The sequence below is a fragment of the Paenibacillus sp. alder61 genome, assembly GCF_020179875.1.
In the GTDB taxonomy this organism is placed as follows: domain Bacteria; phylum Bacillota; class Bacilli; order Paenibacillales; family Paenibacillaceae; genus Fontibacillus; species Fontibacillus faecis.
Genome location: NZ_JAIUDG010000002.1, coordinates 230,687 through 288,357 on the forward strand (window position 1 = coordinate 230,687; position 57,671 = coordinate 288,357).

The 57,671-nt window shown below is 53.8% G+C and carries 52 protein-coding genes (1 of these 52 cut by a window edge); 47 read left to right on the forward strand and 5 right to left on the reverse strand.

Going from position 1 to position 57,671, the window contains the following annotated elements:
- Nucleotides 1-121 precede the first annotated feature (121 nt).
- Nucleotides 122-1,639: a carboxypeptidase M32 gene (locus LBW89_RS03000; RefSeq protein ID WP_148452354.1), complete on the forward strand. Its 1,518-nt coding sequence runs from the start codon at nt 122-124 to the stop codon at nt 1,637-1,639.
- Between the two features lie 57 nt (nt 1,640-1,696).
- Here LBW89_RS03000 and LBW89_RS03005 read toward each other — a convergent pair whose 3' ends face one another.
- Nucleotides 1,697-2,152: a CBO0543 family protein gene (locus LBW89_RS03005; RefSeq protein ID WP_225038425.1), complete on the reverse strand. Its 456-nt coding sequence runs from the start codon at nt 2,150-2,152 to the stop codon at nt 1,697-1,699.
- Nucleotides 2,153-2,280: 128 nt separating this feature from the next.
- Between LBW89_RS03005 and LBW89_RS03010 the strand changes: the two genes are divergently transcribed.
- From LBW89_RS03010 to glnA, 20 genes are all read left to right on the forward strand, one after another.
- A complete protein-coding gene (locus LBW89_RS03010; RefSeq protein WP_225038426.1) occupies nt 2,281-3,900 on the forward strand; it encodes a sensor domain-containing diguanylate cyclase in 1,620 nt (539 codons plus the stop codon).
- A gap of 172 nt (nt 3,901-4,072) precedes the next feature.
- A complete protein-coding gene (locus LBW89_RS03015) occupies nt 4,073-5,065 on the forward strand; it encodes an ABC transporter substrate-binding protein (protein WP_225038427.1) in 993 nt (330 codons plus the stop codon).
- Nucleotides 5,066-5,103: 38 nt separating this feature from the next.
- On the forward strand, nt 5,104-5,889 hold the full coding sequence (locus tag LBW89_RS03020; RefSeq protein ID WP_148452362.1) for an ABC transporter ATP-binding protein: 786 nt from the start codon (nt 5,104-5,106) through the stop codon (nt 5,887-5,889).
- Nucleotides 5,890-5,904: 15 nt separating this feature from the next.
- Nucleotides 5,905-6,732 carry an ABC transporter permease gene (locus tag LBW89_RS03025; RefSeq protein WP_148452736.1) on the forward strand — a complete coding sequence of 276 codons (828 nt, stop codon included), beginning with the start codon at nt 5,905-5,907 and terminating at the stop codon, nt 6,730-6,732.
- A gap of 158 nt (nt 6,733-6,890) precedes the next feature.
- Entirely contained in the window at nt 6,891-7,883 is a 993-nt protein-coding gene (locus LBW89_RS03030) for an aromatic acid exporter family protein (protein WP_148452365.1), read from the forward strand.
- 166 nt (nt 7,884-8,049) lie between these two features.
- On the forward strand, nt 8,050-8,595 hold the full coding sequence (gene cotE, locus LBW89_RS03035; protein ID WP_148452367.1) for an outer spore coat protein CotE: 546 nt from the start codon (nt 8,050-8,052) through the stop codon (nt 8,593-8,595).
- A 301-nt stretch (nt 8,596-8,896) separates the two neighbouring features.
- The gene (locus LBW89_RS03040) at nt 8,897-10,318 is read left to right on the forward strand and encodes a putative amidoligase domain-containing protein (protein WP_225038428.1); all 1,422 of its coding nucleotides are present in this window, start codon (nt 8,897-8,899) and stop codon (nt 10,316-10,318) included.
- Nucleotides 10,319-10,375: 57 nt separating this feature from the next.
- Nucleotides 10,376-13,138, forward strand: a complete 2,763-nt coding sequence (mutS, locus tag LBW89_RS03045; RefSeq protein ID WP_225038429.1) for a DNA mismatch repair protein MutS — start codon at nt 10,376-10,378, stop codon at nt 13,136-13,138.
- Nucleotides 13,139-13,732: 594 nt separating this feature from the next.
- Nucleotides 13,733-15,769 carry a DNA mismatch repair endonuclease MutL gene (gene mutL, locus LBW89_RS03050; RefSeq protein WP_225038430.1) on the forward strand — a complete coding sequence of 679 codons (2,037 nt, stop codon included), beginning with the start codon at nt 13,733-13,735 and terminating at the stop codon, nt 15,767-15,769.
- Nucleotides 15,770-15,786: 17 nt separating this feature from the next.
- Complete coding sequence (locus tag LBW89_RS03055) at nt 15,787-16,569, forward strand: class I SAM-dependent methyltransferase (RefSeq protein ID WP_225038431.1); 783 nt, start codon at nt 15,787-15,789, stop codon at nt 16,567-16,569.
- On the forward strand, nt 16,556-17,530 hold the full coding sequence (miaA, locus tag LBW89_RS03060; RefSeq protein ID WP_225038432.1) for a tRNA (adenosine(37)-N6)-dimethylallyltransferase MiaA: 975 nt from the start codon (nt 16,556-16,558) through the stop codon (nt 17,528-17,530). The genes LBW89_RS03055 and miaA overlap by 14 nt, the downstream gene beginning before the upstream one ends.
- Before the next feature lie 25 nt (nt 17,531-17,555).
- A complete protein-coding gene (gene hfq, locus LBW89_RS03065) occupies nt 17,556-17,795 on the forward strand; it encodes an RNA chaperone Hfq (RefSeq protein ID WP_148452380.1) in 240 nt (79 codons plus the stop codon).
- A 156-nt stretch (nt 17,796-17,951) separates the two neighbouring features.
- Complete coding sequence (locus LBW89_RS03070) at nt 17,952-20,615, forward strand: transglycosylase domain-containing protein (RefSeq protein ID WP_225038433.1); 2,664 nt, start codon at nt 17,952-17,954, stop codon at nt 20,613-20,615.
- Nucleotides 20,616-20,753: 138 nt separating this feature from the next.
- Entirely contained in the window at nt 20,754-21,329 is a 576-nt protein-coding gene (locus tag LBW89_RS03075) for a DUF402 domain-containing protein (protein WP_225038434.1), read from the forward strand.
- A complete protein-coding gene (locus LBW89_RS03080) occupies nt 21,316-21,990 on the forward strand; it encodes a YdcF family protein (RefSeq protein WP_225038435.1) in 675 nt (224 codons plus the stop codon). The genes LBW89_RS03075 and LBW89_RS03080 overlap by 14 nt, the downstream gene beginning before the upstream one ends.
- A gap of 168 nt (nt 21,991-22,158) precedes the next feature.
- Nucleotides 22,159-23,136: an AAA family ATPase gene (locus tag LBW89_RS03085; protein WP_148452386.1), complete on the forward strand. Its 978-nt coding sequence runs from the start codon at nt 22,159-22,161 to the stop codon at nt 23,134-23,136.
- A 13-nt stretch (nt 23,137-23,149) separates the two neighbouring features.
- Nucleotides 23,150-24,463, forward strand: coding sequence for a GTPase HflX (gene hflX, locus LBW89_RS03090; protein WP_225038436.1), 1,314 nt, complete (start codon nt 23,150-23,152; stop codon nt 24,461-24,463).
- A gap of 29 nt (nt 24,464-24,492) precedes the next feature.
- Complete coding sequence (locus LBW89_RS03095) at nt 24,493-25,746, forward strand: aminotransferase class I/II-fold pyridoxal phosphate-dependent enzyme (protein ID WP_148452390.1); 1,254 nt, start codon at nt 24,493-24,495, stop codon at nt 25,744-25,746.
- Between the two features lie 110 nt (nt 25,747-25,856).
- On the forward strand, nt 25,857-26,267 hold the full coding sequence (locus LBW89_RS03100; RefSeq protein ID WP_148452392.1) for a MerR family transcriptional regulator: 411 nt from the start codon (nt 25,857-25,859) through the stop codon (nt 26,265-26,267).
- 18 nt (nt 26,268-26,285) lie between these two features.
- Entirely contained in the window at nt 26,286-27,614 is a 1,329-nt protein-coding gene (gene glnA / locus LBW89_RS03105; protein ID WP_148452394.1) for a type I glutamate--ammonia ligase, read from the forward strand.
- Between the two features lie 867 nt (nt 27,615-28,481).
- Here the strand turns inward: glnA and lexA are convergent.
- Complete coding sequence (gene lexA, locus LBW89_RS03110; protein ID WP_148452396.1) at nt 28,482-29,108, reverse strand: transcriptional repressor LexA; 627 nt, start codon at nt 29,106-29,108, stop codon at nt 28,482-28,484.
- 185 nt (nt 29,109-29,293) lie between these two features.
- Between lexA and LBW89_RS03115 the strand changes: the two genes are divergently transcribed.
- The 5 genes from LBW89_RS03115 (at nt 29,294) to LBW89_RS03135 (ending at nt 31,929) form a co-directional block, all read left to right on the forward strand.
- Complete coding sequence (locus LBW89_RS03115; RefSeq protein WP_213504024.1) at nt 29,294-29,653, forward strand: LysM peptidoglycan-binding domain-containing protein; 360 nt, start codon at nt 29,294-29,296, stop codon at nt 29,651-29,653.
- Between the two features lie 200 nt (nt 29,654-29,853).
- Nucleotides 29,854-30,027, forward strand: a complete 174-nt coding sequence (locus tag LBW89_RS03120) for a DUF896 domain-containing protein (RefSeq protein WP_148452401.1) — start codon at nt 29,854-29,856, stop codon at nt 30,025-30,027.
- A gap of 52 nt (nt 30,028-30,079) precedes the next feature.
- The gene (locus tag LBW89_RS03125; protein WP_225038437.1) at nt 30,080-30,613 is read left to right on the forward strand and encodes a hypothetical protein; all 534 of its coding nucleotides are present in this window, start codon (nt 30,080-30,082) and stop codon (nt 30,611-30,613) included.
- Nucleotides 30,614-30,673: 60 nt separating this feature from the next.
- Nucleotides 30,674-31,468 (forward strand): HAD family hydrolase, encoded by a 795-nt coding sequence (locus tag LBW89_RS03130; RefSeq protein ID WP_225038438.1) that lies wholly within the window; start codon nt 30,674-30,676, stop codon nt 31,466-31,468.
- Between the two features lie 38 nt (nt 31,469-31,506).
- Nucleotides 31,507-31,929, forward strand: a complete 423-nt coding sequence (locus LBW89_RS03135) for a FixH family protein (protein WP_225038439.1) — start codon at nt 31,507-31,509, stop codon at nt 31,927-31,929.
- A 70-nt stretch (nt 31,930-31,999) separates the two neighbouring features.
- Here LBW89_RS03135 and LBW89_RS03140 read toward each other — a convergent pair whose 3' ends face one another.
- The gene (locus LBW89_RS03140; RefSeq protein WP_148452414.1) at nt 32,000-32,539 is read right to left on the reverse strand and encodes a 1,2-dihydroxy-3-keto-5-methylthiopentene dioxygenase; all 540 of its coding nucleotides are present in this window, start codon (nt 32,537-32,539) and stop codon (nt 32,000-32,002) included.
- 192 nt (nt 32,540-32,731) lie between these two features.
- Between LBW89_RS03140 and metH the strand changes: the two genes are divergently transcribed.
- The 20 genes from metH (at nt 32,732) to LBW89_RS03240 (ending at nt 55,573) form a co-directional block, all read left to right on the forward strand.
- The gene (gene metH / locus LBW89_RS03145) at nt 32,732-36,169 is read left to right on the forward strand and encodes a methionine synthase (RefSeq protein ID WP_225038440.1); all 3,438 of its coding nucleotides are present in this window, start codon (nt 32,732-32,734) and stop codon (nt 36,167-36,169) included.
- 122 nt (nt 36,170-36,291) lie between these two features.
- The gene (gene rnz / locus LBW89_RS03150; RefSeq protein WP_225038441.1) at nt 36,292-37,224 is read left to right on the forward strand and encodes a ribonuclease Z; all 933 of its coding nucleotides are present in this window, start codon (nt 36,292-36,294) and stop codon (nt 37,222-37,224) included.
- A 219-nt stretch (nt 37,225-37,443) separates the two neighbouring features.
- Complete coding sequence (locus LBW89_RS03155) at nt 37,444-38,250, forward strand: TIGR01457 family HAD-type hydrolase (RefSeq protein ID WP_225038502.1); 807 nt, start codon at nt 37,444-37,446, stop codon at nt 38,248-38,250.
- A 35-nt stretch (nt 38,251-38,285) separates the two neighbouring features.
- A complete protein-coding gene (locus tag LBW89_RS03160) occupies nt 38,286-39,104 on the forward strand; it encodes an Fpg/Nei family DNA glycosylase (RefSeq protein ID WP_225038442.1) in 819 nt (272 codons plus the stop codon).
- On the forward strand, nt 39,094-39,948 hold the full coding sequence (locus LBW89_RS03165) for a deoxyribonuclease IV (protein WP_225038443.1): 855 nt from the start codon (nt 39,094-39,096) through the stop codon (nt 39,946-39,948). The genes LBW89_RS03160 and LBW89_RS03165 overlap by 11 nt, the downstream gene beginning before the upstream one ends.
- A gap of 33 nt (nt 39,949-39,981) precedes the next feature.
- Complete coding sequence (locus LBW89_RS03170) at nt 39,982-40,329, forward strand: cyclic-phosphate processing receiver domain-containing protein (protein ID WP_225038503.1); 348 nt, start codon at nt 39,982-39,984, stop codon at nt 40,327-40,329.
- On the forward strand, nt 40,326-41,417 hold the full coding sequence (locus LBW89_RS03175) for an SAM-dependent methyltransferase (protein WP_225038444.1): 1,092 nt from the start codon (nt 40,326-40,328) through the stop codon (nt 41,415-41,417). The genes LBW89_RS03170 and LBW89_RS03175 overlap by 4 nt, the downstream gene beginning before the upstream one ends.
- 176 nt (nt 41,418-41,593) lie before the next feature.
- On the forward strand, nt 41,594-43,093 hold the full coding sequence (locus LBW89_RS03180) for a serine/threonine protein kinase (RefSeq protein WP_225038445.1): 1,500 nt from the start codon (nt 41,594-41,596) through the stop codon (nt 43,091-43,093).
- Entirely contained in the window at nt 43,094-43,999 is a 906-nt protein-coding gene (locus LBW89_RS03185) for an SAF domain-containing protein (protein WP_213504008.1), read from the forward strand.
- A gap of 14 nt (nt 44,000-44,013) precedes the next feature.
- Complete coding sequence (locus tag LBW89_RS03190) at nt 44,014-44,694, forward strand: hypothetical protein (protein ID WP_225038446.1); 681 nt, start codon at nt 44,014-44,016, stop codon at nt 44,692-44,694.
- On the forward strand, nt 44,691-45,533 hold the full coding sequence (locus LBW89_RS03195; protein WP_148452431.1) for a hypothetical protein: 843 nt from the start codon (nt 44,691-44,693) through the stop codon (nt 45,531-45,533). The genes LBW89_RS03190 and LBW89_RS03195 overlap by 4 nt, the downstream gene beginning before the upstream one ends.
- A gap of 3 nt (nt 45,534-45,536) precedes the next feature.
- A complete protein-coding gene (locus LBW89_RS03200) occupies nt 45,537-47,408 on the forward strand; it encodes an ATPase, T2SS/T4P/T4SS family (RefSeq protein ID WP_225038447.1) in 1,872 nt (623 codons plus the stop codon).
- A complete protein-coding gene (locus LBW89_RS03205; protein WP_225038448.1) occupies nt 47,398-49,479 on the forward strand; it encodes a hypothetical protein in 2,082 nt (693 codons plus the stop codon). The genes LBW89_RS03200 and LBW89_RS03205 overlap by 11 nt, the downstream gene beginning before the upstream one ends.
- Nucleotides 49,480-49,498: 19 nt before the next feature.
- Nucleotides 49,499-49,990 (forward strand): ABC transporter permease, encoded by a 492-nt coding sequence (locus LBW89_RS03210; RefSeq protein ID WP_148452435.1) that lies wholly within the window; start codon nt 49,499-49,501, stop codon nt 49,988-49,990.
- A gap of 4 nt (nt 49,991-49,994) precedes the next feature.
- A complete protein-coding gene (locus LBW89_RS03215; RefSeq protein WP_225038449.1) occupies nt 49,995-50,429 on the forward strand; it encodes a hypothetical protein in 435 nt (144 codons plus the stop codon).
- A 12-nt stretch (nt 50,430-50,441) separates the two neighbouring features.
- Nucleotides 50,442-50,996, forward strand: a complete 555-nt coding sequence (locus LBW89_RS03220) for a hypothetical protein (RefSeq protein ID WP_225038450.1) — start codon at nt 50,442-50,444, stop codon at nt 50,994-50,996.
- Nucleotides 50,983-51,978 carry a hypothetical protein gene (locus tag LBW89_RS03225; RefSeq protein ID WP_225038451.1) on the forward strand — a complete coding sequence of 332 codons (996 nt, stop codon included), beginning with the start codon at nt 50,983-50,985 and terminating at the stop codon, nt 51,976-51,978. The genes LBW89_RS03220 and LBW89_RS03225 overlap by 14 nt, the downstream gene beginning before the upstream one ends.
- A gap of 141 nt (nt 51,979-52,119) precedes the next feature.
- Nucleotides 52,120-53,670, forward strand: a complete 1,551-nt coding sequence (locus LBW89_RS03230; protein WP_148452442.1) for an ABC-F family ATP-binding cassette domain-containing protein — start codon at nt 52,120-52,122, stop codon at nt 53,668-53,670.
- A gap of 66 nt (nt 53,671-53,736) precedes the next feature.
- Nucleotides 53,737-54,771, forward strand: a complete 1,035-nt coding sequence (locus tag LBW89_RS03235) for a MoeB/ThiF family adenylyltransferase (RefSeq protein WP_225038452.1) — start codon at nt 53,737-53,739, stop codon at nt 54,769-54,771.
- A 127-nt stretch (nt 54,772-54,898) separates the two neighbouring features.
- Nucleotides 54,899-55,573 carry a response regulator transcription factor gene (locus LBW89_RS03240; RefSeq protein ID WP_225038453.1) on the forward strand — a complete coding sequence of 225 codons (675 nt, stop codon included), beginning with the start codon at nt 54,899-54,901 and terminating at the stop codon, nt 55,571-55,573.
- Nucleotides 55,574-55,690: 117 nt separating this feature from the next.
- Here the strand turns inward: LBW89_RS03240 and LBW89_RS03245 are convergent, their stop codons facing one another.
- Nucleotides 55,691-56,200, reverse strand: a complete 510-nt coding sequence (locus LBW89_RS03245) for a C40 family peptidase (protein WP_213503996.1) — start codon at nt 56,198-56,200, stop codon at nt 55,691-55,693.
- Nucleotides 56,201-56,486: 286 nt separating this feature from the next.
- Nucleotides 56,487-57,128, reverse strand: coding sequence for a thiamine diphosphokinase (locus tag LBW89_RS03250; RefSeq protein WP_213503995.1), 642 nt, complete (start codon nt 57,126-57,128; stop codon nt 56,487-56,489).
- Nucleotides 57,129-57,268: 140 nt separating this feature from the next.
- Here LBW89_RS03250 and LBW89_RS03255 point away from each other — a divergent pair, with 140 nt between their 5' ends.
- Nucleotides 57,269-57,671, forward strand: the 5' portion of a protein-coding gene (locus LBW89_RS03255) for a trimeric intracellular cation channel family protein (RefSeq protein WP_148452451.1). The gene runs 233 nt beyond the window's last position; only the first 403 of its 636 coding nucleotides appear in the window; it begins with the start codon at nt 57,269-57,271; its stop codon lies beyond the right edge, outside the window.

The window sequence follows — 57,671 nt, forward strand, 5'->3', positions numbered from 1 at the left end:
TACTTCTTTTCTGAAAAAATGTGAAAAACCCAAAAAGACCGTCTTAAAATTTGATTATACGTTTTGTAAAAAGTATCATCAAGAGGGATGGAAAAATTAGAGGATAGAGGTGGGATCCATTATGAAGCAGCAAACGGCAGATACATGGAAATCCTTTCTAGAGCTCCTGCGTAAAATCAAAAGCTATCATGAAGCGGTCGCGCTGATGCATTGGGATCTGCGGACCGGAGCGCCGCGGAAGGGAGCGGAAGTCCGTTCGGAGACGATCGGTGTGCTTTCGACGGAAGCATTCAAGCTGCAAACCTCTCGGGAGATGGGCGAGTATTTGAGCTACCTGCATCACGACACCGTCCTCGGGGAGCTGGATGAAACCGGGCGCCGGTTGGTGAAGCTGGTGAAAGAGGAGTACGATCGCAATGTTAAAATTCCCCCGGACAAGTTCAAAGAATACGCGGAGCTTACGGCTCATGCCGAGACGCTCTGGGAAGATTTTAAGGAGAACGGGGATTTTGCCGGATTCGAACCCTATTTGACCCGGATCGTCGCGCTTACCCAGGAGTTCATCGATTATTGGGGTCCGAAGGAAACGCGTTACGACACGTTGCTTGATATGTACGAGCCCGATTTGACCGTGAAAAAGCTGGATCAAGTCTTCGGTGAGCTGCGCGACAGGCTGGTTCCATTGGTGGATAAAATCACGGCCGCGCCGCATAAACCGCAGGCTCCGTTCTTGAATCAGCTGTACGATAAAGCTCAGCAGGAGAAATACGGGAAATTTCTGCTCGAACAGATCGGATACGATTTCGAGGCCGGACGGCTGGACGAGTCGGTGCATCCTTTTGAAATTACGCTGAATCAGGGAGACGTCCGGATCACCACGAACTACTTGCAGGATGATGTGACGAGCTCGATCTTCAGCGTGCTTCACGAGGGCGGTCACGCGCTGTACGAGCAAAATATCGGTAAGGAGTTGAACGGAACGCCGCTGAGCGAGGGAACGTCCATGGGGATTCATGAATCCCAGTCGCGGTTTTGGGAAAATTTCGTCGGGCGCAGCCGGGCTTTCTGGGAACGGTACTACGGCGACCTCCAGCAGCATTTCCCGGACCATTTGAAGGATGTCACGCTCGATGACTTCTATCGGGCCGTGAACCGGGTGGAAAATTCGCTGATCCGTATCGAGGCCGACGAGCTCACATACAACCTTCATATCATCATTCGCTATGAAATCGAGAAGATGATCTTTAACGAAAACCTTCCGATTAGCGAGCTGCCTAAAGTATGGAATGAGAAGTATAAAACCTATCTGGGACTCACGCCTCCGAATGACGGCCTCGGCGTCCTGCAGGACGTGCACTGGTCCGGCGGAAGCTTCGGATATTTCCCGTCCTATGCGCTCGGGAATATGTACGCGGCGCAAATTGCCCACACGCTCAAGAAGGAGCTGCCGCAATTTGAAGGGTTTGTGAAGGAAGGGAACTTCAAACCGATCAAGGAATGGCTGACCGACAAAATCTACAAGCACGGAAAAGCGTTGAAGCCGGCTGAAATCATCAAGAGCGTGACCGGGGAGGACTTAAACCCCGATTATCTGGCCGACTATCTGGAAGAGAAGTACAAAGAGATCTACGGACACTAACTAAGGGAGCCGCCCGCGTCAGTATAGATGACCGGGCGGCTTTTTGGCACGAACCGGTCATGGGTTCCCGTACCGTGAGGTAAAAAAGCGCTCATGCAGCCGGTAATATCCGTAAACCAGCGCTAAAGCCAAAATATAGGAAAGCGTTGTCCAGCCGACGTTCCAACCTTTTCCGTAACGAAGGGTGCCCAGGGCGACTAAAATAAGCTCCATGCCGGTGAGTAAAACGGAAGACAAAACCACCGCGAGCGCGTGGGCAACGAGCGTATGTCTGATCCAGTACAGCATCAGGCACGCGGTTACCGGATAGATCCCCAGATTAAAAGGGATGGTGAGGACGGATTCCATCTCTTTGGGTGTCAATAACCACCACTTCATGTAGACGCCGTAGTCATTAAATAATAGTGAAATCAGACCGGCTGAAGGAAACGCGATGAGCATCGCGGCTTTGTCGAGTTTGATTAAAAAAATTCCGCCGATCCACGGAATCAGAAAACCGATGATCCAATTCAACAGCAATACGACCACCTCGCGTAGAAGTATGTCCAAATTCCGTTGATTTTAAGTGATTTTTTCGATATAGTGTTGGGAGCAAAATCCAGTTATTATGTACGCAGCAGCCCCGGGGGAGAAACTAAAAGATGAATTCACTACTTAACAAGCCGCAGAGTCTGCCGCACCAAAGGGAAAAAAAGATCAGTCTGACCGCAGTCTTTATCGGATTTGTAAGTCTCTCGGTTCTGCTGACGCTGACGATTTCCATCATCTCATCCACACAGGCGCAAAAAAAATCCCTGATCCACAATACGCTGGCCCTGAATTTTACCACCGCGGTTCAGATGAGTAAAACCATGGATTCGCTTTTTCAATTTATGCAGTCCGGTTTAACCCATGCAGCCGGCAACTTTAACGAATCTTGGGAAACGCTGCCCCAAGAAGATATGGAGTCGAGACTGGATCTGATCCGGAACAGCGGCGGCTATTTCAACTCCATCGTATTGGTGGATGAGGAAGGTAAGGTTCGAGCCACTTCCCCGAGTTCGATAGGGACCACGGGTTCGCGCATTACCTCCCAGGCAGGACGAACCGCCCTAAAGTCGAAGAAAGCTTTTATCTCGGAAGTCTATATGACTTCTGTCACAAAACGCATCATTGTATTTATCAGCGAGCCCCTATTTGACCAGAACGGGAATTACCAAGGCTTTATCGGCGGCAGCATTTATCTGCAGGACAAGAACGTCCTGAACCAAATTTTTGGAGGACAGTTTGAAAAGAACGGGACCTCTTACTTTTATATCGTGGACTCCAAGGGACAACTGTTGTATCACCCCGACAAAAACAGGATCGGCAAGGATATCAGCGCGAATCCGGTCGTCCAACAACTGATGAAAGGGAAGGGCGGGATGCAGCAGTACGTGAATTTGGACAAAGTGGATTCATTGGCGGGGTATACCCCCATTCCGTCTTCGGGGTGGGGAATCGTCGTGGTTTCGCCGACCAAGATCATTAATGATCAACTGTTACGTCACGTTCTTCAGCTTCTTCTGTATATGCTGGTCCCGCTTACTGTTCTGATTTTTATTGTCGTCTGGACCGCGCGGCAAATCGTCAATCCGTTCGTTTCCCTCGCCAATGTGGTACGGAATTTTGAACAAGGAGGGTCGGTTCCGTCCAAGCCGCGCGTCCACTGGAATCGGGAAGCGGATTTGCTGACGGATACGGTCGTGAGGGCCCTCCACAATTTTCGGCGGCAGAGCGAACAGTTGACCCATGAGGCGATGACCGATCCCCTGACCGGATTGATGAACCGCAGGACGTTCGAGGACACGATCCGCCGCTGGATCGATCAGCGGGTGCCTTTTGCCATTCTGGTTCTGGATATCGATAAATTCAAAGTCATCAACGACACATACGGACACCAGACGGGGGACGTTGTTTTGAAGCAGGTGGCCGGCATCATACAGGCGGGGGTAACCCCGCAGGACGTCAGCTCCCGTTTCGGCGGCGAGGAATTTGTCGTGTTATTGCGTAATCTCGAGCCATCCGAAGCTTTTCTGAAAGCGGAAGAGATTCGAAAATCGGTCGAACAGGCCGTTCTCATCATTGATCACCCCGTCACCCTCTCCATCGGGGTGGCCCTATACCCACAGCACTCTTCAACGGCCACGGAGATCTTTCATCTGGCGGATAACGCCCTGTACCTGGCCAAAGAAGGCGGTCGCAACCGGACGGTGATGATTCAGGAGCAGGAGAGGGCCTGACGATCGGGGGGATTTAAATTAGCCGCATCCTTGTTAGGATGCGGTTTTTTGCCGCGGGCCGATCTATCAGGGCTGGAGCCGGGATCAGGCTAGGCCCCATAACCATTTGCTTGACCTTCGCATACACTACACCAGAGATATGATCCTAGTATGAAGGAAAGAGGTGATAGAGATGAAGGGGAAACGATACGCCATGCTGGCCATGGCGCTTGTCATCCTTTTCGCGGGAGCTTTGGCCGGCTGCGGCGGCAAGGAGAATACGGTCAAGATCGGAGAGGTGACCCGCTCCGTTTTCTACGCTCCACAGTATGTGGCGCTGGAAAAAGGTTTTTTTGAGGAGGAAGGGCTGAAGGTGGAGCTCCAGACGACGGCGGGCGGTGACAAAACGATGACGGCCCTGCTGTCGGGAGCGATTGATGTGGCTCTGGTTGGAGCGGAAACCTCCATTTACGTATATCAACAGGGAGCAGAGGATCCGGTCATCAACTTCGCCCAGCTTACCCAGACGGACGGGACTTTCCTCGTTTCCCGGGAGGCGGCGCCCGGCTTTGACTGGAACGATTTGAAAGGGAGCGTTTTTCTCGGCCAGCGCAAGGGCGGAATGCCGCAAATGGCGGGCGAATTCACCTTGAAAAAACACGGTATCGATCCCCACTCGGATCTGGAGCTGATTCAAAATATCGAGTTTGCCAATATCGCCGCGGCCTTTGCCTCCGGTACGGGGCAGTACGTACAGTTGTTCGAGCCCCAGGCCTCGATCTTCGAGCGGGAGGGAAAAGGGCATGTCATCGCCTCCTTCGGTACGGAGAGCGGCCGGCTCCCTTATACCGTATACATGACGAAGCAAAGCTATATCGCCCAAAATAAAGAGCTCGTCCAAAAATTTGCGAATGCGATCCAAAAGGCGCAGACCTGGGTGCAGGAGCATTCCCCGGAAGAAACGGCAAAAACGATCGCGCCTTATTTCAAAGACACGGATCAGGAAATATTGGCGAGCTCCGTAAAACGGTACTTGGAGCAGGGCTCGTATGCCGAATCTCCCCGGTTGGAGGAAGCGGCCTGGAATAATCTGCTGGATGTGATGGAAAGCGCGGGAGAATTGAAGCAGCGGGTGGAACTCGGTGAACTGGCCGATAACTCTTTTGCGGAGTCCGCGGGCAAGTAAACCCGGAAATCTCCGACGGGAAAGGAGCGTGAGACTTAGTGAGTCAAGTCCCTGTCGTTGAATTGAAAGACCTGGATCTGGTGTATGTGACGGACCGTGAGGCCGTGCTTGCTCTGGAGGGAATGAACCTGTCGGTCATGCCCGGCGAGTTCATCAGCCTGGTCGGTCCCAGCGGATGCGGCAAAACCACGCTTCTGTCCGTGATCGCCGGCTTGTTCCCTCCGTCTAGAGGGGAGGTTCTGCTGCACGGCAAGCCGGTAGCCGGGCCGTCCCCCGAGGTCGGGTACATGCTGCAGCAGGACTATTTGTTCCCCTGGCGCACCATTTTGAGCAACGCCTTGCTCGGGCTGGAATTAACGGGGCGGCTGTCGGAGGACAGCCAAGCCTTCGTCCTTGAACTGCTCGAAGGGATGGGGCTCGGGGGCACGGCGGATCGGTATCCCCATCAGCTATCCGGCGGGATGCGGCAGCGCGTGGCCCTGGTAAGAACATTGGCCACGAATCCCGATCTGCTCTTGCTGGATGAGCCGTTCTCCGCTTTGGATTATCAGACGAAGCTCCAACTGGAGGATTTAGTGGTGGACACCTTGCGGCAGCGGGGAAAGACGGGCATACTGGTCACCCACGACCTGTCCGAAGCCATTGCGGTCAGCGATCGGGTCATCGTGCTTGCCGCGCGGCCGGGAAGAATCCGCAGCACCTATGTGATTCCTGAGACCATCCGCGGGGCCCAGCCGTTCTATGCCCGTGAGGAAGCCGGCTTTAACGAGCTGTTCCACGAAATTTGGCGGGACCTCGAATCGCTTGAAGGAAAGGGGGAATAGCGATTGGATGAGGCGATGTCCAAAGGGAAGGCCGGCCCCAAATCCGCGTGGATCGAGGAGAAGTGGCGGGAGCATCTGAGGATTAAACGCCGGGGGAGCCGGCTGGTGTTGGCCACCCAGCTATTGCTGCTGGCCGTCCTGATCGGATTGTGGGAACTGGCCGGAAGGCTGGGATGGGTCGATGTTCTGATTTTCAGCTATCCTTCGAAAGTCGGCGGGCAGATCTTGAAGGACGTCCTTAACGGGGAGCTGTGGCCGCATCTGGCCGCCACGGTGGGAGAAACCGCGGTCGGTTTTCTTCTCGGTACGCTGGTCGGTACGCTGCTGGCGGTTTTGATTTGGTGGTCGCCTTTTTTGTCCCGGGTGCTCGACCCTTACATGGTCGTGTTCAACAGTATGCCTAAAGTCGCCCTCGGTCCGATTTTTATCGTTCTGTTCGGAGCCGGTTTTACGGCGATTGTCATTACGACGCTGTCCATCACCGTGATCGTCACTACGCTCGTGGTTTATAACAGCTTTAATGAAGTGGACGGCAATTACATCAAGGTGATTCGGACGTTTGGCGGAAATCGGCGGGATGTATTCATGAAGGCGATCTTGCCGGCTTCCTTTCCCGCGATCGTGTCCACGTTAAAGGTCAATGTCGGAATGGCGTGGGTAGGCGTGATCGTCGGAGAATTTCTGGTCGCCAAAATCGGGCTGGGTTATTTGATCGTTTACGGGTTCCAAGTGTTCAACTTCACCTTGGTGCTGGCGAGCCTGGTCATTATCGCGGTTGTCGCCACGGGGATGTATCAGCTTGTCGTATATGTGGAGCGGATCTTGCTCAAGGAACGCCGTTAATCTCCACTCTCGTCCAAATAAGCCGAAGCGATGAGCTTCGGCCTTTTGCTTTAAGTAATTTATCGGCGCGCATTGTGGGACGACAGGAAATCAAGTACGATAGGATGAAGAAATGAGCGTTTGTTTCTCTATACATATGAAAATGATAGGGTGGTTTCATGGGATTTCGCGTCATCAAAACGGCAATTGCCACACTAATCGCTATCATCGTCGCGGATTTGGCCGGAGTGGAGGGGGCGTTGTCCGCCGGGCTATTGGCCATCCTGGGGGTGGATGTCACCCGGAAGCGGAGCATCGCCACCGTAAGTTCCCGTTTTTTTGCGTCGATTCTCGGACTGCTGTTGGCTTTCGGACTTTTTTATATTTTCGGATTCCATATCTGGGTGCTTGTCGTCTACATTCTGATCGCATTCCCGCTGATTACGAGGGCCCATTTTAAAGAAGGCATCGTCACCAGTTCCGTTGTCGTCTTCCGCGTTTTCGGCGGAGAGGAATTGAGCGCTCATGTCATGCTGACCCAAATCGAACTGCTTGTGATCGGACTTGGAGCGGCCATGGTGGTCAATCTGGCTTATATGCCCAAAGCGGAGGACAAGCTGATCGAAATCCGCAGGCAGGTCGACGGGCTGTTTTCGGTGATCTTCCGTCATCTAGCCCAGTCTTTGCGCGATCCCTATCATCTTTGGGACGGGAAGGAAATCATCGAAGCGGGCCAACGGATCGATGAAGGTCTGGCGTCCGCCAAGCGGGCCCTTGAGAATCAATTGATTTCCGCGAGCGACGCGTGGTCCGTATATTTTTATATGCGCAAGGAGCAGCTTGGCCGAATCGAAAGCATGCTGGAGCTGGTTTCCTTTGTGTATCAGCGGATGCCCCAAGGAGAAATAACCGCCTTATTGTTCGATCGGCTGAGCCAGGACGTGTTGACCGAGGAATATACGGGACAAACGGAGCTTATGCTTGCGGAACTGGAGAAGGAATTCAGACGGATGGAGCTGCCGTCGACCCGTGAAGAATTCGAGATCCGATCCGCGATCCTGCAACTTTGCCGGGAACTGGCGTATTATTTGAATATCGCCAAGAAGGATAAAGCCCCCGCATCGCTCAAATCTTCGGGAAAAGGGAGCGGGGGATTGGCCGGGGAGAAATAAAAGAACAGGGGCGAAAATATGGAAGTTGCGCCAAATAAATAGTAAAAGAAGGAGCCCGGGGAAAGAGCCGGGCTTCTTTCACATATTTATTTCTCTTGGGCTATTCAACATTCGCCCAGTTCCTGCATACATATGTAGTGAATGATGTATGGAGGAGGTTTCAATCATGTCATTGAAATATCAAAGTAGAGAGATCATCACGAAAGCGATCTGCGGAAAAGGTCGTAAGTTCTCTACCGTAACACATACCGTGACTCCGCCACACAAACCGACGAGCATACTGGGGGCGTGGATTATCAACCACCAGTACGAAGCCGTCGCGGCGGGAGACGGAATTGAAGTTATTGGTACTTACGATATCAACATCTGGTACTCCTATGACAGAAATTCGCAGACCGAGGTTGCCAAGGAGACCGTGTCGTACGTGGAAAATGTGCCGCTCAGTTACCTGGATTCCAGACATCGGGCTTCAACAGTGGAGGTTACCGCGGAGGCAACGCAGGAACCGAGCACTGTTGAAGCCAGCGTATCGGGAGACGGGCGGGTGGCGATTCGCGTCGAGCGGGAATTCGCCGTCGAGCTTGTGGCCGAAACGAAGCTGAACGTTCTTGTCGTACCTGGCGGTGTGGACGGGGACAAAGATTACGATTTTGGATCCGAGCTCGGGGATTACGAAGATCTGGATCCGGACCTCCTCGACGACGAATTGTAAGAGGCTGTGGCTGTTTTAATCTTCCCGGCAATTTGAATATGCAGTTATGGTCTACTATATGCGGCAGGGGCGTCGTCGTCGAGGGCGGCTGCCCTCTTTTTGTTTTTTTTTGAGCGGTTCGCTTCGATTTCTCATTAAAACTGTAACAACCTCCCTTTGAAGCCGGGCGGGGGGATAAGGGCAATTTGCGGCGCGATTTTCGAATTTGGTTCTTCGGTGTGAAATAGAGGTCCTTTGGGGCCTTATTTTGAGACGCAACCATTCTTTAAAAAGTAGTGCCGAGAAAAAAAGGGGCCGTGGTATGAAAACGAGGCATATATTGAGAATCAAGTCGGCTAGCGACGACTTCAGCCGCAAATTAACGCGAGCGTTATTGGAACAAGGCGGGGTCAATAAACTGCACAGGAAATCCAAAGCGGAGCTGCTATACGGGCCGCCGGAGAAGCCAGGCTTCCATCGTCCGGCGGAGGTGGAGGAATGGGAGCTGAATAGCGAGGCGGTTCGCTTCGCCTCGATCCCGCGGGACCGCGTCGAGGCCGCTTTGCGTTCGGCCGGGCTGCCTGCGGAATTCGCCGGGCACAAGGAACAAACCGGCGCGAGAAACGGTTTCGTGCGGCGCTATGCCGTCGCCGTGTTCAACCTGCGGGCTCTGACCGTGGTTCCGGTTCAGGCGCCGGGCACCATGCCTCTGCCGGGAGCGGGGGGGCAGCCGGATCCGGCTTCACCGCTATGGAGACGCCTGGAGAAGACGGCCGTCCGGGCTCTTTATACCTTTGGTCTCGATTTCGGGGAAGCGGTGATCCGGGCCGGGGAGGAAGGGTGCTATACGATAGAGAACTTGAACCCCTCGCCGACCTGTGGGGGGACAAGAGCCGTGGCTCTTTTCGCCGAAGCGATGGCCGGGCTGCTCCGGGAGCTGGAGGAGGCGGACGAGCGCATCTCCGAGCGCTTGATCGGGATGGATCCGGAGTTTTTGCTCTATAACGGCAAAACCAAAAAAGTGGTGCAGGCCTCCCGTTACCTGGGGCGGCAAGGCATCGCGGGCTGCGATATCCTCCGCTACCGGGGCCGGCGGCTCTTCCCGGTCGCCGAGCTGCGTCCCGCGCCGGGAAGGGAACCGCGGGACGCCGCCCGCGAGCTGCTGCGCGCCTTCCGTGCGGCGAAGTCCGCCATCACCGACGGCGAGCTGCTATGGCTGGCTGGGGGGATGCCGCAGCGCGGCTTTCCCTTGGGCGGGCATCTGCATTTCAGCGGAGTCCCGCTGACCGGGGAACTGCTGCGCACGCTCGACAACTATCTCGCGCTGCCGACGGCGCTGCTCGAGGACAGCCGAAGTGCGGGGCGTCGCCCGCAGTACGGTTTTTTGGGCGATTTCCGCCGAAAGGATTACGGCGGTTTCGAGTACCGCACGCTGCCCAGTTTTTTGATTTCGCCGCTGGTGGCGAAGGGCGTGCTCGGGTTGGCGGGCCTGATCCTCAAAGACTACCGGTTGCTGCGGAGACGGCCGCTGCATGAGGTGGCAGTACGAGAGGCGTTCTATCATGCGCGCAAGGAAGCGCTTCGCAAAGTGTGGCCCGAGCTTGCGAAAGATATCGCCGCGTCGCCCGGGTATCCGGAGTACGCGGAATATATCGCCCCTTTTCTCGAGGCCGTCCGGTCCGGCCGGGTCTGGGACGAATCCGCGGATATCCGCCGGCCGTGGAAACTGCAAACCGACTCGTAAGCCTTCCTCCCTTTCTGGTATAATAGAAATCTATGAAAGGAAATTTGGAGGGTGCTCATGGCTACTTATACGCCGATGATTCAACAATATTTGAGTGTCAAAGCCCAGGCGCAGGACGCTTTTCTGTTCTTTCGGCTGGGGGATTTTTATGAAATGTTCTTTGACGACGCGCTGCTCGCTTCCAAGGAACTGGAAATCACGTTGACCGGCCGCGAAGGCGGCGCGGAGGAGAAAATTCCGATGTGCGGCGTGCCGTACCATTCGGCGGAGAACTACATACACCGTCTCATCGAAAAGGGCTACAAGGTCGCCATCTGCGAGCAGGTGGAGGACCCCGCCGCCGCCAAGGGCGTCGTCCGGCGGGAAATCGTCCGCGTGGTCACGCCGGGTACGGTGATGGAAGGGAAGACCGTCGGCGAACGCGCCAACAACTATCTGATGTGCGTCACGGAACGGGACGGCCTGATGGCGGTGGCGTCCTGCGATCTTTCGACCGGCGAGCTGTACGTGACGTCGGCCCCGGCGAGCAAGGAATGGCTGCGCGATGAGGTGGGGATCTACGATCCTTCCGAAGTGATCGGAGATGAGGCGCTGCTGGACTGGATCCGCGAGCAGGCGGCTCCGCTCGGCAAGGCGATCGTGTTTACCCCTTGGGACAAGGGGAAAGATGAAGCCGGCCGCCAGCAGTTCGGCGAAGCCGCCTGGATCCGGCTGGAGAGCGAGCGCCGGGAATGCATCGCGCTGCTCGTCGGTTATCTGGCCGAAACGCAGAAACGTTCGCTCGGCCAGCTGACGAAAATTTCCGCCTACGAACCCGAGCAGTATATGATCTTGGACCCGTTCACCCGCCGCAACCTGGAATTGGTGGAAACGGTAAGGGAACGTTCGAAGAAAGGCTCGCTGCTCTGGCTGCTCGACCGGACGGAAACGTCGATGGGAGCGCGGCTGCTGCGGCGCTGGATCGACAAGCCGCTGTTGCAGCGCAGCCGGATCGAAGAGCGGCTGGAGGCGGTGGATGCCCTGTATAACGGGTTTATCCTGCGGGAAGACCTGCGCCAGTCGCTGCTGGAAATTTACGATCTGGAGCGGCTCACCGGCCGGATCGCCTTCGGCAGCGCCAACGGGCGCGATTTGATCGCGTTGAAAGCATCGCTGCGGCAGGTTCCGGCGATCAAAGAGCTTTGCGCGGCATCCCCATCCTCTACGCTCCGGGCCATCGCGGCGGATATGGACGATTGCGGCGATTTGGCCCAATTGATCGAAACGGCGATTGCGGACGAACCGCCGGTGTCGGTCCGGGACGGCGGAGTCATTAAGGGCGGTTTCCATGCCCGGCTGGACGAGCTGCGCCTGGCCGGCACGAACGGCAAGCGCTGGATTGCGGAGCTGGAGGCGGCGGAACGTCAGGCGACCGGCATCAAATCGCTGAAAATCGGCTACAACAAGGTGTTCGGCTACTATATCGAAGTGACGAAGTCCAACCTGTCGGCGCTGCCGGAAGGACGCTACGAACGGAAACAGACGCTGGCCAACGCCGAGCGGTTCGTAACGCCGGAACTGAAAGAGAAGGAAACGCTCATCCTCGAGGCCGAGGAACAGATGGCCGATCTGGAGTACCGGTTGTTTAACGAGATCCGTGAACAGATCGCCGCGGAGATCGAACGGCTGCAGCGTCTCGCCGAAAAGATCGCCGAGATCGATGTCCTCCGTTCCTTGGCGGTGGTCGCCTCCGAGGGCGGGTTTGTCAAACCCGTGCTTACGGACGGCTATAATCTCGTCGTGGAGCAGGGGCGCCATCCGGTGGTCGAATCCGTGATGAAGGATACGGCTTTCATTTCGAACGGCACGGAGCTGAAAAGAGAAGAGGCCAGCATCCTGCTCATTACCGGCCCGAACATGGCGGGCAAGAGCACATATATGCGGCAGGTTGCGCTCATTTCCATATTGGCGCAAATCGGCAGCTTCGTTCCGGCCGCCCGGGCGGAGATACCGCTGGTGGACCGGATCTTTACGCGAATCGGTGCGGCGGACGATCTGATCGGCGGACAGAGCACCTTTATGGTGGAAATGGCCGATATCCAAGTGATGACCGAAAAAGCGACCTCCCGCAGTCTGATCATTATCGACGAACTGGGCCGCGGGACTTCGACCAGCGAGGGAATGGCGATCGCACAGGCCGTGATCGAGTACGTGCACGATCATATCGGCTGCAAGGCGCTCGTATCGACGCATTTCCACGAACTCGCGCACTTGGAAAACAGTTTGTCCGGCCTGCGCAATTATCGCATGGCCGTCCAGGAAAGCGGGGACAAGGTGCATTTTCTCCGGAAGCTCGTCCCGGGTGCGGCCGACACGAGCTACGGCATTTACTGCGCCCGGCTCGCGGGGCTGCCGGGCGGAATCATCGAGCGGGCTTACGGCTTGCTTCAAGGCTTTGAGCAAGCCGCCGCCGCCGTGACCGCGGGAAGCCTCGACGAGGTGCAAGCAGCGGCCGCCGCTGCAGGGGAGACCGTGGGGAACGTGGCGACGGTCCAAGCCGCGGAGGCGCAGAGTGAGGCGGTTCGACGCGTTGCGGAGGAGGCGCAGGCTCGAGCGGAGCAAGTCGGCGGTGATCTAGCGGAGAAATCCGAGGCCGGTGTCGTGCAGCTGTCGATTTTTGACGACGAGCCCCCGGCGAAGAAGCCGAAACCGGCTGCGGCGGAGGATGCCGGAATGCGTCAGATCGTGAATATGGTCAAGAATGCCGACCTGATGAACATGACGCCGCTCGAAGCGATGCAACTGGTGAATGAACTCAAGCAAAAGGCCAAGCATTTGTAACGAGTGCGGGCTGTCTATGCTAAGGGAAATAATAGCCGCTATTTCGTATCAAGGAACCTTTTTAAAAAGGTAACGGAAATCATAGCTGCTATTACGTAAAAACCGCCAGCTATGGTGTGTGAAAATCCAAAATAGGCGCTATGGCGTCTGTTAGAGAACGGATGAGGATTTTTTTCATGAAATAGCGGCTGCTGCGTCCGTTAAAAAGTCTAGTGCCCCTCCAGACATCGTAAATAGGAGAAAAATCGTATTGAACCCGTGAAGATCAAGGGGCCTGGCGCATTTTCCGACCCTTCCAACACCAAAAAGATGCAAATCTGCAGGTTTTTTAGGCTGGTCACCAGGGGGATTCGAAAAAAGATGCAAAATTGCAGGAATTTCTGACGATTTTGAAGAACCGAGTCGATTTCGCCGAAAATTGCTGCAGATCTGCAGGTATTTTGAAATTATTGTTCCATCCAGGAAAAAAACATGCACATATGCAGGAATTTTATGTTATCAAGGATGTCTGATGGGGCACTAAAAGTGCATCCCGTTAATCGGGAGCGATAAATATCGGGTAAATCGAGCAGCAGCGCAAGGGAGGGACGAGCTGTGGCAAAAATCACTATACTGGACGAGCATATCGCGAACCAGATCGCTGCGGGGGAAGTGGTCGAACGTCCGTCATCGGTCGTCAAGGAGTTGGTGGAGAACGCGGTGGACGCCGGCGCGAGCAAAATAGAGGTGCAGGTCGAAGAAGGGGGCCTTGAGCTGATCCGGGTCACGGATAACGGCTCGGGGATCGAGCCCGAGGACTGCGAAACCGCTTTTTACCGGCATGCCACGAGCAAGATTACGGCCGGGCGGGATCTTTTTCAAATCCGCAGTCTGGGCTTCCGGGGAGAAGCCTTGCCGAGTATCGCCGCGGTCGCCAAGGTCCGGCTGGTTTCCTCCAGCAACGACAGCGGATTGGGCCGGGTGATCGCGATCGAGGGCGGAACGCTCAAAGAAAATGAGGATACGGCCGCTCCCCAGGGTACGGAAATCACGGTTCGGGAATTATTTTACAATACCCCGGCAAGGCTGAAGTATATGAAGACGATCCAGACGGAGCTCGGCCACGTCTCCGACGTGATGTACCGTCAGGCGCTGGCGCATCCGGAGATCGCCTTTTCGCTCAAGCACAACGGGAACACCCTGCTGCAAACCCAGGGCGGCGGGGATCTTTTGCAGGTTATCGCTTCCATTTACGGCATCAATACGTCGAAATCGATGATTCCGATCGCGGCCGAAAACCTGGATTACCGCATTTCCGGGTTCATCGGGCTGCCGGAGCTGACCCGCTCCAACCGGAGCGCGATGTCCACGATCGTCAATGGACGCTTCATCCGCAATCAAGGGCTGCATCAAGCGATTCTGCGGGCCTATCATACCCTGCTGCCGATCAACCGTTATCCTTTGGTCGTCATTTCGCTGGATATGCACCCTTCCCTGGTCGATGTGAACGTGCACCCCGCCAAGCTCGAGGTGCGCTTCAGCAAGGAAGCGGAGCTGAACGCGTTCGTGGAAGAGAGCATCCGCGCCGTGCTGTCCGAGCAAGTCCTTATCCCTCAGGTCGTCAAGCAGCAGCTCGGGAAGTCGGGCTCCGGCTCCGTGATCCAGGAGCAGTTTCACTTCCCGGCGGCCCGGCTGGAAGCGGCGGCAGCCCCGGCGGACGCCGGCCAAGGCAGCGCCGCCGGGGCCACGGCGAGCCCGGCGAACGCGGCAAGCCCTGCCGCGCCCGAGGCGGGCTTGCGCTACGGCGCGGGCTCCGGCGCGCCGCCGCAGCCAGGCGGTGCCTTCGCCGCGGGCGGCGTCTCCGCGCTGCGCGAGCAGGCGCCGGCCTACGGCAGCGCGAGCGCCGCACAAGCGCGCGCCGGCGCCACTGCGGCGCCGCCCGAGCCGCCGCGCCGGGTCCCGGACGCCGGCCAGCCCGGCGTCCGAGGCACCGCCCCGGCCGGCGGGACTGCGGCCGCGGCGATGCCGGAGGCGCTCTACGGCGCTCCGGAACACGCGCCCGAGCTGCCGGCGTTTCCCGAGCTGTCCCTGATCGGACAGCATCACGGCACTTATCTGATCGCCCAGAATGAACAAGGGCTCTATCTAATCGATCAGCACGCCGCCCATGAGCGGGTGAATTACGAATATTACTATGAGAAATTCGGCAATCCGGCCGACGCTTCGCAAGAACTGCTTCTTCCGATTACGCTGGAATTTACGCCTGCCGAAAGCGAGAAACTGAAGGAACGTCTCTCGTGGTTCGAGCGGGCGGGCGTGATTCTGGAGCATTTCGGAGGCGGAACGTTTCGGGTCGTCTCCTGTCCGTACTGGTTCCCGGGAGGAGAGGAAGCCGAAATCGTCCGGGAGATGGCGGAATGGGTGCTCAGTGAACGGGCCATCGATTTGGCCAAGCTGCGCGAGAAATCTTCCATCCTCGTCTCCTGTAAAGCTTCCATCAAGGCGAACCAGAAGCTGACGACCGAAGAGGCGGATACGCTGCTGCAGCGGCTGGCCGCCTGCAAGCAGCCGTACACCTGCCCGCACGGCCGGCCGATCATTGTATCCTTTTCCAATTATGATTTGGAAAAACTGTTTAAACGGGTGATGTGAACGGAGGAACGAGAATTGTGATCATAACGACAGGAGATCATCCCGCGCGCGAAGCGGTGTCAAGGGCTGCCGCTCTCGCCGCTCTGGCGGAGGCGCCCTATATTCCGCGGAACCGGACGTCGCTTGCCAAGCTGTCCGCCCGTCACGGCGATCAGGACATCCTGGTCATTCTGGAAGGCGGGGCGCGGCTTTACCGGCCGGGACAGGAAGAAATGATGTTCCATCCCAGTATGGCGTTCGTCCGGGCCAAACGGCTGCTGAAAGGGGAGCGGGATCCGATGCTGGAGGCGGCCCGGGTTCGCCCGGGCGATACGATCATCGACTGCACGGCCGGTCTTGGCGCGGACGCGGCCGTGTTCGCCCTCGGCGCGGGACCCGAGGGAAGCGTCCTGGCACTGGAGGACTCGCTTCCGTTATGGAGTTTGCTACACGAAGGTTTTGCCAACTACATATCCGGGGTAAAAGAATTTGACGAGGCTTTGCGCCGCATCACGGTCAAGCGGGCCGAGCATCTTGAAGTGCTGAGAAGGCTGCCCGACAAAAGCGCGGACGTCGTTTACTTCGACCCGATGTTCCGCGATCCGGTGCAGGAATCGTCGGCGATTTCGCCGCTTCGTGCCTATGCGAACAATGATAGCCTGGATGCCGAAGCTATTGAGCAGGCGTGCCGGATTGCCCGCAGGACGGTGGTCTTGAAGGAGAAGAAAGGAAGCGGGGAATTCGAGCGTCTCGGTTTCGAAACGCAATCCCGCTCCCATACCAAAATTGCGTACGGAGTGATTTCGCTTGACAAGTCATAATAAACCCAAACTGCTGGTTCTGGTCGGCCCGACCGCCGTCGGCAAAACGAAACTGAGCATCGAGATCGCCAAGGCGTTCTCCTGTGAAATCATTTCCGGAGATTCCATGCAGGTGTACCGGGGGATGGATATCGGCACGGCCAAAATCCGTCCGGAGGAAATGGACGGCGTTCCTCACCATCTGATCGATGTGCTGGAACCGGACGAGGCTTTTTCCGTGGCGCGCTTTCAAGAGGAATGCCGGTCGCTTATCCCGCAGATTCATGGCCGAGGACATCTGCCGTTTATCGTGGGGGGGACGGGGCTCTATGTCGAATCCGTCTGCTACGAATTCCAATTTACGGAAGCGGGGGCGGATGAGGCGTTCCGTGCGGAACAGCAGCGTTTGGCCGATGAACAGGGGCCCGAGGCCCTGCACGCCAAGCTGGCGGCCATCGACCCCGAAACGGCGGGGAGGCTGCATCCGAACGATGTGCGCCGGGTGATTCGCGCGCTGGAGGTGTACCATCTGACCGGACAGCCGTTATCGGCCAGTTTGGCGCGCCAGAGCAGGCAATCACCGTACGAGCTCTGCCTGGTCGGTTTGACAATGGACCGCCAAATGCTTTATAACCGTATTGAACAGCGTATTGACGAAATGATGGCTTCGGGGCTGGTCGATGAGGTCCAAAATCTCCTGGACCGGGGGTATACTTCGGAGCTGGTATCGATGCAGGGGCTCGGGTATAAGGAGATCGCCGAGCACCTTGTGGACGGTGTTCCGCTGGACGTCGCGGTGGACAACCTGAAGCGGGATACCCGTCGGTTCGCGAAAAGACAGCTTTCCTGGTTCCGCCATATGAAAGACATATCTTGGGTGGATGTGGGTGACGGCACAAATTTTTCCGCGAATTTTGCAGCCGTACATGCTATAATAGCAGGAAAGTTTTCAGCTGATCTTGAATATAATTCTAAACACTAATTGATTCCTATTGGGGGTACGGCGAATGAACAAGTCCATTAACATCCAGGATACATGTCTGAATCAAATGCGTAAAGAGAGCATCCCGGTTACGGTCTTCCTGATCAACGGGTTCCAGATCAGAGGGACGATCAAAGCGTTTGATAACTATATCATCGTCATCGACAGCGACGGCCGTCAGCAAATGGTGTACAAGCATGCGATCTCCACGTTCCAGCCTCAGCGGAATGTATCGCTCATGCAGGATACCCAGAATGAGGGATAAGTCCGAATTGAAACTTTTTTGAATGCAGCACGTTTAATGGTATAGGAAATGAAGCGGAACAACCTGAAGATAGGTTGTTCTTTTCTTTCCGGGCCCAAACCGGCAAGGGTCCCATGATACAGAGAGATATGAGACGGGAAGAAGGGAGTCAAAACCATGTCTACCAACAGACCTTCCAGATTGGAACGGAGCAGCAAACCTTCTGCGAAATCGGAAACGAAGAAACCTGGCAAGAAGAAAAAGAAGATTACGCCCAAACGCTTGCTTTGGACCGCTTTTTTCACGATCGCCTTTGCCATATTCTGCGGGACTGCAGGCTTTATGTACATCACGGTCAGCGGTGAAAAGATCTTAAAGGAAAACGGAGACAAGCTGGTCATCTATGAAACGTCGAAAGTTTATGACCGTACCGGCAAGCTGATGGGCGAGTTGTCCATCGAAAAGAGCGAACCCGTGGATAAAGTTCCCGATTTGGTCAAAAAAGCGTTTATCGCTACCGAGGATAAGCGGTTTTATGAGCATAACGGGGTGGACTTCTGGTCCATCGGTCGCGCGGCGGTCAAGGACGTTATGGCCAGATCCCTCGTAGAGGGCGGCAGTACGATTACCCAGCAGCTCGCCAAAAACATGTTTCTGGACTTCGACAAGACGTTTTTCCGCAAAGCAACGGAGATGTCGATCGCAATGGCTTTGGAACGGCATAAATCAAAAGATGAGATCATTACGCTTTATCTCAACCGGATCTTTTTCGGACAAAGGGCCTACGGCATTAAAGCCGCTTCCCAGCGCTATTTCGGCAAAAGCAACCTGGAAGATTTAAAGTTGTGGGAAATAGCCACCCTTGCGGCCATCCCTAAGGGTCCGTCCAAGTACAATCCGGTCAGCAACCCGGAATTGTCGAAGCAGCGGCGCGCCGTGGTGCTTGACTTAATGTACCAGGAAGGCTATATCTCCGCCGAAGAGCGGGATGAGGCCAAGGCTGTGGATTACAATTATCAGCCACCGACCAAAAATGACAGCTATCAGGCCTTTAAAGATTACGTAATTAAAGAAGCCGAGGAAAAATTCGGTCTTACCGAAGACCAGTTGAACCGCGGTGGATACAAAATTTATACGACGATGGACGCCCAGGCGCAAAAAGCGGTTGAGAAGGCGTTCGCCAACGACGACTTTTTCGAAAAGAGCAAGGACGATCAGCAGGTTCAGGGGTCCATCGTCATCATGAACCATGAGAATGGCAGTCTGGTTGCGCTGCTCGGCGGACGGGACTATGAGCGGAAAGGCTTTAGCCGTCTGGACAGCCGGCGCCAGCCGGGATCTTCATTTAAACCGATCGTTTCCTACGCACCGGCTCTGGAAAGCGGCAAGTTCACCCCGACTTCGCTGCTCAGCAATGAGAAACAGTGCTTTGGGGACTACTGTCCGAAGAATTTGCACGGATATTCCAAAACGATCGACATGACGACCGCCCTGACGAAGTCGGAGAATATTCCGGCCGTCTGGCTTCTTAACGAGGTCGGGGTAGGAACCGGCGTCAAGTATGCCCAGGAGATGGGGATTAAGATGGACAAGAACGATCGCAACCTGGCGATCGCCTTGGGCGGTTTAACCCATGGGACGAATACGCTGGAGATGGCGGGGGCTTTTAGTGTGTTCGGCAACGGCGGGCAATACAACGAGCCTTACTCGATCAAATCGATCGTGGATCATGACGGTAAGGAAAGATACCGACATGATGCGAAGGCCAAAAAGGTGCTCAGTGAGCAAACGGCTTACTATATGACGCAAATGCTGCAAAATGTCGTTAACGACGGAACGGGGAAACGCGCCAGACTGAACCGGCCTGTAGCGGGTAAGACGGGGACGACCCAGCACGGGATCAAAGGCCTCCGAAGCAGCAAAAACCGGGACGTCTGGTTTGTGGGTTACACGCCGGAATGGACGGCGGCAATCTGGATGGGATACGATAAACCGGACAAAAACCACCTGCTGAACGGCAGCAGCGGTCAGGCGGCCGCGTTGTTCTCGGCGGTGATGAGCGAGGCGCTCGAAGGCGTACCGGTCAAGGATTTCCCGGTTCCGAAAAATTTGAAAAAGGAAGAACCGCCTAAACAGGAAGAAGAGACGGTAACGAAGCCTGCGAATCTCTCGGCGACGTATAGTCCGGAGACCGGGGTTGTTACGCTAAACTGGACCGGTGTCAGCACCGAGGGCGCGGTCTACCGGATTTACCGCCGCGAAGCCTCGCAATCCGATTTTTCTCTCTATATGGAAGCGACGGCTCCCGGTGCGGAGGATATCGGGGTAACGGCAGGCGGCAGCTACGAATACTACGTAAAAGCCTACGATGCGGTCAACAATGTCGAGAGCGATCCATCAAATATTGCTCAGATCATGATCGAAGCCGAGGAGCCGCCGATGGATGATCTCGATCCCGGACAGGGCGACATGGGAGGAAGCGACGGTTCCGGCAACGGATCGGTGGATCCAGGTAACGGGAACTCCAATCCCGATCAAGGAGGCAACTCCGGCCAAGGCCTTCCTCCGGCCGGGAATAACGGGGGCGGAGGACAAGGCTCAGGAAACAACGGCAACGGTAACAACGGTCATGGTCAAGGTAACGGTAACGGAGGGCATTCCGGGAACAATAGCGGGGGTGGCTCCGATAACGGTCAGGGAGAGACAATCCCTGACGGTTCCGGGGATGGTTCTTCCGGATCGACCGATCCGGGCTTTTCGCCGGATGAAGGCGGAGGCCATTCGACGGAAGGGATTACTGTCGACCCGACGGGTAACGCGGGTACGAACACCGGACTGTAACTTTGGATTAGGCTGGACTTTCAGCGAAATTTGCTGAAGGGCCAGCCTTTTTTACGTATTATTTTAAAATTTCATTTTTGAGCCTGACTTTTAAATGTGATAAGCTGAATGTACATTGTGTTGAAAGGGATCTTACTTATGAAGCGAAAATTCGGAGACCGCGCGAATTGGCGCCGTGTGACGCAGCGGCAGTTCAAATCGAGGTATGTGAACAGCGAGAAGTTTACCGGTTATGTCACGATGTACAGCATTTACGATTTGAAGGATCCGCTCTGGAAAACGTATGGAGGTCATACGTTCCGGATCGCCGATAAAGGATACACTTGGCTGCAGTATTATCCGAAGGGCGCGCATTACGTGGTGACGGCCATGTTTGACGATCAGGGCGAAATCGTGGAATGGTACATCGATGTGTGCAAAATCCAGGGGGTGACGGATCAGGGCGTACCCTGGTTTGATGACCTGTACTTGGATATCGTCGTATTAAAGAACGGTGAAGTCTTTCTATTGGATGAGGATGAGTTGGACGACGCGTTGACCCGGGGGTATATCACCGTGCGCGATTACGACATGGCGATGGAGACGGCCCGCGAGGTGCTGCACGCGATTCGGGAGCATCGCTTTCCGTATTTCTCCATGTCGCTTGAGCATTATCGCACCGGTTTCGTCCTGAACGACGTCCTGCGGCCGGGAGGGAACCATGACACGGTATAACGGTTATATGACGGGGATCGGCACGGGGACGGGGAAAAGGCGAAAACGGAAGCTCTGGATATGGCTGTTTTCGGTATGCGTTGCGGCTGGGATCTGCTGGGTGCTGTATTGTTTGGCCGAGATCGGCAGTGCGGAACGAAATCCGGCGGCCAACCGCGCGTATGGGGAACCGGCGGATGTCGGCATCGTGCTGGGGGCGTCGATGTGGGGAGAGTCGCCCAGCCCCGGGCTCAGGGAACGTTTGGAGCTTGCGTTAAGCGATTATAAGGCCGGCAAGTTTCGCGTGTTTATTTTGACGGGGGGACTGGATCGTCCGGATTATCCCTACACCGAGGCCGAGGGGATGGCCAATTATTTGGAAGCGAACGGCGTTCCCCGGTCGGATATGATCCTGGAGAATGAGGCGACGAGCACTTACGAAAACCTGAAGTTCAGCCAGGAGTTAATGAAAGAAAAGGGCTACGCTTCCGCGGTTATTCTTACGCATACGTATCACGGCAACCGTGCGCTGGAAATCGCCGAAACTTTGAATTACAGCAATCCGGGATTGTCGTTGACCGAAACGAAGGTGTTAAAGCCGGCCCAAACGACGCTGCGCGAAGTGCTGGCCTACACCAAGTGGAAGCTGGATCAGCTGCTGCTCGTCCTTGGCTGGAAATGAAACTGAAATTGGAAATGGAAATGGAAATGTAAAACTTCTAATAACGGAGCGGGAGAGAGAATACATTTAAGAAGAGTTTGCCGTCTCCCGGCGATAACGCTTGTTCATTCGTCAAAAAGATTCGCGTTTGTACGGATTTGAACAACTCCAATAAGAGGTGATCCATACATGTCAGGGCGTGTAATGGCGAGAAGTGGTTCTTCCGAGGAAAGACCTTCGAGACAAATCAATGTCATTCTCCGTAGCGCGGAGCCTCCGGTCGTCTCCCAAAGCTCCGGGGAAAGCGAGGCTGCGGCCGGAACCAAAAGTTTACCCCACCAAGGTCTTTTTGCCGACTTGCAAAAGGAAATGAACGGATTGGTCGGGCTCGAGCACGTCAAGGAATTGATGTATGAAATCTTTGCATTGCTGCAAATTGCTGCCATGCGTTCCGAAGCGGGGTTATTATCCGGAGCCCAGGTCTACCATATGGTGTTTAAAGGGAACCCGGGAACCGGAAAGACGACCGTAGCCCGGATCGTCGCGAAGATGTTCCAGAAGATGGGCGTTCTGAGCAAAGGGCATCTGATCGAGGTGGAACGCGCGGATCTCGTAGGGGAATATATCGGTCACACCGCGCAGAAAACACGGGATTTGGTCAAGAAAGCGCTCGGCGGGATTCTGTTTATCGACGAAGCTTACAGCCTGGCTCGCGGCGGCGAGAAGGATTTCGGCAAGGAAGCGATCGACACGCTGGTCAAGGCGATGGAGGACCAGAAGAATCAGTTTATTTTGATTTTGGCCGGATATTCGGAGGAGATGGATTTTTTCCTGGCCACGAATCCGGGTCTGCCTTCGCGCTTTCCGATCCAGCTTGATTTCCCGGACTACACGATCGATCAATTGATCCAAATCGCCGAGGGGATGGTCAAGGAGCGCGACTATATTTTGATGCCGCAGGCGATACTCAAATTACAGCAGCATTTGCTGCGCGAAAAATGCGAGAGCGAGCATCTGTTCAGCAACGCCAGGCATGTGCGCAATATCATAGAGCGTTCGATCCGCCAACAGGCCGTGCGTTTGCTCAGTCAATATACCAGCGGTTCGCCGGGCAAGTTGGAGCTGATGACCATTCGCACGGAGGATTTAAAGCTGGATAAGAAATAAGGAGCCGTGGACGATGACAAAGACACCTTATGATACACTGACTCTGATGCCTGACCGGGCCGTTGTGGTCAGCCTGATTACGCAGCGGACGAAGGAGGAAGGGACCGATCCGGACTATTCGTTGGAGGAGCTCGTACAGCTTGCCGATACCGCGGGGGTAGAAGTGAAGGAAAGGTTGGTGCAGCACCGGGAGAAGCCGGACCCGCGTTTCTTCCTCGGCAAGGGGAAAGTATTAGAGTTGCGCGGGCTTCTTCAGAAACATCAGGCCAATACGGCGATTTTCGATCAGGAACTTTCCGGCGCGCAGGTGCGCAATCTCGAGGAGATGCTGGATGTCAAAATCATTGACCGGACCCAGCTGATCCTCGATATTTTTGCCCAGCGCGCCAAGACGCGCGAAGGGATCATTCAGGTGGAGCTCGCCCAACTGACGTATTTGCTGCCGCGCCTTTCCGGGCACGGCAGAAATTTGTCGCGCCTGGGCGGCGGCATCGGCACGCGGGGGCCGGGCGAGAGCAAGCTGGAGACCGACCGGCGCCATATCCGCCGGAGGATCGGCGAGTTGAAGCGACAGCTTGCGGAAGTGACGCGGCACCGCAAATTGCATCGGACGCGGAGGCAGGAGAACGGCGTCGTTCAATTGGCGCTGGTAGGTTATACCAACGCGGGCAAATCGACGCTCCTCCGCGCTTTGACCGACGCCGATGTGCTGGTGGAGAACCGGCTGTTCGCCACCTTGGACCCGACCTCGCGGGTGATGAGACTTCCGAGCGGCAAGGAGGTCGTCCTAACGGATACGGTCGGTTTTATTCAGCATCTTCCACATGATCTGGTCGCCGCTTTCCGCGCGACATTGGAAGAAGCGAATGAAGCCGATCTGATTTTGCATGTGGTGGATGCCTCATCCGCGGCGCGGTTGGAGCAAATGGCGGTGGTGGACCGGATTTTGGAGGAGTTGGGAGCCGGGAACAAGCCTAGGCTCGTCCTGTACAACAAAATCGACTTATGCGAGCCGGAGCAATTGGAGATGCTGCCGGCCGTGAAGGATGCGCTGAAAATCAGCGCTTTGAAGGAGAGCGACATGGACCGGATCCGGGAGTCGGTCCAGCAATTCCTCTCCGGCGGAATGCGTTCTTTCCGCATTCCCGCTTCGCGCAGCGATTTAACTCCCATTGTGTACAAAATCGGGGATGTGATTGCGCAGCACTGCGAGCAAGAGGACATGGTTTACTCGGTGAATGTGAATCAGGAGGATTTTCTTAAATACGGTTATCTTCTCGCTCCTTACACCATCCCGGCACATGAGTGTCCGATAAATGAGAGGTAAAGTAACTTAAGGGGAGAGGTAAAGTCATCATGGCGGTATTCGCGGAAAAAATAGTTCAATGGATTGAAGCGGCAGAGCAACGGGTTGAGTTAAAATACCGGGAGATTGACCGGATCGTCGATCGCAATCAGTGGAAGGTCATCGAAGCGTTCCAGAAATATCAAGTGAGCGATTTTCATTTTTCCGGTTCGACCGGGTACGCTTATAACGACCGGGGGCGCGAGGTGCTGGACCTTGTCTACGCGGAAGTGTTCGGGGCCGAGGCGGCGCTGGTACGCCCGCATTTTGCGTCGGGAACGCATACGATCGCGACCGCGCTGTTCGGGATGCTGAGGCCGGGAGATGAGCTGCTTTATATCACCGGCCGTCCTTACGATACGCTGCACAAGGTCATCGGCAAACCGGGGGATGGGACGGGCTCCTTGCAGGATTTCGGGATCCGTTACGATGAAGCTGCTCTTCTGGCCGACGGATCGGTCGATTGGCAGGCCGTCGCCGCCAAGGTGAACGACAGGACCAAAGTTATCGGCATTCAGCGTTCCCGCGGGTATGACTGGAGAGACTCTTTTACGGTTGAGCAGATCGGCGAAATGGTCAGTAAGGTAAAAGAGCTGAAGCCGGACTGTCTCGTCTTTGTGGACAACTGCTACGGCGAGTTTACCGAGGAAGTGGAACCGACCCAGGTTGGGGCGGATCTGATCGCGGGTTCACTGATCAAAAATCCGGGGGGTGGACTGGCCGAAACGGGTGGATATATTTGCGGACGAGCCGAGCTGGTACAGCGGGCGGCTTACCGTCTGACGGCGCCGGGAATCGGCGCCGAGGTGGGCGCGATGCTGGGAACGACCCGGGGGATCTATCAAGGGCTGTTTCTCGCTCCCACCACGGTTGGACAAGCCTTGAAAGGCAGCGTCCTGGCGGCGGCGGTATTCGAACAGGCCGGCTTTGAAAGCCGGCCCGGCTGGAACGCCAAACGGACCGATCTGATTCAAGCCATCGCCTTCAGCGGTCCGGAGCAGCTGATCGCCTTTGTACAAGGGATCCAACGCGCCGCGGCCGTGGATGGTCACGTCGTTCCCGAAGCGTGGGATATGCCGGGGTACGAGCACCCGGTCATCATGGCGGCGGGAACCTTTATCCAGGGCGGAAGTCTGGAACTTTCGGCGGATGCTCCGATTCGCGAGCCCTATATCGCATATATGCAGGGCGGCTTGACCTACTCTCATGTGAAATTCGGTCTACTAACGGCACTGCAGACGATGTTGGAGCGGAATCTCATATAGTTGACATGCCATCCAAATATCTCTGTAAGTATTTCTAACATACCTATTGACATGTTAGGATAGTTGACATAGAATAGAGCCATGATTAATTTACTGGAAGGTTGAGAGCGATGAGTGACGAAATTCGCAGAAACATGGCCTTGTTTCCGATCGGTATCGTTATGAAGCTAACGGATTTAACGGCTAGGCAAATTCGTTATTACGAACAGCATCAACTGATCGTGCCCGCCCGGACATCAGGGAATCAACGGTTATTCTCCTTCAATGACGTCGAGCGGTTGCTTGAGATCAAAGGCTTGATCGACAAAGGCGTCAACATTGCCGGGATCAAGCAGGTCATGAATCCGATGAACAAGGATTCCGGTGAAGCAACGATCATCACGAAGGATACGGAAGAGAAGCGAAAGGAAATGACGGATTCACAGCTTTATCGTATGTTGAAACAGCAGCTCATCACAGGGAAAAGACCGGGTCAGGTTTCTTTGATCCAAGGGGAGCTGTCCCGCTTTTTCAAAATATAAACGTAGGGAGAGGTTATCTTGAGTTACTCAAAAGAAGACATTTTACGCATTGCCAAAGAAGAAAATGTTCGTTTTATCCGATTGCAATTTACCGACCTGTTGGGAACGATCAAGAACGTGGAAATTCCCGTCAGCCAATTGGAGAAGGCGCTTGATAACAAGATGATGTTCGACGGTTCGTCCATCGAAGGCTATGTGCGGATTGAAGAATCGGACATGTATCTCTTCCCTGACCTGGATACTTGGGTTATCTTCCCGTGGGTTGCCGAAGATCGCGTAGCCCGTTTGATTTGCGATGTATACATGCCTGACGGCACGCCGTTCGCCGGGGATCCTCGCGGCATTCTGAAGCGCGTGCTGAAGGAAGCCGAAGAGATGGGGTATACGTCGATGAACGTCGGCCCGGAACCGGAGTTCTTCCTGTTCAAAACCGACGAGAAGGGCAATCCAACGATGGAATTGAACGACCAAGGCGGTTATTTCGATTTGGCCCCTACGGATCTCGGGGAGAACTGCCGCCGCGAAATCGTTTTGACGCTCGAGGAAATGGGCTTTGAAATCGAAGCCTCTCACCATGAGGTGGCCCCGGGGCAGCACGAAATCGACTTTAAATATGCCGACGCCATCAAGGCGGCGGACCAAATTCAAACCTTTAAGCTCGTCGTCAAGACGATTGCGCGTCAGCATGGCCTGCATGCGACCTTTATGCCGAAGCCGTTATTCGGCGTGAACGGTTCCGGGATGCACTGTCACCAATCCTTGTTCAGAGGCGATGTCAATGCTTTCTACGACGAGAGCGATACGCTCGGCCTGAGCAAAGAAGCCCGTCATTACATGGCCGGGATCTTGAAGCATGCCCGCGCTTTTGCCGCCGTCACGAATCCGACCGTGAACTCGTATAAACGTCTGGTTCCGGGCTATGAAGCGCCGTGCTATGTGGCTTGGTCTTCCAGCAACCGCAGTCCGATGATCCGGATTCCGGCATCCCGCGGCCTCAGCACCCGTGTCGAAGTGCGGAACCCGGACCCTGCCGCTAACCCGTATCTGGCGCTGGCCGTTATGTTGAAGGCCGGTCTCGACGGCATCAAGAACGAACTGCCGCTCGTGGATCCGGTAGACCGGAACATCTATGTGATGTCTGAAGAAGAGCGCGTGGAAGAAGGCATTCCAAGCCTGCCGTCCGACTTGAAGGAAGCGCTCGGCGAATTGATTCGCAGCGAGATCATTACCGAGGCGCTCGGCGACCATGCCTTGACTCATTTCTATGAACTGAAAGAAATCGAGTGGGACATGTTCCGCACGCAAGTCCATCAATGGGAACGCGATCAGTACATGACATTATATTAATCGAGGAATCCCTTGGGGCCGTAGGCTTCAGGGGATTTTTTGTTAGGGGGCATTTGGCGGGGAGACGGTAAGGATTAGGGGTTTCCCCTATTTTGCCCCCCCGTTAAGCCACACCCGTAAGCCAGCCGGACTTTGCATTTTTGTAACCCGTAATAAAAACATCAGCATACATATAAATCTAGTGCCCTCATCAGATAACCTTGGTAACATAGAATTTCTGCATATCTGCATGTTTTTTTCTTGTTCGGAACATAAATTTAAAAATTCCTGCCATTCTGCAGGTATTTTGAACGAAACCGGCTCGTTTCTCTAAAATCGCTAGAAAAACATGCAGATTCGCATCTTTTTCGCATTCCCTCGGGTATCGGCCATAAATACCTGCAGATTTGCATCTCTTTTAAGTTGGAAGGGGTGGAATGTTCACTAGGCAGGGGAGAGCACTGGATATACTTATAGGCAACTGATGTTAACGTCGTCGTCGTCGTGTACTCGTTACTTCGAACGTAGGAGTTGTTTGAATACAACGTAATCCGTCCGCGTGCTAAACGGTTCCTTGTTGTTATTTTGTTTATTAATTGCTTATTTGGCGGACCAGATATGACGGGGGTTATCTCGCATCGTATTTAACTCCGCGACTGATGAAAATCAAGCTTTTGGGCATGCTAACGCCAAGGAGCTGATGCGATATGGTGTTCGCTTTGAAAAAATACCACCGGCGCAGACTTTGGCTGAAAAAGATCTGGCGGGAAGAACGTTCCGGCATGAAGCGGTATTTACCGCAAGACGATTTGACGACGGTCTAACCAGCCAACACTAAAAAAGGCTCCCCGGCTAAGGGAGCCTCTTCATCATACCATCTAGAATAAATTAGTGCAGGTCGCGGAATAATCCGACGACTTTGCCGAGAATAACCACATTCTTGAGCCGGATTGGTTCCATCGTCGAATTCTCGGGTTGGAGGCGGATATGGTCTCTCTCTTTGTAGAAAGTCTTCACCGTCGCCTCGTCATCTTCCGTCATCGCCACGACAATATCGCCGTTGTTGGCCGTCTGCTGCTTACGAACGATCACATAATCCCCGTTGTGAATCCCCGCCTCAATCATACTGTCTCCGACGACGGAAAGCATGAAGATTTCACCGTCCGAGGAGTATTGCTGAGGTAACGGGAAGTAATCTTCAATATTCTCGGTTGCCGTAATCGGCATGCCGGCGGTAACCTTGCCGACAACCGGAACCCGGGTCACGCTGTGGGCGAACATACCGAGCGAATCGGATTCTTCTTGTCCCAGCAGCTCGATGGCCCGCGGTTTGGTGGGATCCCGGCGGATAAATCCCTTCTTCTCCAAACGGTCCAGATGCCCGTGTACGGTAGAGCTGGAGGCAAGTCCGACCGCTTCGCCGATCTCGCGTACCGAAGGAGGGTAACCCTTCATTCGAACTTCGTTGCGTATAAATTCCAAAATAGCCTGTTGTCGGCTGGAAACCTTGGACATAACGATCATCAACCCCATTAGTAACGTTTGGAAAAATTATAACATAGAACTACCGTTCGTACAAACATAAGTTCTAAACGTTTCTATTAAATACGAACAATTGTTCTAAAAAACTATTGAATCAAACAAGTGTTCGTGTTATATTGATATCAGAAAACAAGAACATTTGTTTGGGAGTGATCGATATGCCAAGATATACTACATACCAAAGTATTTATAATAAGCCGGTTGCCCGCTCTTGGAGGGATGCCTTCGGTTTTTCTTCGGTGGAATGGACCCGGCGCATGATGAAGATTGTGTTTCTACTGATTTTGTTGACGATGACCGGTACGGGAGTGGTTTCCGCTTTTGCCGCCGCCAAAGACGGGGATTCTCATGTCAAGGAAACCGTCATTGTTACGCCGGGAGACACGCTATGGGAGATTGCGGTTGCTCATAAGCCGCGGGGGAAGGATACGCGTGTGTATGTAGAGGCTATTAAGCGGGCGAACGGATTAGCCGTGAGCGATATTCATCCTGGGGACATGCTCGTTATCCCGGATTGATTCCGATAGGCGTGGCTTGTTTAACGGCTTTCTAACCTTGTTTATATATAAGTCCTGTTTTGGTGACTATAGATGACTATATATATGAAGAAACTGAAAGAGCTTGGATTAAGGGCCGCCGCCTTGACAAGCTCTTTTTCTCATGTCAAAGTAAGAATTGTTGCCTTAAGAATAAGGATGACCAGACAGGAGGAAATAAAGTGGATATAGATACATTGGTAAAGCGAATCAATGAATTGGCCCGAAAAAACAAGACGGAAGGTCTGACGGAGGATGAAAAGCTGGAACGGGCACAGCTCCGGGAAACTTATTTGCAGAACATCCGGAACAATTTCCGCCAACAGCTGGAATCGATTGAAATCGTGGATAAATAATGCCGGCCGCAAGGCCTGGCTTACATAAACAATAGGTGTAGGAGGAAAGTTCATGGCTTCATTTGACAGGAAGGTTGAACGCAATCGGGTTCGTATGAACAAGAAAGGGAAGGGGCCTAGCCGGATCGGCGGCGGAGGGCAGGATCCCCGGTATTCGTTAGGGCCCAAAGGGGAAGGCGAGGTGTTTAGGGGAAGAAATATCCTGCTTCCGGGAGTTCTGGTTTTGCTGGCTCTCCTTTATGCGGTCGTGGGGCTGATCGGCAACGCTTCGGAAGTCAACTCGATGTTGTTCTGGGTCACCATTGTTCTTTATCTGATCTTGGCGTTGACGATTTTTCTCAGAAAGCCTTATTTGCGGATTCATAAAGGCTGGCTGTATACGTCCAAATTCAACAGAGACCGCGCGTTGGAAGCTAACAACATCAGTAAAATTAAGGTGGGCCGCGGGAAAATCACGATTATTCCGAAAAGCAAAGACGTCAATTGGGTGTTTTACCGTATGCGCAACCGTTTTGATACAGAGGCGATGGGGGAACGTTTGGAGCAGTATGCCAAACTGCATCATGTGTCCTTTGAGAAGGGATAGGGGATAGCGTAGATAAATATAACATCGGTTTTTCACAATTTTGGGGGAGCGTGTGAAGATATGTCCATTAAAGCGGTATGTTTTGATTTGGATGACACCTTGTTGTGGGATGAGCGCAGTATTAAAGAAGCGTTTGAAGCGACCTGCCTAAAAGCGGGTGAAGCGGCGGGGATTGATCCCGAAGCCCTGGAGGAATCGGTCCGCAAGGAAGCCAGAGCATTGTACGAATCCTATGAAACCTTTCCGTTCACCAAAATGATCGGGATCAATCCGTTTGAGGGATTGTGGGCGACCTTCTCGGCGGGGGAGCAGCCGGAATTCCGCCAGCTGGAACAACTCGCTCCCGTCTACCAAAAGGAGTCCTGGCGCCGCGGCCTAAAGGGGATCGGTGTGGAGAACGAGGCGCTCGCCGGGGAATTGGCCGCGCAGTTCGGCAAGGAAAGACGTTCCCGCCCTCATGTGTATGAAGAAACCTTCCGCATTCTCGACGAATTGAAGGGCAAGGTGAAACTGCTTCTGTTAACCAACGGTTGTCCTGCCCTTCAGCAGGAAAAGCTTGACGGTGTGCCGGAACTGTCGCCTTACTTTGATGAAGTTATCATTTCCGGATCCTTCGGGAAAGGAAAGCCCGATCCGTCGATTTTCCGCCATGCACTGGAACTGCTGGGCGTGGAGCCGCAGGAAAGCTTGATGGTCGGCGACAAACTGACGACCGACATCTGCGGCGGACTGAGCGTGGGGATGGTCACGGTTTGGGTCAACCGGCATGGACGCAGCCGTACCGACGAAATTGTGCCGGACTACGAAATCAAACATTTGGCGGAACTGCATGACATCATCGCGAAATACGCTTGAGGGTTTTGAAAAGAATCGAGTGTAGGGAGGAAAGCGCCATGAACAAAAGGAATGGTGTTTGGATCATCACTTTGACCCTGCTGTTTGCGGTGTTATTAAGCGGATGCGGCAAATCGAAGGGGACGGACCATCATGCGGCGACCGATGCCGATGCGCTTGAACCGATTAAAGTGGAGCTTCAGATAAGTCCCGCTGAAGTGGCCGCAGGGGAGCCGGTCAAGTTCGAAGCCAAGGTCACCCATCAAGGTGAGAACGTGGACGATGCCAAAGAGGTTATGTTTGAATACTGGAAAGACGACACGCCGGAGGGTGAACACAACAAGGAAGTCGTTGCCGGCTCGGGCGAAGGGATGTACGTATTGGAGAAGACATTCGAAGAACCGGGTACATACCATGTCATTTCCCATGTGACCGCTCGGGATCAGCATTCCATGCCATCGAAGGAATTTACGGTAAAATAGTCCGCTTTATAAAAACAGGCTGCTTCCATGACGGAAGCAGCCTTGTTTGCGTTTTAGTCAAGTGCTCGACTTACTTTTGAAAGGCAGGGTCTTCATAAGGGTGAGCGATCCATCCGTCTTCCTCGACAAAGAGACGGACGGCCACTACTTTACGTTCATCGGTCAGAGTAAAGAAGTGAGGCGTGTTTTCCGGTACGGAAATCAAATCGCCCGGGACCAGATTGACATCAAAGTAACCGGTCTGCTCGTCTCCCTTGATAATGAACGTACCTGCCCCGGATACGATGGCCCGGATCTCGTCTTCCGAATGAGTATGGATCTGTTCGAATTTGGCCAACAGTTCTTCGATGTTCGGCGTCGCTTCCGAGAGGGTGATCACATCCCAGGTACGGTAACCGCGGCGTGCGGCGAGATCTTGAATCTCGGACTGGTAGGCTTCCAGGACGGCCGCCTTTTGCTCGTCGGTCAGCGAGAAGTTTTCACGCAGTTCATGAGGGAGTTTTTCGGTATCCCAATGTTCGTAGATTACTTCATATTTGTTGAGGAAATCACGAACCTTTTCTTCACCGGAAATAATTTCGTTCGTTTTTCTTATTCTTATTTCGGCCATAGGATTACCCCGCTTTCTGTTGAGTTTGATTGAATTATAGCTGATCGAGCCGCCGTTGTCGACCTTTTCTTTTCATCTAAAAAGCTGGATTGATCAAGGGAGGGCGCGGGTTAGCAATTTTATGATCTCCCTTTCCTTAGGCGCTTTAATCTGATAAACTAAAACTTAACGTTTTACGGGAGGGAACAGATCATGAGTAAACCAGGCTTGGAATCTTTAATAAAAGAACGAATATTGATCCTTGATGGAGCGATGGGAACCATGATCCAGCAAGTGGACCTCAAACCTGAAGATTTTGGAGGAGAGGAACTGGACGGTTGTAATGAAATATTGGTGCTTACCCGTCCGGATGTCATACAAACGATTCATGAACAGTATTTGGAAGCAGGGGCCGATCTGATCGAAACGAATACGTTCGGCGCCACTTCCGTCGTACTTGCTGAATATGATTTACAGGATCGTGCCCGTGAGATTAATTTGGCGGCCGCGCGCCTTGCTATCGCCGCGGCCGAGAAATACAGCACCCCGGACAAGCCTAGATATGTTGTTGGTGCGATCGGTCCGACGACGAAGACGTTGTCGGTAACCGGCGGCGTTACTTTCGATGAATTAACGGCCAGCTACCAGGAACAAGCCGTCGCCTTGATCGACGCGGGGGTCGACGCGTTGATGCTGGAAACGTCGCAGGACACCCTGAACGTTAAAGCGGGGAGTATCGGGATAAAGCGGGCATACGAGTCGACAGGCAAAAAACTGCCGCTGATGATCTCGGGAACGATTGAGCCGATGGGAACGACGCTGGCGGGCCAGAATATCGAGTCCTTCTATATTTCCCTGGAACATTTAAAACCGATATCGGTTGGGCTCAACTGCGCAACGGGTCCGGAATTTATGCGGGATCATATCCGCACGCTCGCGGAAATGGCCAAGGCGGGGGTCAGCTGCCACCCGAATGCCGGACTTCCGGATGAAAACGGAAACTATCATGAGTCGCCGGATTCGCTTGCCCAGAAGATGGCCGCTTTTGCGGAACAGGGCTGGCTCAATATCGCCGGCGGCTGCTGCGGGACGACACCGGCCCACATCGCGGCCCTTGCGGACAAAATGTCGCATTATCGTCCCCGCGATATCGAAGGGAGCCATCCGCCGGCGATTTCCGGGATTGAACCGGTCTATATCGAGTCGGCGAACCGGCCGTATATGGTCGGGGAGAGAACGAATGTTCTCGGTTCGCGTAAGTTTAAGCGTTTGATCGTGGAAGGAAAATATGAGGAAGCGTCGGAAATCGCGCGTGCCCAGGTCAAAAACGGAGCTCAGGTAATCGACGTTTGCGTGCAGGACCCCGACCGTGACGAAGCCGAGGATATCAAGTTGTTCCTGGAGCTGGTCGTCAAAAAGGTCAAAGTGCCGCTGATGATCGATACGACGGATCCGAAAGTGCTTGATTTGGCGCTCAGTTACTGCCAAGGCAAATCGATTATTAACTCCATTAACCTTGAAGACGGCGAGGAGAAGTTTGAAAAGGTGACTCCGCTGATTCATAAATATGGAGCCGCCGTCGTCGTAGGAACGATCGATGAGCGGGGTCAGGCGATCACGCGCGAAGACAAGCTGGAGGTGGCGAAACGGTCGCACGATCTGCTCGTGAACAAATACGGGCTGAATCCCGAGGATTTGATCTTCGACCCGCTTGTGTTCCCGGTCGGCACCGGCGATGAGCAATATATCGGTTCGGCTAAAGAGACGATCGAAGGGATTCGCCTGATTAAAGAGGCGCTGCCATTGTGCCATACTGTGCTAGGCGTCAGCAACGTGTCCTTCGGCCTGCCGGAAGCCGGACGCGAGGTCCTTAACTCCGTATTTTTATATGAATGCACCAAAGCAGGGCTGGACTACGCGATCGTAAACACCGAAAAGGTGGAACGCTATGCCTCCATTCCGGAAGAAGAGCGGCGGCTGGCTGAAGAGCTGATCTACAACACGAACGACGAGACCTTGGCCGCATTCGTCGCGGCGTTCCGCAACAAGAAAGTGGTGAAGCAGGAAAAAGCCGTGCATCTCTCGCTGGAGGAACGTCTGGCTTCCTACGTCGTGGAAGGAACGAAAGACGGGCTGATTCCGGACCTGGAAGAAGCGCTGAAAAAATACAGTGCGCTCGAGATCATCAACGGACCGTTGATGGCGGGGATGGAAGAGGTCGGCCGCCTGTTCAACAACAACGAGCTCATCGTAGCCGAGGTGCTGCAAAGCGCGGAGGTTATGAAAGCCTCGGTCGCGTTCCTGGAGCCGTTCATGGAAAAGAACGAATCCTCCGTTAAGGGGAAAATTTTGCTGGCAACGGTAAAAGGCGATGTTCATGATATCGGAAAAAATCTGGTGGAGATCATTCTGTCCAATAACGGTTACCACATCGTGAATTTGGGTATAAAAGTACCACCGGAACGTATTATTGAAGCTTGCAGGGAAGAGCTTCCGGACGCGGTAGGTTTGTCGGGTTTGCTGGTGAAATCGGCGCAGCAAATGGTGACCACCGCCCAGGACTTACGCAATGCGGGGATCGATGTCCCGATTCTCGTCGGCGGGGCGGCTTTAACCCGTAAATTTACCAGAACTCGGATTCGTCCGGAGTACAATGGGCTGGTGGTATACGCCAAAGATGCGATGGACGGGCTGGATCTGGCCAATAAGCTGATGGATCCGTCGCACCGTGAAGAAATCCGGAAGGATATCGAGGCTGAAAAAGATGCCGATGCCAAAGCCGTTCCTGCGGCACCGCTTCCGGAATTAAGCCGGGCCGTCCGCTCGAATATCTCGACCGATGCCCCTGTGTTTATTCCGCCGGACCTGGACCGGCATGTGCTGCGGGATTATCCGATCAATCATATTATTCCGTACATTAATATGCAGATGCTGCTCGGACATCACCTGGGTCTGCGCGGTTCGGTGGAGCAATTGCTCGCCCAAGGGGACGAAAAGGCCGTTCAGCTTAAAGAAACGGTGGATGAAATTTTGCGGGATGCCGCCGGTAAAGGAATTATCCGGGCTCAGGCGATGTATCGTTTCTTTCCGGCCCAATCGTCCGGGAACGATATTATCATCTACGATCCCGCGGATAATACCCGCGTTCTCAAAACGTTCACATTCCCAAGGCAGCGAGTCGAACCTTTTCTCTGTCTTTCCGACTTCCTAAAATCGGTAGACAGCGGTATGATGGACTATGTCGGGTTCCTTGTGGTCACGGCCGGCCAGGGAGTGAGGGAGCTTTCGGAAGAGTGGAAAGCCAAGGGGGATTACCTGCGTTCGCATGCCCTTCAGTCGGTGGCGCTGGAAACCGCCGAAGCTTTGGCGGAACGCGTGCATCATATCATGCGCGATATCTGGGGCTTCCCGGATCCGCCGGAAATGACGATGAAGCAGCGCCATGGCGCGAGATACCAAGGGATTCGCGTATCTTACGGATACCCGGCCTGCCCGGATCTCGAGTATCAGCAGCCGCTGTTTGAATTAATGAAGCCCGAAGATATCGGGATTCAATTGACGGAAGGCTTTATGATGGAGCCGGAAGCGTCGGTGTCGGCGATGGTATTCGCCCATCCGCAGGCCCAGTATTTTAACGTAGATAAAGCTTAACTTACTCCAGTCTGCAAACCCTCCGAGCTTTCGGAGGGTTTTGGCGATTGAAACGAAAGAACGCCATACCATGTCAGGGCTGGGGAAACCGACGGATTAGCGTCCGGATAGGAGGTAATGCGATGGAGTTGTATTTTTTGGGAACGAATGCCGGAGTACCTTCGCTGGAAAGAAACGTAACTTCGCTTGCGCTTCGGTTGCTGGACGAGCGGCGATCCTTTTGGCTGTTTGACTGCGGTGAGGGGACGCAGCATCAAATTCTCCGCTCTCCTTTAAAGCTGAGCAAGCTGGAGTGTATATTTATCACCCATTTGCACGGTGACCATCTCTTTGGGCTGCCCGGTTTGTTGTCCAGCCGCGCTTATCAGGGCGGGGATACGCCTTTAAAGTTATACGGCCCGCCGGGGTTGAAACAATTCGTTCAGATGGCGCTCGATCTGAGTGAATCGCGAATTAATTACAAGCTGGAGATTTTGGAGCATGAAGGCGGACGGCTTTTTGAGGACGAAACGTTCCTTGTGGAAGCCGCAAAGCTGGATCACCGGATAACGAGTTACGGCTACCGGGTGACCGAGAAGGATCTTCCGGGCAAACTGGATATCGACCTTCTCAGAAGGCACGGGATCGAGCCAGGCCCCTTGTTCGGGAAATTGAAGAAAGGCGAAAGCGTGACTACGCCGGAAGGCCGCATCGTACATCCTGCGGAGGTGCTCGGGAGCCCCAAGCCGGGAAGAGTCGTCACGATCTTGGGCGATACACGCCCTTGTCCGGCTGTCGTACCTTTGGCGGAAGGGGCGGATGCGCTCGTTCACGAGGCGACGTTTATGCATGATCTGGCCGAAACGGCGTTCACCTATCATCACAGCACGGCGAGACAAGCTGCGGAGGCGGCCAGACAAGCCGGGGTGAAAAGCCTGTACCTGACCCACTTCAGTTCGCGCTATAAATACGAGGATCAGCTTCAGCAACTGCAGCGGGAGGCGCAGGCGGTGTTTCCGAATGCGCATCTTGCCAGGGAACATGAATTGTACCCGGTCAAAAGAGGCGGGGAATAGGGAATCGCGGCCGATTTATTTTCCGGGAAAGCGCAGGAAATGACAGGCCCTTGCAAACTTTGATAGCGCCAAAGCCTTGATATCAGGGCTTCTTCGATCCCGTTCGACGTTAGACGGCAAGGCGCGCGGCGCATTTGACAGAAAACTTTCCGGGTGCGGCCGGGAAATTTGCTTGGGGCTCGGGTTTATTTGTACAATGGAGACAAGTAGGTGAGGAAAATGAATGTAGCCAAGCCGGCCTGGAAGGCCTATTTGATCGACTTGGATGGAACTTTATATCACGGCAGCCGTATGATACCACAGGCTGACCGGCTTATCTCCGAACTGAGGGATCTGGGGATTCCCTATTTGTTTGTCACCAACAACTCCTCCCGGACTCCCGGTGAAGTGGCCGAGCATCTTCAGGCGATGGGGATTCCGGCTCGGAGTGAAGAGGTTTGCACCTCGGCGGTCGCCGCGGCGGAATATATTGCGGACCGCCACCCGGGCTGCAGGGTGGCTCCCATCGGGGAGGCCGGTCTGCTTACGGCGCTTCGGGACTCTGGTCTTGAACTGGTGGAGGAACGTCCGGACTATGTTGTCCAGGGAATCGCCCGGAATTTTACATATGAAACATTGACGCAAGCGGCCCGCTGGATTCGAGGTGGAGCCGGATATATCCTGACGAATCCGGATCTGCTGCTCCCCTCCCAGGAGGGTCTGATGCCCGGGGCGGGTACGATAGCCGCTGCGATCCAGGCCGCTTCAGGGGTGGAGCCGGTTGTGATCGGGAAACCGTCGGGCATATTGATGAAGCATGCGATCGATAAACTCGGTCTTCGCCATGAAGAAGTGGCGGTGATCGGGGACAATATGATGACGGATATTTCGGCGGGCGCTCATGCGGGCTGCGGGACGATATTGACTTTGACGGGCGTCACGAATCCGGAAAATCTCGAGGGTTATTTGGAAGCCTCAGGAGTCCGTCCGGATCTGATCTGCCGGGATTTGAATGAAGTGCGCAGGCTGATCGGCGGCTCTTCATAGATATTTTACATCGTGAATGAAAGGGAAGATGTGTTGTGCCGGAATTGCCGGAAATGGAAAATTATCGAATTCAGCTCTCCAAACATATTTTGGACCTTAAAATATCTAATGTGGTCGTTAACCGGGAGAAATCGCTCAACCTGCCTCAAGGAAGCTTTATTGAAGAACTCCTAGGCAGACAGGTCATTTTTATTGAACGGAGAGCCAAGCATTTGCTGTTTCACCTGGACAACGGACGCCGCTTGCTGCTTCATTTGATGCTGGGCGGGCTGCTTTACTTGGGATCGGGCGAAGACCGTCCGGAGCGGAACACGCAGGTCGAGATCACGTTCGGCGATGATTTGACGCTTTATTTTATCGGGTTAAGACTCGGTTATTTGCATCTGCTCAGCGCAAAAGAAGCGGAGGAAGCATTGTCGCATCTTGGTCCCGAACCGTTGGGGCGTAAAATGAACGAAGCGGTTTTTGCCGAACTTTTGCGGAAACGCCGGGGCAGCCTGAAAACCGTCCTGGTCAATCAGGAAGTGATCGCGGGGATCGGCAATTGTTATGCGGACGAGATTGCTTTTGCGGCGGGGATCCGACCATCGGCCAAAGTGCAGAATTTGAGCGAGACCGAAATATCCGCCGTTTACAAAGCCATGCTTGAGGTCTTGACGGAAATGACGGAAGCCGGCGGGTATATGGAGCTTCCTTTGACGAAGAACGATACGCTGACAGGGGGAGCCAACGAGCTGTGCCGGGTGTACGACCGGGAAGGAGAAAACTGCCCGCGCTGCGGCGACGCTATCGTGAAGACCGAATTGAACGGACGTAAAGTTTTTTACAGTCCGGGCTGTCAGGATGATCGCTAAGGTTAAAGTTGGCGGGCACCTAAGCATCCGGGGCGGCTATTACGGCGCCGCGGAGGCCGCATACCGCATGGGAGCCGGAGCTTTTCAGTATTTTCCCAAAAATCCGCGAAGTTTGACCGTCAAGAAGTTTGACGAGAGGGATGCGGAGCGCTGCCGGAAGTTTTGTCAAAATCATGACATTTTATCCATAGCGCATACGCCTTATCCGAGCAATCTCGCGGTGAGTGCCGCATCCCAGGCGGAACAGTTCGACAGAACGGTGAAATCGCTGCGCAACGATCTGGAAATCGCGGAAGCTTGCGGGTCTGTGGGAATTGTTGTACATTTTGGAATATATAAGGAAAGAAACCCCTTACAAGGCTACCAAAATATTATACAATGTATTAATGAAGTGCTTCGGGATTGGCAGGGACAGTCCAAACTGCTGATTGAAAACCAGGCCGGCGATCATGGAGACATGGGAATGACGGTGGAGGAGCTCGTGCAGATTCGCAAGCTGTCCGACCATCCCGAGCGCATCGGCTTTTGCCTGGACACTTGCCATGCATTCGCCTCAGGCATGTGGACCGGAGAACAGGATGACACGTTCGCGGCGAAAGCGGAGGAACTGGGGTTTTGGGACGCGTTGGCCGCGGTCCATTTCAATGACTCCAAATACCCCGCGCTGTCCCGGAAAGATCGCCATGCAAGGGTGGGGCAGGGATATATCGGGGAGAACGGCTTCCGCAGACTGCTTAAGGACAGCCCGGTGAAGGAGAAGCCGTTGATCCTGGAGAGTGAAGCCGGAAACGACGGCACTTATAGAGAAGATATGGACCGGATCAGGCGTTGGGTGGAAAGCTAGTCTGAAATACCGCGGAAAGGAAGAACGACTGTGATTCATGTGTATATGGACGACTTTCGACGTTGTCCCGAAGGATTTACTTTAGCCAGATCCGTGGACGAGTGTCTGGAGCTGCTGAGGGTGGCGGAAGTGGACATTTTGTCGCTGGACTACGATATGGGACCGGGGGAGAAAACCGGCTCCGAAGCGGCAGCCGCGATCGCGCGGGAGGGGCTGTACGCTCGTGAAATTTATCTCCATACCTCGAGCATGTACGGAAAGAAGAGTATGTACGAGATTTTGTACCAAAATAAGCCTGAGCATGTCATTTTGCATAACGGGCCGATTCCGTTCGAACGGTTGGAGGAAATTGAACGAACAGCGGGAGGTCGCAAGCGTTGAACTACGAGATTGAGCGGGGAACCGCTACGGAATCGGAATCAGAATCGGAATCCGTAACAAGATGGGTATGTACGGCCAACCATGGTTTTGCTCCATACGCGCAGGAAGAGCTCCGCAGACAATTTGGGTCCGTCAAAAGCACCATGCTGGTGCCAGGGGAGATTTTCGTCGCGTCGTTGCAAGCTGAACCGCAGCGGGTGGTAGAATCTTTGCGCGTGAAAGAGCCCGTGTTTCTGCGCCATCTGTTCGAGGTGCAATGGGAATGGCCAAACGGGGAGGAGACGTCTTCCACGGACATTGAGCATGCGCTGGAGGAACTTTCCGGCTTTTTGCGGGGGGATGCCCGGCTGCGTGGAACCAAGGTTGCGATCCAAACCCGTAAATCGGAGCAAGCGGTCTGGGCAAACAGCGCCGCCGAACTAAAGGAGGTGCTTCAGGCGCGCTTGGACGGCATCGATGCGGAAATCGTCGTCAGGGAGGCGGATTGGGTTATTTCCGTATTTGCCTCGAAAGATCGGATGCTGGCCGGCATCAGCGCGCCGGCGGACAATTTATCCGACTGGAATGGCGGTGCGATCCGGTTTCAGCGGGAGGAAGGGCAAATTTCCCGGGCGAAGTTCAAGCTGCTTGAGGCCGAGTCGATCTTCGGCATTGACTTTGCCTCTTTCCGGGAAGCGTTGGACATCGGAGCCGCACCGGGAGGATGGACTTCTTTCCTGCTGGAGCGGGGGATGAAGGTGACTGCGGTCGATCCGGCCAAACTTCATCCCGATGTGCTCCGCAATCCGCGGCTTACGCATCTGCGCAAGAATGCGAACAGTGTTAAATTTCGCGAGAACCAATTCGATCTCCTCGTTTGTGACATGAGCTGGAATCCGAAGCTGACCGCAAAACTGGTTACGGAGCTGCTCTATGCCCTTGCACCGGGGGGAACGGCGATCGTGACCGTAAAGTTGCTGAGTAAGAAGCCGATGGCGCTTATTCACGAGATCATGGAAACCTTTGAAGCGGCCCGGCTTCAGATTCAGCGGGCCAAGCAGTTGTTCCACAACCGCGATGAGATCACCTTATATATGATTAAATATTAATGAGATTAATTAATTCGAGGCAAAAAAAGCACTTTACAAGTCGGGACCTTTTGGTCTATACTTGTTCCAAAATTATATAAATTTGACGTTTGGGAAAGCATCCCTTGTCCGTCCGGTCTTCTAAAGATCGGTGCGGAACAGGGGATGCTTTTTTGCGTCGGAAGGGAGGGAGAGACTTGCCGTCCGTTACGGATTTTGAAATGGGCGATATTCTGGCGGGCAGATATCGTTTGGACCGATTGATCGGTAAGGGCGGGATGAGCCGGGTGTATCTGGCCTCTGATTTAAAGCTGCCGGGGAAGCGGTGGGCCGTAAAGGAATGCTTTGGCACGGAGGGAATTGGGGTCCGTCCGGAAGAGGAAGCCGAGCTTCTGATCGGATTGAGCCATCCGCGGCTTCCGCAAATTGTGGATTTTTTTCAGCTGCGGGATTCCGGTTACTCGTATCTGGTCATGGATTACGTGGAGGGCGTTCATCTGGACCGGTTTGTACTGAACCGGAAAGAAGCGCCTCCCGCTCAGGAATTTGCGCGATTCGGCCTGCAAATTTGCGAAGGGTTGGAGTACCTGCATAGCCGCCGGCCGCCGATCGTGCATCGGGATTTAAAACCATCCAATCTGCTGGTGGACGGCAAAGGGGAAATTCGCTTCGTCGATTTTGGCATCGCGCGCAAGTATAAGCCGGAGCGGCCGGAGGATACGATTCAGCTGGGAACCGTAGGCTTTGCGGCTCCTGAACAGTATGGCGGTAGGCAAAGTGACGGGCGGGCGGATTTGTACTCACTTGGGGCCGTGCTGTTGTATTTGGGAACAGGCTGCCGATACAGTTCCTGGTCGGAAGAAGCCGACCGGGAGTTCCGAAGCAGAGGCTACGGCGAGTTGAGGGAGGCGGTCTTCAAGCTGCTCCGGGAAGATCCGGAGGAACGATTCGCCTCAGCCGAAGAAGCCGGAAGGGCCTTGTTGCCGATATGTCAACCGAGGCTTCGCATGACGGCGGGGGCTCCATTGCGGGGGCGGCGTCCTCATGTTATCGCCGTAATGGCTTCCGTTCCGGGTTCGGGGGCTACCTATGTCTCCATCGCGTTAGCCCATATATTATCCCGCAGTTCGCGAAACGTGGCGATTGTGGAAACGGATGAGAAGTCCAACGCCATGGGGTCTATCGCCCGATGGGCCGGGGAAGAGGCATGCGATCAGCATCCCGGGAGTACTGCCGGGTTTCGGCTTCACGGAGTGGACTACGTTCATATCTCGAGCAAAATGGAGCTGCTGGAGATCTTCACCGATCGCTACGAGTTTGTCGTATGCGATCTTGGATCCAGCAGGCGCAAGGAGATGATGGAAGAGTTCTCGCGGGCGGATTTGTCCATCCTGGTTACGCCGGGAGCGGCGTGGAGGCTCGATGATCTGGCCGCTTTCATGGAGCATCCTTTGGCCGCTAAGGGAAACTGGGTTTGCTGCGTTCCGATGGCCTCTTCGGACGTCATTCGCTGGTATCGGAAACAACGGGGAGACGTCAGGATCATTGGGCTTCCTGCGGACGGCTGCCCATTCTGCCCCGGCCCTCTGCTGGAACAAGCGCTAATGGAAGTGTGCGGGGGAATTCTGCCCGCCCCGGGTCAGGATAGGGGAAGAGGGATTCGCTGGTATCGAAAAAAACGGAAGGGACGTGATTGATTGCTTCTTTGGAGAAGAAAGACAAGGCAACTGATGCTGGCCGCCGTGATCGGCGCGGTGGTTACCGCCGCTGTTTTTACCGTCTGGATGAGTATGCGGACCCATCGATACGCCGTGCAATCGGCCGAAACACGCCGGGCTTTGGAAGCCGAGATCGCGCGGTTGAAGGAAGCTTCGGAACAAAAGTATATTCGCGGGTGGGCGCCTTCCCGGCCGCTTCCAGCCGGACATCTGATCCGCGGGGAGGATGTGGCCCCTGTCGAGTTTCCAGCTCAAACCGCCCCGGCGGACTTGCTGATCTCCAAGGACAAGGTTGTCGGCAAAACCGTCAAACTCAGGCTTTCCGCCAATACGCCGCTGACCGAAGCGCTGTTAAATGAGGAGGAACCGACTTCCGCGGATTTACGTTACCGGGAAATGGGCTTTATTCAGCTTCCCGGGACGCTGGGCAATCAGGATACCGTAGATGTACGGATCCAATTCCCTACGGGTCAGGACTACATTTTGCTGGCGAAAAAAAGGGTGATCTCGCTTGCGGACGGCGTAGTTACAATGACGCTGAACGAAGCCGAGATTTTGTCCCTATCGAGCGCAATCGTCGATGCTTACCTGCATAAGGCATCGATCTACGCCTTGTTGTATGTGGAACCCGGACTGCAGGCCAAGGCCGTGCCGACGTACCCGGCGAACGATGCCGTACTTCAGCTAATCCGGAAAGATCCCAACATCGTTCATCAAGCGGAACAAGCGCTGAATCGGTCCGCGCGAGCCGGCCTGGAAGCCGATTTGGCCGGAATGTCGGCACAGTCGGCGGCGGAATTTGCGGGTCTCCAGGCGTCCGGTCCCGGGGCGGGAGCGAAGCCAGCCGGAGACGATCAGCAATTTGAGATGCGGCCATTGGAATAAGGGGGGAGCGGGCTGTGAAACGTATAATTTTTACCGGAAAAAGCGATAAAAGGGACCTGCTGCTCTTTATTTGCAAAGCGCTCGGCGAAGCGGGGAAGCGGGCGCTGTTGGTAGATTTGACCGACGGCGGGAAATACCGCTACATCCTGGGAGGCGGCGATTCGGTGCTGAGCGTGACCGAGTTTTGCGGTTTTGACATTTGTGACGGCATGTTGGGGGAACCCGCCGGCAGCGAGTACGATTTCTGCTTGTACGACATGGAAACGATGCATTTCGGGACTAGAGAGCTTTGGAGTATGGCGAATGAAGCCGTTTGGGTCACTTCCTTCGACCGATACGAAGTCGAGCGTACGGTGGAATGGTTTAAACAACTGTTTGTACGCTGGCCCGAATTGCAAATGCTCGAGCTTTGGCCGGTTTTTATTCGTACGGTCGACAGTTCTTTAAAACCGGAATACATATTAAGCGGCATGGAGGGGTTGCCGGTTCGCTGGTCCAGGGATGTGCTTGAAATCCCGTGGTGTGAGAGCAATTTGGCGGTTCAACTGGAGAATGAGTATCGTCATATTTTGCGGATGGCGAGATTATCGAGATCCTATAAAAAGGCGTTGCGGACCTTGCTCGAGGAATTGGCGGGATGGACCGGTAAGGACGCGAGGAAGACGCTTCGGCAAGCGGAAAGGAGGAGGGCATGAGCCGGATTATATTTGAGGATACCGGTTGGGGAGGTTCACCGCAGCTAGTGGCGGCAAGTGCGCTATATATGGCGTTAAACTATCCGATGCGCATGTTGCTTTTAAATCAAGACCCCCGCGGTACAGGGCTGGAAGCCGGTTTTTCCGTTCATGGAAACCATTATGCTTCGCTTCCGCTGCTTGCGGAGAACGGGATGGACGCGATCCGAAGGCTTGCCGTGAATGAGAGGCTGACGAAACACAACTTTCCGGATTATACGACGCCTGTCGTCATCGGGAGACTGGATCTTTTGACCGGACCTTCTCATCTGGAAGGGGAGGCGCTTTTAGACTTGGAAGAAAAGGAGAGGATTTACGCGATCGCGGGTCAGGTCTACGATATTTGCTTTTCCCGCACCCGCTTTTCCGAACAGACCGCCATCCCATCCGGGGATTGGTATAGGAAAGAGCCCGTGCCTTTAAGGGTGGCGGTTTTACGCCAGGATAGATCGGAGCTGGAAGCTTTCTTTCGGGATCAGACATTGGATCGGAAAACCGGTCGCACTACCGGGGCTGAACTGATCGCCGTCTATCCCTATGATTCCGGGTCGCAGTGGACGGTGCGCAATATTTGCCGGAGGTTTGCCTGCAAGCTTCCCGCTTTCGGTATATCCTACAGCACCCAATTTTCGGATGCCTGGAATAACCGGGAATTATTGAAATTTTTCAGGCTTAACTGCCCGGTGCGCCAGGATAAGAAAATAAGGGATGAAATGCTGCGCGGGCTCATTCCGTTTTGCCAAGCCATTTATACGCTGGCCGGACGCGCAGCACCTTTGTCCGGCGAAAAGGGGGCATAAACTGTGAACAGCGCAGCCGTAAACGTCTTAGGTTGCTTAGCACTGGTCCTGACTTGCTTGTCGGCTTTGTGGTTTAGAGTCAGAATTTCCAAAGAAGATCCGGGGGAGCGTTCGATTGTGCAAGACCGCTACTCGATGGACGAACTGATCGTTTTTATCAAGCATCAGATTCACGAGCTGAGCCGTAACCCCTCCAACGATTGGGGAATGAACGAAGAAGCGTGGAAACGTAAAGTCAAATCCCGGGCTGAGCTGCGTCAGGCGCTAAAAGGATGCGTACACGGCGATCCGCAGGATAAACGCTATGTGAAAATGTTTATACGCGATTTGCTGCAAAAGGGCTACGGGATTAATGAAAGCAACATCGGACGCATCATTCCTTTCGATCAGCGGGAAAAGCTGACGGCCCAGGACCGGTTTGATATCGTGCTCTATTTGTACGAGAAGAAACACGGACCCGACGGACTCTCGACCATGATTGACGAGTACGGGCTCGACCGGGCGAAAGCATTCTCCGAGGAAGGGGAGGGCGAAGCGTTTGAGATTACGGCCGAAGATATCGACCGGATTTTTTACCGGGAATTCAGGCTGCTTTCGTTCCCGGAAAAGCTTGATATGATCGTGCAGCGGGTCTATCAAATGTACAAAGGCTTTTCCGTCATCGATGCCGTTCGCGAACAGCGTATCGACGGGGTCAGCGGAGGAGTCAGCGGCATCCCCGGGAACGGCGCTTTATGGGGAGACTCGGTTCCCGAGCGGGGTGGTGAATGGCCGGGAGTTTCGCTCGATGAAGATGGGAAAAAGGTGACGCGCGCCTGGGATAGCGTATGGATTTTTTACAAGGGGAAAAGTTTGCGCTTGTCCTTTCTAACCTTTGGAAGCGAGGCCGAACTGAAGCGGGTATGCCAAAACATCTACAAGTTTAATTTGCCCGGCCAACTGTCCGAGGCGAACGGCTATAAGGTCAACGAAATGAAGGACGGGTCGAGGGTCGTTGTAGTACGTCCTCCATTTGCCGAAACCTGGGCGTTCTTTGTCCGCAAATTCGATGTGAAGAGCGCCTCCCTTGAAAATCTGATCGAAGGGAATAACGCCGAACTGCCCGCCGAGCTGCTGAAATTTCTTATGAAGGGCAACCGGATTACAGCGATAACGGGTTCCCAGGGGTCCGGCAAAACGACGCTCCTCATGGCGCTTGTCAAGCATATCGATCCCTCCTATACGCTGCGGGTTCAAGAGATGTCGTTCGAGCTTCATCTGCGACGGATGTATACCGCAAGAAATATTTTAACTTTTAAAGAGACCGAGTACGTCACCGGTCAAGCGGGGCTGGACGTACAGAAGAAAACCGACGGAACCGTCAATATTCTAGGAGAAGTGGCGACTGACGAGGTCGCGGCCTGGATGATCCAGATGGGGCAGGTGGCCAGCCTGTTTACTATTTTTACGCACCACGCCAAAACGTTTCGCGATCTGGTCGATTCGCTGCGCAATTCCCTCCTTAAGACGGGGGTCTTCCGCGATGAGCGAATCGCGGAGGAGCAGGTGGCCAAGGTGCTCGATTTTGACGTTCACCTGTGCAAGGATCGCCAAGGAAACAGGTACATCGAGCGGATTTCGGAATGCTGCAAGCAAGATGAACGTCGCGGGCAAAGTAGGGAATATGCCGGAGACCACAGCCAGGGCGGGCTTTCAGGCCGCTCCAATGGATACAGGGAAAGGGTGATTGTGGAATACCGGAATGGCGGATATTTTCCGGTCGAACCCCTATCCATGAAGTGCCAAGAGGAAATGCTTCGGGAGATGTCCCCAAGGGAAGCGGCGCGCTTCGGTGCGTTTCTGGATAAGCATTGGGGGGAGCGGCTTGGAGCTTAAATCTTTGCTTGTCGTCATTTTCGGGTTGGCCCTCTGCCTATTCGCTTTGCTGTATGGAACGGGTCGTCTGCTCGACGTGAAGGAGCGTAAACGGGGATACGTATGGAATCGTGAGCCAATTGCGTCGTCAAGGCTGCGGAGCGTTTTTTTCGCGATACTGCTGAGATCCTATGCGATATCGGTAAAAACCCCGTTGCTTCGCCACGATGTGCTGAAAGTGCGCCAACGCCTGGCATTGCTTCATCGATATGATGAATTTTCGCTAAGAAGGGCGACCATGAAGTTCGTCATTCTGCTGGCCTTGCTGTATGGGGCTGCCGTCGGGCTGCTGATCGTCTGGAAATCCGGAATCGTGTTCGCGATATGTTTGCTGCTTGCGATCGCCGTCATCCAGGGGAATCTACTGGATGCGTACGTGAATCGGATGGAACAAAAATTGCTGGAACAAATGCTGGACTGGTTTGCGGCGGTCAGACACGGCTTTCACAGGCACGGCATGGTCGGCGATGCGATTCTTGAGTCGGTAGACCAGGTTCCGGCGGAGATCGGCATGCATGCCGAAAGGTTATATGAGGCTTTGACCGACAGCAAGCCGGAAGAGGCGTTGGATAAGTTTAATGAAACTGCGCCGAACCGTTTTCTCAAAATGTTTGCGGGAATATCCAGGCTTGTCATGGAATTCGGGGACCGAAAAAGAGAACGCGGATCGCTATATTTGCGGGGGATTTCCGGTCTTGCCGGGGAGATTCAGTTGGAGTTGTTACGCCGCAAAAGACTGGAGTATTTGCTGCAAGGCTTAAACATCATCGCGCTGGCGCCTTTTTTCTTTACCAAGCCGATCGAACGGTGGGCCAGATTGAATTTTCCCCTGATGAACCACTTTTATCTGAGCAAGACCGGACTGTTCGTTAAAATCGGTCTATTTATAGTCATACTCATCTGCTATGTGTTGCTGCAAAAACTGAGAGGAGACCGGGTAATGCCTTCTTACCGGGTCTCGCAGGGCCGAAAGGTTCCATGGGAAGCTCGCTTGCTTCGTTGGGGCGTCGTCCGTAAGCTGAGGGGAATATTCACACCGCCTTCGGCGACGGCGGCCTACTCCCGGCTTGAGCGGTTGTTGAAAGACGTCAATCACCATCTCGACGTGGGACAGTTCCAAGTCAGAAGGATGACCGTGTTTGCGGCTTGTATAATTTTGGCGATAGGAACGCTGATCTATATGCACGCGCAATCCCGGAACTGGATATTAAGCGAACCGCCGGCCGGTACCGTTTTTTTCGGAACAATGTCGGAAGAGGACAGCCGAACGGCCGCAAAGGCGGCTGAACAGGATCGGCGAATTATGATCAAGCTCGGTATGAAGTCGGGAATCGCTTCCGCGAAAATCGCGGAAGCCGTGGCAGCGGGGTGGTCGATCGGGGGCGGGAAATTGGACGAACAGCAGGCTGCCGGGATAACCCAGCGAATCCTCGACAAATTGGAACGCTGGAATCGGGAGTATGTGAAATGGTGGGAGCTAATTTTATCCCTTACCGCAGGCTGTGTCGGTTATTTTTCGCCCCTTTGGGTATTGAAGTTTCAGCGCGGGATGAGGCTGATGGATATGCGGCATGAAGTGTACCAGTTTCAAACGATGATCTCGATTTTACGTGAACTTGAACGCATCTCGGTGGAAGAAATTCTCGAGTGGCTTCATACCTATGCCGTGATATTCAAGGAGCCGTTGCAAAAATGTTTGCTTCATTACGGCCACGGAGGAGAGGGCGCCTTGCGAGAAATGAAGGAACAAGCCGCGCTGGACGAGTTCCGACAGCTTTGCGATAAGCTGATTTTGGCCGCAGAGCGAATCACGATCCGCGACGCCTTCGACGAATTGGATGGTGAAATGTCCTACCAATTCGAACGGAGACGGCTCGATTATGAGAAATCGTTGGATCTCAAAGCGGGTTGGGGCCGATTGCTCGGCTTTTGCCCGATGTATTGCCTTATTTTTGCCTATTTGGTGATACCGCTAATATGGATGAGCTTTGAGCAGATGGATTTTTACTTTAAGCAGATTCAACATATTTAACAATGGGAGGCTTAAGCTTATGAATAATGCATCGTCCGCGCTGAAGGTGGCGGCAGGAATATTTCTGACTATCGCACTCATTACGATCGTGGTTATTTTGTTCGTTTCGGCTCAGGAGGCAACGAAAACGGCCCAGAACAATTTTTCCGATATCCAGACCGAGCTTTCGCAAGCTTCTTTTACGGTTTACGACGACACGACGGTGAGCGGATCGCAAGTGACGAACGCGCTGCGTAAATTCAAGGACCGGGGGGAGTTTGGGATACAAATTAAAACAGGGAAAAACTCGGGAGGGCAATGGTACGGGGACATCCTCCGCATCAGCGGACCGCTTACCAACGAAGAGTACGGCTCGGTAAGCGGCCGAAGTCTGGCCGACATCGGGAACACATGGAATGAAAAACTCAATGAATACGTCAACCCCAGCGGGAAATTCAAGGCCAAGGTTATTAAGGATAATTCGAATGTTGTCCGCGGAATCATTTTCACACAGACGACGGTAGCCCCGTAAGCCTATGCTGAATGCCGTGAAAAGTATGGTTTGGCTGGGGGTGGCCGCATCCGTATGCTTTACCGCACTCCTCCTTACGCTGGAACGTAGCCGGGATTTTGATTTGGCCCTACAGAGGATACTCCCTTACGTCCAGGGGCAGAAAGCAAGTGTCGCTTCAACACTTGGCAGGGAAGCCGAAGGGCTGGATCTGGCAGTGAAGTATAAAGGGAGCCACATTTTATACGGGTTAAGAGAGTGGGCCGGCGAAGGCGTGGAAATCACCATTGATTCCAAGCAGATCCCATATGATGGAGAGCCTGTATACGAGCCGGGCGGGAGTGGGGATCGCGATTTGCGTTCGGCTTTATCATTACTCGACCTGCAAGGCGATTACAGGGCGGACTGTTATTACGATGCAGGGGAACATCTGTATAAGCTTGCTTTTAATAAAATTTAGGGAGGCTCGCGGATGAGTAACCCGCTGTCCAAAATTGCGGCTGCCCTGCTGTCCCTTCTCCTCGTATTTATGTACCCGGCTATGGAATTTGCGCAGCGGGAGGCGGATTACGAGATGCTTGCGGCGTATAATTCGCTTGTTCAGTTTACGGACGCGGTAAGGAATAAGGGATATTTCTCTCCGGAGATGTATCGCGAATTCAATCGGAACCTGGAGGTAGGCGGCAAAGTGTACGACATAGAAATCGAGCACCGGAGAAAAAAATACCACCCGGAATACGGCGATCCGGCCGATCCCGCAACCTTTCAAGATCGCTACTCCGTAGTCTACGATTCTTATTATACCGACCGGATTCTAGAAGTTCTCTATCCGGCAAACCCGGACGGGACCGCTGAGGAGGAGCGGCTGTACAAACTCGCGGCGGGAGACTTCGTTCAAGTCAGCATAAAGCCGAAAACCCGTTCAACTTATGAAACGTTGGCCGAACTCGTCTACGGCTCGGGGAGCGCAAGTTTGGAAGGGAAGCGGATTTCCTATGGGGGAATGGTACTGAATGAAGATTACTGATTGGGCCGTCATTTTTGTTCTGCTCGCTTGTCCGGCGTTATATATGCTGCAGTGGGATGCGGTGCAGCTCAGGGAAGCGAATCGTTTGCAGCTCAAATATACGGCTGCCTTAAGGACGGCCGCCCAAGATGCAGGAAGCAGGCTGGGTCAAAACGAGCTTCAGCGTTATGAGGCCGGTTACGGGTCATCCAAATTTATGCGCGCCGATAAGGAAGCGGCTTTATCCGCCGTGCTGGATACATTGCTGCTGAATTTGGGCGAGCATGAGGACGCTCTTTCGCGCGATCTTCTGATGACCTATATTCCGGCGGTTATCGTGATCGATTATGACGGTTACCATATATACGCAGTACAAGAGAAAGCGGGCGAGGACGGGAGCGTTTTGGCCCGGCATCATTGGCTGCCCAAGAAATCCTACGTCCATCGCGACGCGGAAGGAAATATGATCTATTTTACTTTGGATGATCAGATTACGGTCATCGACTCGGCTTCCGGGGAAGTGCACCGCGGTTTAAGGGAGGAGCTGGGCAGCGCTTTGTCCGTCAAACTTTTGCAGCAAAAAGAAGCCTTTGAGGATGTCCGCAGGTCGGCCATCGTGTCCAGTGTCCAAGAAGACCTGTCCCGGGTTATCGACAATCATAATGCGTTTGTGAGGAAGCTTGGCTTCAATTATATATTTACGCTGCCGACCATCTCGATGGAGGCGTGGAACAACTTGATCGATGACGTGGGGATCCTTGTCTTCCTGCAGGGCCTTCCTGTCGGCGGCAAGCATTACAACAATTACGCGCTCGGCGGAGGGAGGGTTCTTAGGCAAAGGCCGGTTTATGGATGGAGCGATCCTAATACCGGAATTCGGTACGCAGGCCACAGGCACTGTTTCGGCGGACCAGGGACGGAAAGGGCGGAAATATTCGCAAGTCCAAAGGATGCCGCGGCAAAAGGTTATTTTGAAGCCCGATGTCCTTTGCAGGGACCCTGACTTCAGCTCATAGCACTTTTATGGTCTTTTATTTTGAGAGGTTACGGACGTCTTCTCCATATGTTAAAATAGGTTCTTGAATGTCACTTTTGAAAAGAATCAAAAACCTATTTTCATATAGAAGGAGCTTGTGCGTTAATTATGAGTTTATTGACCGTAGAGAATCTGTCCCACAATTTTGGGGACCGGACCCTTTTTAAAAATGTTTCCTTCCGGCTGCTTGCCGGGGAACATGTTGGACTGGTAGGAGCGAACGGGGTGGGGAAATCCACGCTGATGAATATTTTGACCGGACAACTTCTAAAGGACGAGGGGAAAGTGGAATGGACCCCGAAGGTCCGTTACGGATATCTGGATCAGCATTCCAAGCTGACGCCGGGGAAAACGGTGCGGGATGTGCTAAAGGACGCATTTCTTCCGCTGCTTGAGCTTGAGAAAGAGATGCTGGAAATCACCAATAAAATGGCGGACGCTACACCGGAAGAGCTGGAGGAATTGCTGAATCAGATGGGAGAAATCCAGGAGCAACTGGAGATCGGGGATTTTTATCTCATCGATGTCAAGGTTGAAGAGATGGCCAACGGCCTCGGTCTTTCCGCCATCGGGCTCGATCGTGACGTTGCGGCATTGAGCGGGGGGCAGCGAACCAAAGTGCTGCTTGCGAAGCTTTTGCTCGAGAAACCGAACGTTCTGTTGTTGGACGAGCCGACGAACTACCTGGACGTGGAGCATATCCATTGGCTGACGAGTTATTTGCAAAACTATCCGTACGCGTTCATTTTGATTTCCCACGACACGGAGTTTATGAATCAGGTGGTCAATGTCGTTTACCATCTCGAATTCGCGAAACTCACCCGATACAGTGCGAACTATGACAAATTCCTGGAGATGGCCGACATCAACAAAAGCCAGCATATCGATGCTTATGAGAAGCAACAGGAGTTCATCAAAAAGCAGGAGGACTTCATCCAGCGGAACAAGGCGCGTTATTCGACGTCCGGCCGGGCCAAGAGCCGGGAGAAACAACTGGACCGGTTGGAGCGGATCGATAAGCCGGAGGAAGCGGCCAAACCGATTTTCGGTTTTAAAGAAGCGCGGGCCAGCGGCAAGACGGTGTTCGAGGGGATCGACTTTGAGATCGGCTATACGCACGCTTTGCTGCCCAAAATGTCCATGACGATCGAACGGGGGGAAAAGATCGCTATCGTCGGATGCAATGGGGTAGGTAAATCGACCCTGTTGAAAACGATTCTGGGCAAAATCCCTCCGGTAAGCGGAAAAACGTATCAGGGCGATTTCCTTTATCCGGCATATTTTGAGCAAGAGGTTCGTCCCGGGAACGGGACGCCGATCGACGACGTATGGAACGAATTCCCCCATTTGAATCAGCATGAGGTCCGGGCTCATCTGGCGCGCTGCGGGCTAAAGAACGAACACATTACCCGTCAGTTAAAAGCGTTGAGCGGCGGAGAGCAGGCTAAGGTCCGCCTCTGCAAGCTGATGATGCGGGAGACGAACTGGATTTTGTTCGACGAACCTACCAATCACCTGGATGTTGTCGCCAAAGAAGAATTGAAACGGGCCTTAAAGGAGTTCAAAGGTACGGTTCTGCTCGTATCCCACGAACCTGACTTCTATGAGGATTGGGTTACCAAAATCTGGGACGTCGAGGCCTGGTCTACCCGGAAGTAACCCGGGGAAGTGTGTGGTATCGGCACAAGCTGCGCCCGATTTCTTAGCGGAAGGATCTGAAGTAAGATGAATGGAACACGGCATGATCGTTATTCCCGCCAAAAGCTGTTCCCGCCGATCGGAGCCGCGGGTCAAAATCGATTATCGGAGTCCTCGGTTCTGATTATCGGAGCGGGAGCGCTGGGGACCGGGATCGCCGAAACGCTGGCTCGCGCCGGCGTCGGGCGTCTGATCTTGGCGGACCGGGACTATGTGGAATGGAGCAATCTGCAGCGTCAGCAGCTTTATAATGAGGCGGACGCCGCCGAAAGGCTCCCCAAGGCGGTTGCCGCCGAGCGGCATTTGCGGGCGCTTAACAGCGAGATTATTCTGGAAAGCCATGTCATGGATGTGACGTACGAAGAAATGGACGAACTTTCTCGCGGCGTTAATCTGATCATGGATGCCACGGACAATTTCGACACCCGGCTGGTGATTAACGACATTTCGCAAAAGCGCGGAATTCCTTGGATCTATGGCGGGTGCGTCGGCAGCTACGGCATGACTTTGACGATTTTGCCGGGGGAGACCCCTTGCTTAAATTGCCTGCTTGGCGTAGTCCCTCTAGGTGGCGATACTTGCGATACGGCTGGCGTTATTCCGCCTGTCGTTCAGATGGTCGTCGCTCATCAGACGACGGAAGCGCTGAAACTGTTGACGGGAAATAAGGATGCTCTGCGCCGGACGCTGCTGACCTTCGACCTGTGGCGCAATGAGCTGACGGAAATCAAAGTGGGGGCGGCCAGAAGAGCGGATTGTTTGTCGTGCGGGGAACAGAGAACGTTCCCTTATCTATCCGCTGCCCATTCCCGCAAAACCGAGGTGCTGTGCGGCAGGGATACGGTTCAAATCCGGCCTGCGGCCAAAGGCAAACTATCGCTTCCGGAGGTGGCCGCCAAGCTGAAGAAGCTGCCGGATGGGAAGGTAGAGACCAATCCCTTCTTGCTTTCCTTCTCGATGGATCACCTCCGTCTGGTGTTGTTTGAGGACGGGAGAGCCCTCGTACACGGGACAAAGGATATATCCGAAGCGAAAGCCATCTACGACCGGTATTTAGGCTAAGGTGGGCTGTCCATCGCCTTGCCGTCAAAAACGAATCATTTCGCGGTTTACGCGGAATGATTCGTTTTTATTTTGACCATGTTAGTAATACGAGGATTGTACCAAGTTTAGGGCGAGGCGGGAGGATATGAAGGACAGCGTGCTTTTGATGCACAAAAACGATGCCGCCGGCATAGAGATGCAGCAAAAATTGGAGGAGGCGGGATATCGGGTTCGCCGCAGTTATCATGTTGAAGATACCGCCGCCGAATTGACTAGGGACATGCCAGGAATCTTGCTGGTTCAGGTCGAAAAAGACGGTCGTGAGTTATATGCGCAAATGGAGCTGGCGGGACATTTCAGCTTTCCCGTCTTGATGATGCTGGAGGAATGGAGCTCCGAGGAATTAATAGCGGCTTTAGAGGCGGGGGTGACCGAAGTTGTTGAGGCCGCCATCCCGTTTGTTGAACTCGTGGCGCGGATCCGCAGTCTGATTCGGCTTTTTGGCCGATTTGCCGAAGGCTACGTCGCGGAATTGAATTATGAAGACCTCAAAATGGAGATGAAAGGGAGAAAGGTTTACCGTGGCGACGAGCTAATAAAACTGACCCCGAAGGAATTCGACCTGCTCAGATATTTGGTCAAACGAGCGGAGCAGGTCTGTCAACGCGAGCAGATTTTACAGGAGGTTTGGGGTTATGATTTTGCAACGGGGACCAACGTTGTCGATGTGTACATCCGTCACCTCCGTAAAAAAATCGATAAAGGAAGACCGCGCAAACTGATCCATACGGTGCGGGGAACAGGGTATATGATTCACTAAAAAATAATGCTCTGGAAAAAACAAATTACCCGATAGAGAGGCTATCGGGTATCGGTAACATATTATTATGATCTAATATTAATGAGGTTTCCGGACGTAATTCGCAAGCGACTGTGACTAGAGGACGCGGCGGGCTTTCAAGTACGTTCTCTTCCAATTCCCGGAGTTCAGATTGGAAATCGTAACACCCGGTTTACCGTAAGTGTGCAAAATCTTCCCGTTGCCCATATAAACGGCTACGTGGGTCACGTTATGTCCGTTAGCGCGGCTGCCGCTGGAGAAGAACACCAGATCGCCGGCTTGCAAATTCGATTTGGAGACGGCACGTCCCACTTTCGATTGAGCCACGGATGTGCGAGGCAGGTTGATGCCATACTTGCTGAAAATACGCTTCGTAAAAGAAGAGCAATCAAATACTCGAGTTGTCGAAGTCGATGCGCCGAATTGATAAGGTCTGCCCATAAATGTTTTTCCGTAATTTACGATTTGGGATCCCTTGGATACCGCTACGCTTTCCGCAGCTTGGGCCGGTGCGGCTCCAGCTCCGCTCGCAAGCAGAGTGCTGAATCCGATAGTTGAGACAATCCCTACCGTCAATACTTTTTGGAATAGGTTGTGCAATTTCATGTTGTAGTACCTCCAAATGTTTTTGTCGACCGGTTCGAAATGAAGTATAACAGGTTTTTAACTGCCTAATTTTTGGCAACACACCTATAAGTACAGGGCCTGCGCTGGTTTGAGGCCCTTTATTAAAAAACGATTAAAGTTTACAAAAAAGTAAGAAATAAAGAAGTGGAAATGTAAAGAAGCATGAAAAAAGCCTTGATTTCTCAAGGTTTTTTCATGCTTCTTTAGTTACAATCTGAGGTCGTAAAGGTTACATTTTTGTATTAATTTGAACGCGCAAAGTTCCTTAATCCTTGCTTTGAATAATGAGAAGCAGTCCGCTCTCGATTCGAACCGTTCCCTTGTCTCCCTTTAAACGATTGCTGACTCCCAGCGACTGGCCCATTTTGAGCGTGGCGTTGTCCAGCGGATACATGAAACCTTCCAAATGAATCCCGGTCACCTCTGTAGTGAGGGGGAGCAGGGATACATATTTAAATCCGCGCTCCTCGACGATGCAGCTCGTTCCGGTTAGGGTAACGTAATTGTGGGCATCCCAGATGGCGCTGGTAATCTGGTGCTGCATGCCTCGAAGCATCATTTGAATATTGGACAAAGTATGATCCAGCCGCGTGCCGACAACGCCGGTCATAACGACTTCGGAAGCGTGTCTTTCAATAGCAAGGTCGAAGGCGAGCTCCGTATCGGTCAGATCTTTGTTCACCGCATCGCAAGCGATCATTTCCCGGCTGTTTGCTTGGATGAGCTTTAATTCTTCGGGGGTGACGGAGTCGAAATCTCCGACCGCCAGGTCGGGACGGATTCCGTGCTGGACGAGGAATAAAGCCCCCCGATCCGCGCCGATGATCATGTCGTCTTTCCGGATTTCCTTAATGATATCAGGGTCGATCGTTCCGCCTGCAAAAATAAGCACTCGTTTCGCTACCATAAAGAAAACTCCCTTTCTGTTGTAGGCCCGCTTATTACCAGTATAGTTCAGTTTTTTCACTTGCACAATTGAACCGCGCAAGCATACAATGGACTGGTCAAATGTTACTGAACGTGATAGAGAGGAGCCAGAGCGTAAGCATGCATTTATTTGACATTTTCAGTATTATCGGCACCATCGCGTTTGCCATGTCGGGCGCGTTCGTGGCGATGGAAGAGGAGTATGACATTCTTGGCGTGCTTGTACTCGGCCTTGTAACGGCTTTTGGCGGGGGAATTGTCCGTAATGTGTTGATCGGCGTTCCCGTCACTACGCTATGGGCACAAGGGGATTTAATCATGCTTGCGGTTTTATCGGTCCTTGTCGCTTTCGTTCTGCCTCTAAAATGGATTCATCATTGGAAAAAGACAGAAGCGCTTTTTGACGCCATCGGCTTGTCCGCCTTTGCCATTCAGGGGGGGCTGTATGCCAGCGGTATGAATCATCCAATCAGCGCCATTCTGGTGGCTGCCGTTCTGACGGGGATCGGCGGCGGAATCATCC

What these genes read in the sequence shown, in the direction of transcription:
- LBW89_RS03000 (WP_148452354.1), top strand. Translation starts at nt 122, where the DNA reads ATGAAGCAGCAAACGGCAGATACATGGAAATCCTTTCTAGAGCTCCTG.
- LBW89_RS03010 (WP_225038426.1), top strand. Translation starts at nt 2,281, where the DNA reads ATGAATTCACTACTTAACAAGCCGCAGAGTCTGCCGCACCAAAGGGAA.
- LBW89_RS03015 (WP_225038427.1), top strand. Translation starts at nt 4,073, where the DNA reads ATGAAGGGGAAACGATACGCCATGCTGGCCATGGCGCTTGTCATCCTT.
- LBW89_RS03025 (WP_148452736.1), top strand. Translation starts at nt 5,905, where the DNA reads ATGTCCAAAGGGAAGGCCGGCCCCAAATCCGCGTGGATCGAGGAGAAG.
- LBW89_RS03030 (WP_148452365.1), top strand. Translation starts at nt 6,891, where the DNA reads ATGGGATTTCGCGTCATCAAAACGGCAATTGCCACACTAATCGCTATC.
- cotE (WP_148452367.1), top strand. Translation starts at nt 8,050, where the DNA reads ATGTCATTGAAATATCAAAGTAGAGAGATCATCACGAAAGCGATCTGC.
- LBW89_RS03040 (WP_225038428.1), top strand. Translation starts at nt 8,897, where the DNA reads ATGAAAACGAGGCATATATTGAGAATCAAGTCGGCTAGCGACGACTTC.
- mutS (WP_225038429.1), top strand. Translation starts at nt 10,376, where the DNA reads ATGGCTACTTATACGCCGATGATTCAACAATATTTGAGTGTCAAAGCC.
- hfq (WP_148452380.1), top strand. Translation starts at nt 17,556, where the DNA reads ATGAACAAGTCCATTAACATCCAGGATACATGTCTGAATCAAATGCGT.
- LBW89_RS03070 (WP_225038433.1), top strand. Translation starts at nt 17,952, where the DNA reads ATGTCTACCAACAGACCTTCCAGATTGGAACGGAGCAGCAAACCTTCT.
- LBW89_RS03075 (WP_225038434.1), top strand. Translation starts at nt 20,754, where the DNA reads ATGAAGCGAAAATTCGGAGACCGCGCGAATTGGCGCCGTGTGACGCAG.
- LBW89_RS03080 (WP_225038435.1), top strand. Translation starts at nt 21,316, where the DNA reads ATGACACGGTATAACGGTTATATGACGGGGATCGGCACGGGGACGGGG.
- LBW89_RS03085 (WP_148452386.1), top strand. Translation starts at nt 22,159, where the DNA reads ATGTCAGGGCGTGTAATGGCGAGAAGTGGTTCTTCCGAGGAAAGACCT.
- hflX (WP_225038436.1), top strand. Translation starts at nt 23,150, where the DNA reads ATGACAAAGACACCTTATGATACACTGACTCTGATGCCTGACCGGGCC.
- LBW89_RS03095 (WP_148452390.1), top strand. Translation starts at nt 24,493, where the DNA reads ATGGCGGTATTCGCGGAAAAAATAGTTCAATGGATTGAAGCGGCAGAG.
- LBW89_RS03100 (WP_148452392.1), top strand. Translation starts at nt 25,857, where the DNA reads ATGAGTGACGAAATTCGCAGAAACATGGCCTTGTTTCCGATCGGTATC.
- lexA (WP_148452396.1), bottom strand. Translation starts at nt 29,108, where the DNA reads ATGTCCAAGGTTTCCAGCCGACAACAGGCTATTTTGGAATTTATACGC.
- LBW89_RS03115 (WP_213504024.1), top strand. Translation starts at nt 29,294, where the DNA reads ATGCCAAGATATACTACATACCAAAGTATTTATAATAAGCCGGTTGCC.
- LBW89_RS03125 (WP_225038437.1), top strand. Translation starts at nt 30,080, where the DNA reads ATGGCTTCATTTGACAGGAAGGTTGAACGCAATCGGGTTCGTATGAAC.
- LBW89_RS03130 (WP_225038438.1), top strand. Translation starts at nt 30,674, where the DNA reads ATGTCCATTAAAGCGGTATGTTTTGATTTGGATGACACCTTGTTGTGG.
- LBW89_RS03135 (WP_225038439.1), top strand. Translation starts at nt 31,507, where the DNA reads ATGAACAAAAGGAATGGTGTTTGGATCATCACTTTGACCCTGCTGTTT.
- LBW89_RS03140 (WP_148452414.1), bottom strand. Translation starts at nt 32,539, where the DNA reads ATGGCCGAAATAAGAATAAGAAAAACGAACGAAATTATTTCCGGTGAA.
- metH (WP_225038440.1), top strand. Translation starts at nt 32,732, where the DNA reads ATGAGTAAACCAGGCTTGGAATCTTTAATAAAAGAACGAATATTGATC.
- rnz (WP_225038441.1), top strand. Translation starts at nt 36,292, where the DNA reads ATGGAGTTGTATTTTTTGGGAACGAATGCCGGAGTACCTTCGCTGGAA.
- LBW89_RS03155 (WP_225038502.1), top strand. Translation starts at nt 37,444, where the DNA reads ATGAATGTAGCCAAGCCGGCCTGGAAGGCCTATTTGATCGACTTGGAT.
- LBW89_RS03165 (WP_225038443.1), top strand. Translation starts at nt 39,094, where the DNA reads ATGATCGCTAAGGTTAAAGTTGGCGGGCACCTAAGCATCCGGGGCGGC.
- LBW89_RS03195 (WP_148452431.1), top strand. Translation starts at nt 44,691, where the DNA reads ATGAGCCGGATTATATTTGAGGATACCGGTTGGGGAGGTTCACCGCAG.
- LBW89_RS03210 (WP_148452435.1), top strand. Translation starts at nt 49,499, where the DNA reads ATGAATAATGCATCGTCCGCGCTGAAGGTGGCGGCAGGAATATTTCTG.
- LBW89_RS03215 (WP_225038449.1), top strand. Translation starts at nt 49,995, where the DNA reads ATGCTGAATGCCGTGAAAAGTATGGTTTGGCTGGGGGTGGCCGCATCC.
- LBW89_RS03220 (WP_225038450.1), top strand. Translation starts at nt 50,442, where the DNA reads ATGAGTAACCCGCTGTCCAAAATTGCGGCTGCCCTGCTGTCCCTTCTC.
- LBW89_RS03225 (WP_225038451.1), top strand. Translation starts at nt 50,983, where the DNA reads ATGAAGATTACTGATTGGGCCGTCATTTTTGTTCTGCTCGCTTGTCCG.
- LBW89_RS03230 (WP_148452442.1), top strand. Translation starts at nt 52,120, where the DNA reads ATGAGTTTATTGACCGTAGAGAATCTGTCCCACAATTTTGGGGACCGG.
- LBW89_RS03235 (WP_225038452.1), top strand. Translation starts at nt 53,737, where the DNA reads ATGAATGGAACACGGCATGATCGTTATTCCCGCCAAAAGCTGTTCCCG.
- LBW89_RS03240 (WP_225038453.1), top strand. Translation starts at nt 54,899, where the DNA reads ATGAAGGACAGCGTGCTTTTGATGCACAAAAACGATGCCGCCGGCATA.
- LBW89_RS03245 (WP_213503996.1), bottom strand. Translation starts at nt 56,200, where the DNA reads ATGAAATTGCACAACCTATTCCAAAAAGTATTGACGGTAGGGATTGTC.
- LBW89_RS03250 (WP_213503995.1), bottom strand. Translation starts at nt 57,128, where the DNA reads ATGGTAGCGAAACGAGTGCTTATTTTTGCAGGCGGAACGATCGACCCT.